Origin of the sequence: Streptomyces sp. CB02414, from assembly GCF_001905385.1 — a bacterium.
Classification (GTDB): domain Bacteria; phylum Actinomycetota; class Actinomycetes; order Streptomycetales; family Streptomycetaceae; genus Streptomyces.
Genome location: NZ_LIPF01000006.1, coordinates 1 through 57,671, shown reverse-complemented (window position 1 = coordinate 57,671; position 57,671 = coordinate 1). Strand labels below are relative to the sequence as shown.

Below are 57,671 nucleotides of genomic sequence, written 5' to 3'. Positions count from 1 at the left end.
TCGGATCCGGGGGTGCCCGGGGTGACCGAGTCCTTCGTCAGGCTGGACGCCATGGTCGATCCTTGCTGGTCGGGACGCGCTCATGAGGCGATGCGCGCCCGGTGGGGGGCGGCCGGCACCGGCGGCCTTCCCCGCCCGTCCCACGCCTGAGGGAATCCGCTCCGGATTGCGAAGCGGTGGGCGGCGGCCACCGGGATCCACGCCTCGCGTACGTCACTGCACGCGGTGAGGCCCGGCCACAGGTCATTCCTTTCAAGGCCGACCGTGGGGGCCGGCCCGCACACAAAAGAGACCTTCAGCGTCGAACAGTCGCCAAAGGTCCTCTGGGTGCTACAGGCGCTGATTCACCATACGGCAGGACACCGCCCGGTATGGAAGGACTTGAGACGCGGATCACAGGTAAGACTGGAACCGCGAACGATCTTTCGAAGGTCCATCACAGGATGGCACCCCGCACCCGCAGGTCGCGGGGCGGGGTCCGCCGGGCCGCCCGCCGGGCGGGTGTCCGGCTTGTCCACAGGTGGGGCGCGGGCGCGGGAGCCTTGGGACGATCACGGCCCGGGCCCTGCTCCGGGCGGACTACCATCGGCTCATGACCCGTGTACTGCTCGCCGAGGACGACGCGTCCATCTCGGAGCCGCTGGCCCGCGCACTGCGCCGGGAAGGGTACGAGGTCGAGGTGCGTGAGGACGGACCCGCCGCACTCGACGCCGGGCTGCGGGGCGACATCGACCTGGTCGTGCTGGACCTCGGCCTGCCGGACATGGACGGGCTGGAGGTCGCCCGCCGGCTGCGGTCCGAGGGGCACGCCGTGCCGATCCTCATCCTGACCGCGCGCGCCGACGAGGTGGACACCGTCGTCGGTCTCGACGCGGGCGCCGACGACTACGTCACCAAGCCCTTCCGCCTCGCCGAGCTGCTCGCCCGGGTCCGCGCCCTGCTGCGGCGCGGCGCCGTCGAGCCCCCGCAGCCGCCCGCCACGCACGGCGTGCGCATCGACGTCGAGTCGCACCGGGCCTGGATGGGCGAGGAGGAGCTCCAGCTCACCGCCAAGGAGTTCGACCTGCTGCGGGTCCTGGTGCGCGACGCGGGCCGGGTCGTCACCCGCGACCAGCTGATGCGCGAGGTCTGGGACACCACCTGGTGGTCGTCGACCAAGACGCTCGACATGCACATCTCCTGGCTGCGCAAGAAGCTGGGGGACGACGCGGCCAACCCGCGCTACATCGCCACCGTGCGCGGCGTGGGTTTCCGTTTCGAGAAGAACTGAGCGCCCGCAGGGCCTGCCCGGGTAAGAGGACATGCGCCGTCGACTGATCCAGTCCACGCTCGCCGTGGTGCTCGTCGTGATCGCCGTCTTCGGCGTCTCGCTCGTCATCGTCGAGACCCGCACGATCAGCAGCACCGCCCAGGAGCGGGTCGACCTGGAGGCCGTGCGGCTGGCCAGCATCGTGGACAGCCGCCTGCTCGGCACCGGCTCCGTGGACGCCGCGTTCCTGCGCGAGCAGATCCGGGACGCCCGGTACGCCGAGATCCGCATCCCCGGCGAGCCGGTCATCGAGGTCGGCAGCCGGCCGACCGGCGAGGTCATCCGCGGCAAGGCCACCGGCGAGGAGGGAGAGACGGTCCTCGTCGAGGAGCCCAGCTCCTCGGTGACCCGCGAGGTCGGCCGGACCCTGCTGATCATCGGGCTGGTGGCACTGCTCGCGGTGGTCGCGGCGGTGCTGCTGGCGATCCGGCAGGCCAACCGCCTCGCCTCCCCGCTCACCGACCTCGCCGAGACCGCCGAACGCCTCGGCTCCGGCGATCCGCGCCCCCGCCACAAGCGCTACGGCGTCCCCGAGCTGGACCGGGTCGCGGACGTGCTGGACTCCTCCGCCGAGCGCATCGCCCGGATGCTCACCGCCGAACGCCGCCTGGCCGCCGACGCCTCCCACCAGCTGCGCACGCCGCTGACCGCACTGTCCATGCGGCTGGAGGAGATCACCCTCACCGACGAGCCGGAGACGGTGAAGGAGGAGGCGACGATCGCGCTGTCGCAGGTGGAGCGGTTGACGGACGTCGTGGACCGGCTGCTGACGAACAGCCGCGACCCGCGCAGCGGCTCCGCCGTCACCTTCGAGCTGGACGACGTCATCCAGCAGCAGATCGACGAGTGGCGCCCCGCCTACCGCAGCGAGGGCCGGGCGATCGTCAGCTCCGGCAAGCGGCACCTGACGGCCGTGGGCACCCCGGGCGCGGTCGCCCAGGTGCTGGCCGCGCTGATCGAGAACTCCCTCATGCACGGCGGCGGCACGGTGGCCCTGCGGACCCGGGTGACCGGCAACCAGGCGGTCGTCGAGGTCACCGACGAGGGCGCGGGCGTGCCGGGCGACCTGGGGGCACGGATCTTCGAGCGGGCGATCAGCGGGCGGAACTCGACGGGCATCGGCCTGGCCGTGGCCCGTGACCTGGCGGAGGCGGACGGCGGCCGGCTGGAGCTCCTCCAGGGCCGGCCCCCGGTCTTCGGCCTGTTCCTGTCCCGTACGCCTCCGCCGAAGAAGTCGTCCGGGGACTCGAAGGACACGGTGCGCTAGCCGCTTTCAGCGGTCACGCCGCCCTCAGCGGCCACGCAGCCTCAGCGGTGGGCCGCCGGGGAGCCGTCCGCGGCGCGCACCGCCGTCGGGTGCTCGTGCTCCAGGAAGGTCTCCGCCCGCGCCACCGGCTCCCGGGCCGGCAGCGTGCGGAAGACCCAGGTCCGGTACGACCAGAAGCGGAACAGCGTGCCGATGCCGATGCCGAGGAACTTGAAGATGTTGCTCTGCAGCGGGCTGTCCCAGCCGAAGCCGTACGTCGCCGTGTAGAGGACGCCGTTCTCGATCACCAGCCCGACCGCGCTGAACAGCAGGAACAGCGACATCTCGCGGGTACGGTGCCCCTTGTCGCGGTCCCGGTAGGTGAAGTAGCGGAAGCCCAGGTAGTTGAAGACGATCGCGACGATCGTCGCGATGATGCTGGCCCGCACCACCGCGAGGTCGGTCACGTGCCGCACCAGGTTGAAGACCAGCAGGTTGACCAGCACGCCCGCGCCGCCCACCGCGCCGAACTTCACGACCTCGCGGACCAGCCGGTCGATCCGTTCCCGCAGCGTGCCGCGGGGTCCGGGGGCAGCCGGGGGAGCCGTATGAGCACCCGAGGAACCATGTCCCATGGTCGTGCAGGCCCCCGTCCGTCGGTTAGGCGTCAATCCGTTCATGCTAACCACCCGGACGCGCGATCTTCCTGCGGACGGACCCGGGGCGAGGGCCGGGGGCCGCGGGAAGGGCCGGGAAACGGCCGGTAAACATGTGGGCCCCGGGCGGCCGATACGCTAGGGGTGTGACGTTCCCCGTAGTCGGCATGGTCGGCGGTGGCCAGCTCGCTCGTATGACACACGAGGCTGGCATCCCGCTCGGCATCAGGTTCAAGCTCCTCAGTGACACTCCCCAGGACTCCGCGGCGCAGGTCGTGAACGAAGTCGTCGTCGGCGACTATCGCGATCTGGACACGTTGCGCGAGTTCGCGCGCGGCTGTGACGTGATCACCTTCGATCACGAGCACGTGCCGACCGAGCACCTCAAGGCCCTGGAGGCGGACGGCATCCCCGTGCGCCCCGGCCCCGAGGCGCTCGTGCACGCCCAGGACAAGGGCGTGATGCGCGCGAAGCTCGTCGAGATCGGTGTGCCCTGCCCGCGGCACCGGATCGTGCGCGATCCGGCCGACGTGGCCGCCTTCGCGGCGGAAGGCGTCCCCGAGGGCGCCGTCGAGGGCGACGGATTCCCCGTCGTGCTCAAGACGGTCCGCGGCGGGTACGACGGCAAGGGCGTGTGGGTCGTGGACTCCGCGGAGGAGGCCGCCGAGCCCTTCCGCGCCGGGGTGCCCGTGCTGGCGGAGGAGAAGGTGGACTTCGTCCGCGAGCTCGCCGCCAACGTGGTCCGCTCCCCGCACGGACAGGCGGTGGCGTACCCCGTCGTCGAGTCCCAGCAGGTCAAGGGCGTCTGCGACACGGTGATCGCGCCCGCCCCCGACCTCGGCGATGACCTCGCCCTGCGGGCCGAGGAGATGGCGCTCAGCATCGCCAAGGAACTGGACGTCGTCGGTCACCTGGCCGTCGAGCTGTTCCAGACCCGCGACGGCCGCATCCTCGTCAACGAACTGGCGATGCGCCCGCACAACTCCGGCCACTGGTCGATGGACGGCGCGATCACCTCGCAGTTCGCCAACCACGTCCGCGCCGTCCTCGACCTCCCGCTCGGCGACCCGCGCCCGCGCGCCAGGTGGACGGTGATGGTCAACGTCCTCGGCGGCGACTTCCCGGACATGTACTCCGCGTACCTGCACTGCATGGCCCGCGACCCGCAGCTCAAGATCCACATGTACGGCAAGGACGTGAAGCCCGGCCGCAAGGTCGGCCACGTCAACACTTACGGCGACGACCTCGACGACGTGCTGGAGCGCGCCCGTCACGCTGCCGGCTACCTGAGAGGGACGATCACCGAATGAGCCAGGCCAGCCCGGTCAGCCCGGTCGTAGGCATCGTCATGGGGTCGGACTCCGACTGGCCCGTCATGGAGGCCGCCGCCAAGGCCCTCGACGAGTTCGAGATCCCCTACGAGGTCGACGTCGTGTCCGCGCACCGCATGCCGCACGAGATGATCGCGTACGGCGAGCAGGCGGCCGGCCGCGGACTGAAGGCGATCATCGCGGGCGCGGGCGGTGCCGCCCACCTGCCCGGCATGCTCGCCTCCGTCACCCCGCTGCCGGTCATCGGCGTGCCGGTGCCGCTGAAGTACCTGGACGGCATGGACAGCCTCCTGTCCATCGTGCAGATGCCGGCCGGCGTGCCGGTCGCGACCGTCTCGGTCGGCGGCGCCCGCAACGCCGGTCTGCTGGCCGCCCGCATCCTCGCCGCGCACGACGAGGAGCTGCTCGGCCGGATGCGCGAGTTCCAGCAGGAGCTCAACGACCAGGCCACCGAGAAGGGCAAGCGGCTGCGCAACAAGGTCGCGGGCTCGGCCGCCGGCTTCGGTTTCGGGAAGTGAACCGGATGACGTCCCTGGACCAGGCCCGGGAGCTGCTGCGCGAGTTCCCCGTCGTCGACGGCCACAACGACCTGCCCTGGGCGCTGCGCGAGCAGGTCCGCTACGACCTCGACGCCCGCGACATCGCCGCCGACCAGTCCGCCCACCTGCACACCGACCTGGCCCGGCTGCGGTCCGGCGGCGTCGGCGCGCAGTACTGGTCGGTGTACGTCCGCTCGGACCTGCCCGGCGCGGTGACGGCGACGCTGGAGCAGATCGACTGCGTACGGCGGCTCATCGACCGGCACCCGGGGGAGCTGCGGGCCGCGCTGAGCGCCGCCGACATGGAGGCGGCGCGCACCCAGGGCCGTATCGCCTCCCTCATGGGCGCCGAGGGCGGCCACTCCATCGACAACTCGCTGGCCACCCTGCGCGCCCTCTACGCGCTCGGCGTGCGCTACATGACGCTCACCCACAACGACAACGTGGCGTGGGCGGACTCGGCGACCGACGAGCCCGGCGTCGGCGGCCTGTCGGCCTTCGGCCGTGAGGTCGTGCGGGAGATGAACCGCGAGGGCATGCTCGTCGACCTCTCGCACGTGGCGGCGACGACGATGCGCGACGCGCTGGACACCTCGACCGCGCCGGTGATCTTCTCCCACTCCTCCTCCCGGGCCGTCTGCGACCACCCGCGCAACATCCCGGACGACGTGCTGGAGCGGCTGCCCGCCAACGGCGGCGTGGCGATGGTGACGTTCGTGCCGAAGTTCGTGCTCCAGGCCGCCGTCGACTGGACGGCCGAGGCCGACGACAACATGCGCGCGCACGGCTTCCACCACCTGGACAGCAGCCCCGAGGCGATGAAGGTCCACGCCGCCTTCGAGGAGCGCGTCCCGCGCCCCGTCGCCACCGTGTCCACGGTCGCCGACCACCTCGACCACATGCGGGAGGTCGCCGGCGTCGACCACCTCGGCATCGGCGGCGACTACGACGGCACGCCCTTCACCCCGGACGGCCTCGACGACGTCTCGGGCTACCCGAACCTCGTCGCCGAACTCCTCGACCGCGGCTGGTCCCGGGCCGACCTGGCCAAGCTGACCTGGAAGAACGCGGTCCGGGTGCTGGGCGACGCGGAGGACGTGGCCCGCGGGCTCCAGGCGACGCGGGGGCCGTCCAACGCCACCATCGAGCAGCTGGACGGCTGAGCCGTCGAGCAGCGGGGCGGTCCGGCCGCCCCGCTTCCCGGCCGGGTGGGGCGCCCGTACCCCCGAACGCCCCACCCACCAGGAAGCCCTTACCGCTCCGTGCGACGGTGGCCGTAACGCACGACGACCGTACGGAGCCCGCCATGGCAGACCTCCAGGACGACCTGCACACCAGCACCGAGGCCGCCGGGCTCGACGACCTGCCCGTGTCGTCCGCCGCCGAGGTCTTCCCGCCGGAGCCCTACGCGCCCGTGTCCGACCCGGGCGACGAGCCGCTGACCCGGGCCCACGCGGTGCTGGCCGCCCACCCGGTCGCCGACGGCTACAGCGGCCTGCCCTGGGCGCTCAAGCACCTGCCCTGGTACGACCTGGAACTCGGTGAGACCGCCGTCGACACCGACGTGCCGCGGCTGCGCGAGGGGCACGTAGGTGCGCTGTTCTGGTCGCTGCACCTGCCCGACGCCATCGACGGGGACCGGGCCGTCGGCGCGACCCTGGAGCAGCTGGACCTGATCAAGACGGTCGTGCGCGCCCACCCCGAGGGCCTGCGCCTCGCCCACGACGCCGGGCAGGCCATCGACGCCCGCAACTGCGGCCGGGTCGCCGTGCTGCCGGGCCCCGCGGGCGCCGCCGCCGTCGGCGACTGCCTCGGCATCCTGCGCTCCCTGCACGCCCTCGGCGTGCGCGTGCTCACCCTCACCGGCGTGAGCTGGGCGAGCGAGGCGGGGCTGACCCGGTTCGGCGAGGAGGTCGTCCGCGAGATGAACCGGCTCGGGGTGATCGCCGACCTCTCCGGCGCCTCGCCCGAGACCGTCCGCCGCACCTTCGCCGTTTCCAAGGCGCCCGCCCTGTGCACCCGCTCCGCCGCCCGTGCCCTGCGCCCCCACCCCGCCAACCTCCCCGACGACCTGCTGGTGGAGCTGGGCGCGGCAGGGGGCCTGTGCATGGTGCCGCTGACCGCCGAGCAGACCGGCCCGACCGTCCGGGACGTCGCCGACCACCTCGACCACGTCCGCTCGGTGGCCGGCCCGCAGAGCGTCGGCCTGTCCGGCACCTACGACGCCGGAACCGCGCACCCGCTGGAGCTGGGCGACGCCTCCTGCTACCCGAGGCTCATCGCCGAGCTGCTGCGCCGCGGCTGGGACGAGGCGGACGTGGCCATGCTGACCTGGGGCAACGTCCAGCGGGTGCTGCGCGGTGCGGCCTTCACCGCCCGCGCGGCCCAGCTGCGCCGGGAGCCGTCGACGGCGACGATCGCCGACCTCGACGGCTGAGTCGCCCGCGGGCTCAGGTGTGCTCGATCCGGCACAGGCAGAACGGATGCCCCGCCGGATCGGCGTACACCATGAAGCCCTTCTTCTCCCGGTCCTCCAGGTCGAGGGGCCGGGCGCCGAGCGCGAGCACCTTCTCGTGCGCCGCGTCCATCTCCTCCCAGGTCGCCCCGCCGTCGAAGTCCAGGTGGAGCTGCTGGGCGTTGCGGTCGGAACGCGGCCACTCCGGAGGGGTGAGCTCCGCCACCCGCTGGAACGACAGCCGCGGCCCGCCCGGCATCTGGAGCACCACCCAGTCGGGGTCCCGCTCGTCGGGTGTGCCGCCGCCGACCTGCGCGTAGAAACGGGCCAGCTCGGCCGGCTCGGTGCAGTCGACGACGACGGAACGGAAATGTGCCGCGGGTGCCATGGGGGCCCTCCCGAAGTGGACGACAGGGGTGTGTTCAGCAGGCGCAGAGGCAGAACGGGTGCCCGGCCGGGTCCGCGTAAACCCGGAAGGAGCGGGAGCGGTCCTCCGCGTCCAACGGCCTCGCGCCCAGCCCCAGCACGGCCTTCTCCGCCGCGTCCAGGTCCTTCACGTCGAGGTCGAGGTGGAACTGCTGCGCCCCGTCGGGGCCGGGCCACTTCGGCGGTACGTACTCGGGGGCGCCCTGGAAGGCCAGCGTCCGCCCGCCGGGCAGGTTCAGGTCGACCCACGCGTCCTGGCCGTCGCTCTTGTCCTCGACGGTGCCGCCGAGGACGTCGGCGTAGAAGCGGGCCAGGGCGTGGGGGTCGGGACAGTCCAGGACGACGACGCCCAGTTCGGCGACAGCCATGACTTCCTCCTTGAAGTCCGCGATGCGGTTACCAGCACTCTGCGGGTAACCGGTAACGGTTACTGCATGCTGCCGTATTGAAGGTAACGTCGCAAGCATGAGTGACAGATCGCCCGCACCAGGGGGCTTGGATCTGGTCGAGAAGCTGGTGAACACGATCGACCTCGAGACCGGCGCCGACTCGCTGGACACACCGGAGGGCCGGGCGCGTCTCGGTCTCACCGAGGACGACGTGCCCGGGGCACGGGAGCTGCGCGAGTCCCTGCGCGCGGCCCTGCTCGCCCACGCCGGCCACCCGCCGCACCGCGCGGTGACCCCGCTCGGCGAGCTGCTGGCCGCCGCCCCGCTGGTGGTGACCGTCGACCCGGCCGACGGTACCGCCGCCCTCGCCGCGGCCCGGGACGGCTCCCTGACCGCCCGCGTCGCCGCCGCCGTCGCCGAGGCGCTGGTCGCGGGCACGTGGACCCGGCTCAAGGCGTGCGAGGCCGTCGACTGCCACTGGGCGTACTACGACCGCAGCCCGGCCGGCCGTGGCCGCTGGTGCTCGATGCAGGTGTGCGGGGCCCGCGCCAAGATGCGCCGGTACCGGGCCAGGGGGACGTGAGCAACGAGGCGGTTCACCGGCCGCGGGGCCGCCCCCTGGGGCAGAATGCGGACGACGCCGGTTCGGCCGACTGAGCCTCGGCCGAACCGGCGTCGTCCTTCAGGCGTCTAGGCCGTCGGACGGCCCATCGCCCGGAACGTCCACCCGGCCTTGCGCCAGGCCACCGGGTCCAGGGCGTTGCGCCCGTCCAGGAGCACCCGGGCCGCCACGGCCTCGCCCAGCGCCTCCGGGTCCAGCTCGCGGAACTCCCGCCACTCGGTGAGGTGCAGGACGACATCGGCGCCCCGCACCGCCTCCAGCGCGGAGTCGGCGTAGCCGAGCGTCGGGAACAGCCGCCGGGCGTTGTCCATGCCCTTCGGGTCGTACACCGTGACCTGGGCGCCCTGGAGATGTACCTGCCCGGCGACGTTCAGCGCGGGGGAGTCCCGGACGTCGTCCGAGTCGGGCTTGAAGGTGGCGCCGAGCACCGCGACCCGCTTGCCCAGGAACGGGCCGCCGCCCAGCGCCTGCCGGGTCAGCTCCACCATCTGGCCGCGCTGGCGCATGTTGATCGAGTCGATCTCGCGCAGGAAGGTCAGCGCCTGGTCGGCGCCCAGCTCACCGGCGCGCGCCATGAACGCCCGGATGTCCTTGGGCAGACAGCCGCCGCCGAAGCCGATCCCGGCCCGCAGGAACTTCTTCCCGATCCGGTCGTCGTACCCGATGGCCTCCGCCAGCTTCGCGACGTCGCCGTCGGCGGCCTCGCACACCTCCGCCATCGCGTTGATGAAGGAGATCTTGGTGGCGAGGAAGGAGTTCGCGGAGGTCTTCACCAGCTCGGCCGTCGGGAAGTCGGTGACGACGAAGGGCGAGCCCTCCGACACCGGCGTCGCGTACACCTCGCGCAGCAGCTTCTCCGCCCGCTCGCTGCGCACGCCGACCACGATCCGGTCCGGGTGCAGCGTGTCCTTCACGGCGAAGCCCTCGCGCAGGAACTCCGGGTTCCAGGCCAGCTCGGCCTCGTCACCGGCCGGGGCGTGCGCGGCGAGGTAGGCGGCCAGCCGGTCGGCGGAGCCCACGGGCACGGTCGACTTGCCGACGACGAGCGCGGGGCCGGTCAGGTGCGGGGCCAGCGAGGCCAGCGCGGATTCGACGTACGACATGTCACAGGCGTACTCGCCGTGCTTCTGCGGCGTGTTCACACACAGGAAGTGCACGTCGCCGAAGGCCGCGACCTCGGCGAAGTCGGTGGTGAAGCGCAGCCGCCCGCTGGACCCCTCGATCCCGGCGACGTGCTTGCCCAGCAGCTCCTCCAGCCCCGGTTCGTACATCGGGACCGCGCCCCGCTGGAGCATCTCGATCTTCTCCGGCACCACGTCCAGCCCCAGCACCTCGAAACCGAGCTCGGCCATGGCCGCCGCATGGGTGGCGCCGAGATAACCGGTGCCGATCACGGTGATCTTGAGGGCCATGAGTGCTCCAGACGTACGGCGTGGGGTGCGCGCCCGAGCATATCCGGGGCGCGGAGCAAGCCTCGCGCCCCGGCTGTCGTCAAGCTCACCTATCCACGAACCGGGGCAGGGCTCTAAAATTTGGGTTACTTAACGGTAGTTAGCGTGCCCAGCATCACAGCGTTTTGGAGCGTGAGAGACCTTGGCCGGATCGGCTGACTTCGACCTGTACCGCCCGTCCGAGGAGCACGACATGCTCCGCGACGCCGTCCGCTCCCTGGCCGAGGCGAAGATCGCGCCGTACGCCGCCGCGGTGGACGAGGAGGCCCGCTTCCCGCAGGAGGCGCTGGACGCGCTGACCGCGAACGACCTCCACGCGGTCCACGTCCCCGAGGAGTACGGCGGCGCGGGCGCCGACGCGCTCGCCACGGTGATCGTGATCGAGGAGGTCGCCCGCGTCTGCGCGTCGTCCTCCCTCATTCCGGCCGTGAACAAGCTCGGCTCCCTCCCGGTGATCCTCTCCGGCTCCGAGGAGCTGAAGAAGAAGTACATGACCCCGCTCGCCAAGGGTGACGGCATGTTCTCCTACTGCCTCTCCGAGCCCGATGCCGGCTCCGACGCGGCCGGCATGAAGACCAAGGCCGTCCGCGACGGCGACTTCTGGGTCCTCAACGGCGTCAAGCGCTGGATCACCAACGCGGGCGAGTCCGAGTACTACACGGTGATGGCCGTCACCGACCCCACCAAGCGCTCCAAGGGCATCTCCGCCTTCGTCGTCGAGAAGTCCGACGAGGGCGTCTCCTTCGGCGCCCCGGAGAAGAAGCTCGGCATCAAGGGCTCCCCGACCCGCGAGGTCTACCTCGACAACGTCCGCATCCCCGCCGACCGCATGATCGGCGCGGAGGGCACCGGCTTCGCGACGGCCATGAAGACCCTGGACCACACCCGCATCACCATCGCCGCCCAGGCCCTCGGCATCGCCCAGGGCGCCCTCGACTACGCCAAGGGCTACGTCCAGGAGCGCAAGCAGTTCGGCAAGCCGATCGCCGACTTCCAGGGCATCCAGTTCATGCTCGCCGACATGGCCATGAAGATCGAGGCCGCCCGCCAGCTGACGTACGCCGCCGCCGCCAAGTCGCAGCGCGGCGACAGCGACCTCACCTTCCAGGGCGCCGCCGCCAAGTGCTTCGCCTCCGACGTGGCCATGGAGGTCACCACGGACGCCGTCCAGCTCCTCGGCGGCTACGGCTACACCCGTGACTACCCGGTGGAGCGCATGATGCGCGACGCGAAGATCACGCAGATCTACGAGGGCACCAACCAGGTCCAGCGGATCGTGATGGCGCGCAACCTGCCGTAATCGGCACCGCGCGCCGGCACGTCCGGGGGCTCAGTCCTCGTACCCCTCCGCCACCCGCCGCTCCCGCAGTTCCATGATCGCGCGGCGGCGGGCCAGGCGGTGGGTGCGGCGGATCTGGGCCTCCTGGTAGCGGCGCTTGTCCTTCTCGGTCTCGGGGTGGACCGGCGGGACCGTGCGGGGCTTGCCGTCGGCGTCCACGGCGGCGAAGACCAGGTAGGCCGAGCCGACCTGGGTGGCGGGCGTGGACTCGTTCCAGCGTTCGGCCATGACCCGCACACCGACCTCCATGGAGGAGCGGCCGGTCCAGTTGACCTGGGCCTTCACATGGACGAGGTCGCCGACGCGGACCGGTTCGAGGAACGCCATCTCGTCCATGGACGCGGTGACGGCGGGTCCGCCGGAGTGCCGTCCGGCCACGGCGCCCGCCGCGTCGTCCACCAGCTTCATGATCACCCCGCCGTGCACGGTGCCCAGGAGGTTGGTGTCGCTGTGGGTCATGATGTGGCTCAGGGTGGTGCGGGATGCCGAGGTCGGCTTGCCCGGGATCTCCGGAGTCGCCGACTGCGCGGCCGAGGCCTGTTCTGCCTGGTCTGTCATGGCCTCCACCTTATGCCGGGACGACAGGCGCGTAATTTGTGTCAGCTTCGCAACAGCGCCGCCCCTATTTTCCGACGACCCTTGTATGGCGCTCAGGGCGGACCTGCACACTGGTGCGCATGAATGATTGGCCCGAGGGATGGTCCGGTGACAACCGCGGCGGCGGGTACGGACGCGGCAGCGCGAGCGCGCGGCCCGAGAGCGCCCGTGTGATGCGTCAGGTCCGTCGCGGCGCGCCGCCGCCGTCCGGCCCGGGCCCGTCGGCCCCGCCGTACGGCGCCGGGGTGCCGCAGCAGCCGTCGTACGTCGACGGACAGGGCCACGGGGGCTACGACAGCGGCTACAACACGGGTCAGGTCTACGGCAGCCCCGGCGGCCGGGGTCCCGCGGGCCCGGGCCCGCGCCAGGGCCAGGGGCGGCCCGCGCCGGACTGGCGGCGGCGGATCAAGTGGACGGCGATCACCGTGGTGACCGCGCTGGTCGTGACCACCGTAGGCACCTACTTCTGGGCCGACTCCAAGCTCAACCGCGAGGTCGACCTCTCCAAGGTCATCGAGCGGCCCGAGGCCGGCGAGGGCACCAACTACCTGATCGTCGGCTCCGACAGCCGCGAGGGCATGACCGACGAGCAGAAGAAGGACCTGCACACCGGTTCCGCCGAGGGCAAGCGCACCGACTCGATGATGATCCTGCACACCGGGGACAACGGGTCGACGCTGATCTCCCTGCCCCGTGACTCGGACGTCGAGATCCCGAGCTTCGTCGGCTCCGAGTCCGGCAAGAAGTACGAGGGCACCGGCCGGCACGTGAAGCTGAACGCCGCGTACGCGGAGGACGGCCCCGAGCTGCTGGTGCGCACCATCGAGCACAACACCGGGCTGCGCCTGGACCACTACGTCGAGATCGGCTTCGCCGGCTTCGCGAACATCGTGGACTCGGTCGGCGGCGTCGAGATGGACATCCCGCAGGACATCAAGGACCCGAAGTCCGGCGCCGACTTCCAGAAGGGCAAGCAGACCCTGAACGGCGAGGAGGCCCTGGCCTTCGTCCGCACCCGGTACGCGCTGGCCGGTTCCGACCTGGACCGCACCAAGAACCAGCAGAAGTTCCTGTCGGCGCTGGCCAACCAGGTGGCCACCCCGTCGACCGTGCTGAACCCCTTCAAGCTGTACCCGACGATGGGCGCCGGCCTGGACTCCCTGATCGTCGACAAGGAGATGGGCCTGTTCGACCTGGCGAGCATGTTCTGGGCGATGAAGAGCGTCAGCGGCGGCGACGGCACGTCGATGAACATGCCCGTCTCGGGCAGCGTCGGCGGAAACCTGAAGTGGGACGACGCCAAGGTGAAGAAGCTGGTCGAGCAGCTGAAGAACGACGAGAAGGTCACCGTGACGGGCAACTGAGCCCGCCACCGGTCACTGCTTCCCGCAGACCACCTCGTCGCCCCGCACCACCGTGCCCGGCTCCCGCGGCGGGTCCGCCGGCTTCACCTTCACGACCTCCTCGAAGCCGGCGCCCGCGATCACCTTCAGCGTCGGGCCCTGGCCCTTGACCGGCCGCAGCTCGCTGCCGGGCAGCGCGGCGGCCAGTGACTTCGCCGAGCGGTCCCAGCGGGGGTCGAAGGCGACGACGGTCCGCTCGACCGCGCGGTCGGTGGCGTTCCGGGGCGCCTTGGTGGTGCGGAAGCCGGTCGCGGCCAGCGCGTCGTCCACCCGCCTGCCGAGCCCCGGGGTGCGGGTGCCGTTCTCCACCTGGACCCGGATCTGCTTCGGGTCCACCGGGACCCGGACCGGCGCCGGGCCCTTCGGCTTCGGCTTGGGCGCGGCCAGCGGCTCGTCCTCGCGCAGGGCGTCGAAGATCCGCTCGGACTCGGCGGGGTCCCACTTCAGGGTCGAGCCGACGCCCTTGACGGCGTAGCCCATCTGCCCGATCGGCACGGTGGTGAACTCGGAGGAGGAGGGCGAGAAGTTCCGCATCGCCCGCCCCAGTGCCAGCATCTCGTCGGTGCCGAAGCCCTTGTCGGCCCGCACCGAGCCCAGCACCGCCTGGGTGACGTCCCGGAACTTCAGCGGGTTCAGCAGCAGCCCCGAGGACGTCGCCCGGTCGATCAGGGCGGCCAGGAAACGCTGCTGGCGCTTCATGCGGCTCAGGTCGGAGGCACCGTCGAGGTGCCGGGCGCGGACGTACTGCAGTGCCTGCCCGCCCATCAGCGTGTGCGTGCCGGCCGGCAGATCGAGTCCGGTGTGGCTGTCCTTGAGCGGCTCGGCGGTGCAGATTCGCACGCCGCCGAGTACGTCCACGGTCTTCATGAAGCTGGTGAAGTCGACCTCCAGGTAGTGATCGATCTTCACCCGGGTCATCTTCTCGACCGTGCGGATGGTCAGCTGCGGGCCGCCCTCGGCGTAGGCGGCGTTCAGCTTCACCGGGTGCCCCTTGTGCTGCTCGCCGGTGGTGCGGTCGGTGTGGTCGGGTGTCTCGGCGTAGGAGTCGCGCGGCAGGCTGACCACGCTGGCGCGCTCCCGGTCCTCCGAGATGTGCACGATCATGATCGTGTCGGTGCAGTGGCAGGGGGCGCCGCCCAGCCGGTACTTCTGGCGCTGCTCCTCGCTGATCCGGTCGCGGCCGTCGGTGCCGACCAGCAGGACGTTCATGCCGTCGCCGGCCCGGGGCCGGTTCTTCATGTCCTTGAAGGCGTCGACCCGCGTGATGTCCGAGTCCAGGCCGGAGAGCACCGCGTGCCCGATCCCGGCCGAGGCGAGCACCACCACCGACAGCGCGGTCACCGCCCGCATGGCCCAGCGCGGCCGCTTCCGCCGTACGGGGGGCCGGGGCGGGCGCCCGGAGGCTCCGCGCTGCGGCGGCGGGACGCCCCGGGACGTGGCGGCCGGGACCCGGGGGGAGCGGGGCGGCGTGGGCAAGGTGACACCTCCGCGGGGACGGGCCGTGCGGCCGGGCTTGCGATCCGTGAGCACCGTAGGCCCATACGATCTGCGGCCCGGGGCTGCGGCCCCCGCGGCGCGCACCCGTGTCCCCCGTTCGCGGTAACGTGAGCACCGATGAACGCCAAGTCCGACGTGCGGCTGCCCGCCGTTTCCGTGATCATGCCGGTTCTCAACGAGGAGCGGCACCTGCGCGGTTCCGTTCGCGCCATCCTCGCCCAGGAGTACGCCGGCGAGATGGAGGTCGTGATCGCCCTCGGTCCCTCGACGGACCGCACGGACGAGATCGCCGCCGAACTCGTCGCCGAGGACCCCCGCGTCCACACCGTGCCCAACCCCACCGGCCGCACCCCCGCCGCGCTGAACGCCGCGATCAAGGCGTCCCGGCACCCGGTCGTCGTGCGCGTCGACGGCCACGGCATGCTGTCGCCGAACTACATCGCCACGGCCGTACGGCTCCTGGAGGAGACCGGCGCGCAGAACGTGGGCGGCATCATGCACGCCGAGGGTGAGAACGCCTGGGAGGACGCCGTCGCCGCCGCGATGACGTCGAAGATCGGCGTGGGCAACGCCGCCTTCCACACGGGCGGCGAGGCCGCCCCGGCCGAGACGGTGTACCTGGGTGTGTTCCGCCGCGAGGCGCTGGAGCAGCAGGGCGGGTACAACGAGGAGTTCATCCGCGCCCAGGACTGGGAGCTGAACTTCCGCATCCGCGAGGCCGGCGGTCTGATCTGGTTCTCGCCCGAGCTGCGGGTCTCCTACCGGCCCCGCCCGACCGTGCGGGCACTGGCCAAGCAGTACAAGGACTACGGCCGCTGGCGGCACGTCGTCGCCCGCTACCACGCCGGTTCCATCAACCTGCGCTACCTCGCCCCGCCGGCCGCCGTGTGCGCGATCGCCGCCGGTGCCGTGGTGGGCGCGGCGCTGACGCCGTGGGGCTTCGTCGTCCCCGGCGGCTACCTGGCCGCGATCGTCGCCGGGTCGCTCCCGGCCGGCAAGGGGCTCGGGGTGAAGGCGCGGGCGCAGATCCCGGTGGCGCTGGCGACCATGCACATGTCCTGGGGCTGGGGCTTCCTGACCAGCCCCAAGTCGCTGGCCAGGAAGGTCATCGCCTCGCGGCGCCCGGCGGTCCAGCCGGACGCGGACACCGCCGGGACGCGGTGACGTCCGTCAGGACCAGGTGAACGCCGGGTTCACGTGCATGCAGGCGCTGTCGTCCGCGCCGTTGAGCGCCTCGGCCGACTCCGGGGTCGTGTTGTCGGCCTCGGGCGCCTCGTACGCCGTGCCCTCGCGCCAGTCGGCGCCGACGACGAGGGTGACGCCCGAGACGTCGGTCGACCGCTGCACCGAACTCGCTGGGATGCCCAGGGACTTGGCGACCCGCCGCGCGTCGCCCTCCAGGTCGGCACTCGGGTAGCGGACGATGGTGCGGTCCTCGCTGGGCAGCACCGAAGGGTCGGCGACGGCCTGGTCGAAGCCCTGCTCCACCAGCAGCCCGGCGATCGTGTTCGCGCGTCCGCGGGCCGCCGCGAGGGTGTCGGTGCGGGTGCCGTTGCGGACCTGGACCGCGATCTCGTCGTCGGGTGCGGCGGGGTCGGCCGGTTCCTTCGGCGCCTGTGAGGGCTCCTTCTTCTTCGTGTCCTTGCCGTCCAGGGCGATGTCCTCACGCACCAGCCGGAACAGCTTCTCGGCGTCCTCGGTGGGCTCCACGCGGGCGCCCACGTAGCGGTTGGGCATCGTGGTCATGGTGATGCGCTCCGGCTCCACCCCGCGCAGTTCGTTGCTGAGGTCGTACAGCTTCTTGACGGTGTCCAGGCCCGGGTCGACGGTCAGTGCCCGGGTGGCCTCCTCGGCGAGCCTGCGCAGCTTGTTCGGGCTGCTCAGGGTGGCGTTCTCGCGCAGCGTGCGGACCAGCGAGTTCAGGTACATGTGCTGGGCCTTGGCCCGGGCGAGGTCGCTGCCGTCCTCGAAGCCGTAGCGGGTGCGCAGCCACTGCAGGGCCTGCTCGCCCTTGACCGGGTGGGTGCCCTTCTCCAGCTTCAGTCCGGAGCCGTGGCCCTTGCTGTCGCGCGAGTGGATGTTGGCGTCCACGCAGACCGGGACGCCGCCGACGGCGTCCGCCATCGACACCACGCCCGCGAAGTCGACCATGATGAAGTGGTCGATGTGGATGCCGGTGAGCTCCTGCCAGGTGGCGACCGTGCAGCCGGGGCCGCCGTGGCCGAGGCTCCGGTTAGTCATCGTCCGGCCCTCGCTCGCCGGGTAGACCTTCCCGTCGTCCGGGTCGGTGCACTTGGGAATCTGTACGAGGGTGTCGCGGGGCATGCTGACGACCGACATGTTGCTGCGGTCGGCGGACAGGTGCACCAGCATCTGCACGTCCGCCAGCGGCGTCGAGCCGAACGTCTCCCGGGCGCCGCCCAGTTGCTGGTTCTCCTCGCTGTCCCGGGCGTCGGAGCCGATCACGAGGATGTTCAGCGGGGTCTGCCCGGCCGCGTTCGGCGTCGGCGCGGCGACCTTGTTGTCGCCCAGGTTCAGCGGGTCCTTCTTGATGTTGCTGTTGAGGTGCTCGTAATAGAGGTAACCGGCGCCCGCCGTGCCCACTATGAGCACGGCGAGTGTCAGCGCCGTCCAGCGCAGCACCCGTCGGCCCCGGCCCCCGCGGCGTCTGCCGGCCGCGTCGCCGCCCCCGTCACCGGCCTCGTCGACGGCTGCCCCGGACCGCTCGGCGGCGTCCGGCGCACCCTGCCGCGTTTCCTCCCCCTGCACACTGCTTCGCGTCACTTCCGCGTCCCCTCCCACCCCCGCGCCGTCGCGCGGGCCCGTCGCCGCCCTGTGAGACGAACGGCGGGCCCGTCAGGTCAACTGGCGCACAGCTTCTGGTCGGCCGTGGTCTTGTCCACGTCCGGCGTCTCGACGGACGTGGCGTCGAGCTTCACCCCGGCGCCCTTGAAGTCCTTGCCGAGGGTGAGGGTCATGGTGGGCAGGCCCTGGGCGTTGGTGACGCTCTCGCCGGGCTTCATGGCGGCGCCGGACAGGCCGAGGATCTCGGCGAGGGCGCGGGCCTGGTCGGCCTGGTCGGGGGCGTACTCGAGGGTGGTCTTGGCGATCTCGGCGTCGGCGTTGCCCGCGTTCTCGGACTTGGTGACGCCGGCCTCGTTCTGGAGGTAGCGCAGTTCCTGCGAGGCGCTGCCGCCGGGGGCGCCGCCGTTGAGGATGCGGACGCGGATCTCGGAGGGGTCGGACTTCGCGCCCTCCAGCCGGGCGGCGACGGCGGCGGCCTCCTTCTTCTTCTCCGCCTTCTCCTTCTTCTCGACCTCGGTGAAGGAGATGTCGTTGCGGATCGTGTTGAAGACCTGTTCGGCGGTGCCCGGCTTGAGGACGACCGTCACCGGCTTCGGCTCGTCCGGGTTGTCGATCACCGGCACCGTCATGAAGGTGATGTTCTTCGTCGGCACCTTCTTCAGCTCCAGGGCGATGTCCTTGAGCGTGCCCACGTTGCCGATGGGCTTGTCCACCGTCAGCGCCTTGGTGGCGGCCTCGGCGAGCTTCACCAGCTTGGTGGGGCTGGTGAGGGTGTCGCTGGAGGACATTTTCCGCATCAGCGAGCCCAGGAACTGCTGCTGCACCTTGATGCGGTCCAGGTCGCCCTCGTTGCCGAAGGCGTGCCGGGTGCGGACGAAGGCGAGCGCGTCCTCGCCCTCCACCTTGGACTCGCCTGCGGGCAGCTGGAGGTGGGACTTCGGGTCGTCGACGGCGTGCTCCACGCAGACCTCGACGCCGTCCACTGCGGTGGTGAGCGTCTTGACCGCGTTGAAGTCGGCCATCATGAAGTGGTCGGGCTTGATGCCCGTCGCTTCCTTCACCGTGCGCATGGTGCAGCCCGCGTTCCGGCCGCCCTCGCCCAGGCTCCGGTTGAAGCGGACGTTCTGCTGCCCGGGAACGATCTCCGTCGAGCCGTCCTCCTGCGTGGTCTCGCAGTCGGGGATGTCGACGATCAGGTCGCGCGGGATGCTGAGCGCGGTGGCGTTGGAGCGGTCCTCGGCGACGTGCAGCAGGATCGTGGTGTCGGCGTGGCCGACGCTGCCCGCGTCGCCGTAGCCCTCGTTGCCCGCGCCGGTGCGCTTGTCGGTGCCGATGATGAGGATGTTGAAGGCTTCGTCCTTCTTGAAGCTGCTGCTTCCGGCGCTGCCCACGTCCGTCGTCGTGACGTTGCCCTCTAGGTGCTTGAGGTAGAGGTAGCCGCCGACGCCGGCCGCGAGGACGACGAACGCGGTGCCGCCGCCGCCCCACAGCAGAGCCTTCCTGCCCTTCGACTTCTTCTTCGCCGGGCGGCGTCCGCGCCGCCCGGGGGCGGGCTCCTCGGGGGCCGAACGGCGTCGCCGCTGGGGCGGGACCTCCCGGCCGGGCGTGGCCGTACGGCTCGCCGTGCCGGTGGTTCCGCCGTCGTCGGGGGAGGGGGTGCCGCTGTCGCGGGGGGCAGGCCTGCGAGGTCCCGGCACGGGTGACTGCGGTGCGGAAGGGGGCAGTCGCAGTTCGTATTCACCGGTGCGCGGATTCAGTACCCACTGGTCTGCGGGGTCGACGTCGTCTGCCCGCCCACGTCCTTGCGCGTCCACGGTCTCCCAATCCTCCGTAGGGGCCACGCGGCACCTTCTGCCGGAAGGCGCACGATAAAGGGTCAACATGTGCACGACGCCAGGGCGGACCTCGCGGCGGGGGCACTGGAGCGCTCACACTATCCGCCCAGTTCGGCGTGGAACTACTCCGGTGGCGCGCCCGCCGTCCCTACAAGCGGGCAAATCCCTCCTATTTTCCTGAGTTCCTACCATCGGTAGGGCGCGTACACGTCCATGCACTTACCGGTGTCCGAGCCGTTGAGGGCGTCGCTGTTGTCCGGCAGGTCTCCGGCCTCGGGCTTCTCCTGTCGCGGGTACGAGGTGCCGGAGCGCCAGTCGGCCCCCACCACGAGCGTGATCCCCGACACGTCCGCGGAGGTGCGCACGGAACTCGCCGGGATGCCCAGTGCCTCGGCCACGCGCCGCGCGTCCCCCGCCGTCTCCGGGCCCGGGTGGCGGACCACGGTCTTCTCCTCGGCGAGGGCGGCCGACGTGTCCGTGGCGGCCTTGGCGAACCCCTTGCGCGCCAGCACCTCGGCGACCGCACTCGCCCGGCCGCCGACCGGGCCGAGGGTGGCGGAGCGGGTGGCGTTCTGTACGAGGACGCCGATCTCGGCATCGGGCGCGGCCGGGTCCTTCTCGGCGACGGAGTCCGTGTCCTTGTCTCCTGAGTCCTTGCCGCCCTCGCCGCCCTTGTCGTCGAAGGACACGTCCTCGCGGAGCATCGTCCACATCTTCTCGGCGTCACCGGCCGGGAGCAGGTGGTTCTTGTCCTGAGGGTCCTCGACGGTGGGCATCGTGGTCATGGTGATGCGGTCCGTGGGGACGGTCTTGAGCTGCATGCCCAGGTCGTAGAGCTCCTTGACCGTGCCGATCTCCTGGGACACCGTCAGGGACTTCGTGGCGGCCTCGGCCAGGTCCATCAGCCGGCCGGTGTCGGTGAAGATGTTCTGCCCCTTCAGGGTGCGGATCATCGAGTTCATGTACATGTGCTGCGCACGGGCACGCAGCAGGTCGCTGCCCCAGGCGTGCCGGGTGCGCAGCCACTGGAGCGCTTCCTCGCCCTTGACCTTGTGCGAGCCCTTCGTCATCTTCAGCCCGGAACCCCCGGGCACGGCGGGCAGCGGGCGGTCCCACACGTTCTGGTTGACGCAGACCTCGACGCCGCCGACGGCGTCCGCCATCGCCACCACGCCCGCGAAGTCGATCGTCATCCAGTGGTCGATGTAGACGCCGGTGAGGTTCTCCCAGGTGGCCAGGGTGCAGCCGGCGCCGCCGCGGCCCAGGGACTCGTTGATGATGGCGTTGGTCGCCGGGTACTTCTCGCCGGTCTTCGGGTCCGTGCACGCGGGGATGTCGACCCTGGTGTCCCGGGGGATGCTCACCACGGCGGCGCTCTTGCGGTCCGCGGACAGGTGGATGAGCATCTGCACGTCGCCCAGGGGCGGGTTGTCGCGGTGGTTCCTGCCGCCCCCCAGGGCCACGTTGGCGTCGGAGGCGCGGCTGTCGGAGCCGATCAGCAGGATGTTCAGGGGCGTCTGCCCGGCCGCGTTCGGCTCGGGCTTGTCCGCCTTGGAGTCGCCGCTGCTGCGCTCGCCCTTCTGGATGTTTCCGTTCAGGTGCTCGTAGTAGAGGTATCCGGCGCCGGCCGTGCCGAGTATCAGCACCGAGAGGACTGTCGCGGACCATCGCAGCGCGCGGTGCCGGCGCCCGGAACGACGCCTCCCGGCCCGCCTGCCCGGGCCGGGGCCGTCTCCGGAGTCCCCGTCGCCGCCCGGGGCGGCACCCGGTCGTGTCCGCTCCCCGTGCACACTGCTCTGCGTCATGTCCCTCTTCCCACCCTCGTCCCCGCGAACGTGCCTCGTGCCCGCTCCGTTCGCACAGTTGGACGTACGAGGTGCCCCGTTGGCTGTACGGCGGCGCCGACGGACTGTCGTACTGTCAGACGCGCGCGGGGCCCGTCAGGTCACTTCGCGCACTCGACCTTGTCCGCCGTGGACTTCTTGGCGCCCTCGGGGACCTCGGCCGGCGCGTTGAGCTTCGCTCCGGCTTCCTTGAAGTCCTTGCCGAGGGTGAGGGTCATGGTGGGCAGGCCCTGGGCGTTGGTGACGCTCTCGCCGGGCTTCATGGCGGCGCCGGACAGGCCGAGGATCTCGGCGAGGGCGCGGGCCTGGTCGGCCTGGTCGGGGGCGTACTCGAGGGTGGTCTTGGCGATCTCGGTGTCGGCGTTGCCCGCGTTCTCGGACTTGGTGACGCCGGCCTCGTTCTGGAGGTAGCGCAGTTCCTGCGAGGCGCTGCCGCCGGGGGCGCCGCCGTTGAGGATGCGGACGCGGATCTCGGAGGGGTCGGACTTCGCGCCCTCCAGGCGGGCCGCGGCGGCGGCCTTCTCCTTCTTCTCCTTCTCGGACTCCTTCTTCTTGACCTCGGTGAAGGAGACGTCGTTCTTGATCATGTCGAAGACCTGCTGGGCGGGCCCCTCCTGGAGGACGACCGTCGCCTTGACCGTCTCGGCGGGGTTGTCGCGCACCGGCACCGTGGCGAAGGTCAGGTTCTTGGTGTTGAGCTTGCCCAGCTCCAGCCCGAGGTCCTTCAGCTTGCCGATGCTGTCCAGCTTGGAGTCGACGGTCAGTGCCTCGGTCGCGGCCTCGGCCAGTTTCACCATCTTCGTGGGGCTGGTGAGGGTGTCGTTGGACTTGAGCTTGCGCATCAGCGAGCTGAGGAACTGCTGCTGGATCTCGATGCGGCTCAGGTCGCCGCCGAAGCCGACGGAGTGCCGGGTGCGGACGAAGGCCAGGGCGTCCTCGCCCTTGATGGTGTGCTTGCCCTTCGGCAGGTTCAGGTGCGAGTCGGGGTCGTTGATGTCCTTCGCCAGGCACACTTCGACCCCGCCGACCGCCGAGGTCAGCGTCTTGACCGCGTTGAAGTCGGCCACCATGAAGTTGTCGGGCGTGACGCCCGTCAGTTCGGTGACGGTGCGCATGGTGCAGCTGGGCGTACGGCCGTTCTGGCCGAGGCTGTTGTTGAAGCGGACGCCGGTGGAGCCGGGGATGACCTCCATCGTCCCGTCCTCCTGCGTGGTGGGGCAGTCGGGGATGTCGACGATCAGGTCGCGGGGGATGCTGAGCGCGGTGGCGTTGGAGCGGTCCTCGGCGACGTGCAGCAGGATCGTGGTGTCGGCGTGCCCGGCGCTGCCCGCGTCGCCGTAGCCCTTGTTGCCCGCGCCGGTGCGCTTGTCGGTGCCGATCAGCAGGATGTTGATCGCCTCGTCCTTGCGGAAGCCTCCGGTGCCGGCGCCGTCGTCGGGGAGCGACTGGATGTTGTCGTTGAGGTGTTGCAGGTAGAGGTACCCGGCCGTGCCCGCGGCGAGGACCACGAACGCCATGGTGCCGACGGTCCACAAGAGGATTTTCTTGCCCTTGGACTTCTTCTTCGCCGGGCGCCGCCGTCCCCGCCGCCCGGGCGGCGGCTCCTCGGGCGCCGAGCGGCGCCGGCGGGGAGGGGGGACCTCGCGGTCCGGGGCGGACGGGGGAGCGGGGGCGGCGGTGCGGGGGCCCGGGATTCTCGACTGCGGTGCGGAAGGGGGTGGTCGCAGTTCGTATTCACCGGTGTGCGGGTTGAGTACCCACTGGTCTGCGGGGTCTATGTCTTCCGCCCGCCCACGGCCTTGCGCGTCCACGGTTGTCCGAATCCTCCGTCGGGGCCACGCGGCGCCCTCCCCTCAAGGCGCCCGGACTGGCTCACTGAGTGCGCGGCCCCGGGCATCACCTCGTGGCCGGGCACACCGGCCCGATCACATTAGCCTCACGGTTCCTCACCGGGCGACGCCCGTGACACATTCCACGGCCCTTACAACTGGGCATTCCGGCGCATTTATTGGACAACTGTCCGCACTTCCGTGCCACTTTTACTCGCAGACGTCTTCGGCGGCGGTGTTGCCGCTGAACGTCGGCGCCGGGGAATTGCCGGTTCCGGATTCTCCGGATTCTTCTGGCTCCCGGGGGCCGGGCGATGCCTCCCCGTCGGTCCCCGCCGCGACCGCCACGGGCTGGTCGGTCCGAAGGCGGGTGAACAGCTCCTCCGCGTCCGGCTCCACGAGTTGGTCGCGATTGGCGTCACCCGCGTACGACTCCCGCGGCACGGTCAGGAATTGCACGCGTCCGGTGGGAATGTCGCGGAGCCCTCGTACGAGGTCGTACAGGCCACGCAGACTCGCCAGATCCGGATCCGTCGTGAGTGAGGAAGTGGCCGCGTCCAGAACGGGATACAGCTTCACGGGATTCAGCAGTACGCCATTGCTCTGCACCTTGTTGACGAGGGCGCCCAGAAAACGCTGCTGCCGGTCCATCCGGTCGGTGTCGCTGCCGTCACCGAGCGACTTGCGGGCCCGGACGTAGCCGAGGGCCTGCTCCCCGTCGAGCGTCACCCGGCCCGCCGGCAGCCGCAGTTCGGCGGCCTCGTCGTTCACCGGCTCGCGCAGGCACACCTCGACGCCGTCGAGCGCGTCGACCATCTCCTTGAAGCCATGGAAGTCGACGACCACGTGGTGGTCGATCCGGATGCCGGTCAGCTTCTCGACCGTCCGGATCGTGCACGCCGAACCGCCCACCTCGTAGGCGTAGTTGAACTGGGCGAACACGGGTTCCGAACGCTTCCCGTCCGAGCGGCGGCAGCCGGGCACGTCCACCATCAGGTCGCGGGGGAGGGAGACGGCGGTGGCGCTGTCCCGGCCCGCGGCCAGGTGCAGCAGGATCGTGGTGTCCGACCGCTCGGTCCCGTCGTTGCGCCCGTAACGGGCGTTGCCCTCGCCTGAGCGGGTGTCCGACCCGATCACCAGGACGTTCTGCGCGCCGCGGACCAGCGCGGTGGGCCGCTCCTTCTCGTACCGGGCGAGCTCGGCCGCCGCCGCCTCGTCGGCGGTGATGTTGCCGCTCAGCTTGGCGTAGACGGCCCATCCGGCCCCCACGGCGCCGACGGTCAGCACGGCGACCCCGGCCCCGGCCCACCCCAGCCGCCGCCTCCGACGCCGCCGCCGCAGCCCGTCCCCGGTCGCGGACGCCCCCGCACCGGCCCCGGGACCACCGTCGTCGTCGCTCACGTCTCCCTCCGTCCCGCACACGTGCGCTCCTACGACCATGACCCGAGCGGACGCGAGAGACGGAACGGGGCTACGCCGAACGGGGCACGGGCCATGTCCCTTTACCCACCCACCCAGCCTGCGGGCATTCGTGCCGCCTGGGGCGGCACGGGTGGGCGCAGGCGGCACCCCGTTAGCGCCGGGCCACGCGACCCATCCCGCGTCCACACCCACGCCGGTGCCCGCTCAACGCCGGACACGCACCCACCTCACCTCGGCGCCAACCCCCGGCGGGCACCTCACCGAGCCGTGGCCGAAACCCGCTCCGCCTCGATCCGCTGATCCAGCACCCCGTCCCCCGCCCGCTCCAGATGCCGGCACAACACCACCGACCCCCCACTCGCCAACGGCCCGTACAACCCCGCGCTCAACCCCTCCCACGTGTCGTACGGCAACCCCGACAGAATCCGCGCCCCCGGCCCCGTGAGCCCCAGCCCCGACGCCTCAGCCCGAGCCCGCTCCACGACCTCCGCCCCGCTGAACTCCCGCCCGGCCACGATCAGCGCGGGCGCCTCCGGATCCACCGGCACGTACGGCACGAACCGGTCCCCCTGCCCCGGCACCTCCACCGCGTAATCGGCGAAGCCCTCCGGCGCGGCCGGCGCGAACCGCCCGCCGAGCGGCCGCAGCGCCAGCGCGATCCGCGGACCGGAGCACGCCCGCGCCGCCTCCAGCGACTGAGGGTCGGGCCCGCTCACCACGACATCCGCCGCCGCGGCGTCGCCCGCCACGTCGGCGACCACACCCACCGACGCGCACGCCAGCAGCCACACCGCCGTCTGCCAGTGCGCGGGCAGCAGCAACGCGACCCGGTCGCCGGGTTCGACGGACAGTTCGTCCTGGAGCAGGTTCGCGGTCTTGGCCACCCAATTGGCGAAGGTGGCCACGGACAGTTCGACGCGTTCGCCGGTGGCGTCGTCGTAGAAGGTCACGAGCGGGCGTCCCGGGTCCGCGGCGAGCGCGGAACTCAGCAGGTCGGCAGGGGTGCGATCGGTCGCGTTCATCCGCGCAAGGGTACGCGGGCCCGCCCCCGCGCACCGAGCGTACGGCGTACCGCACCGCCACCGGATCGGGCGAAAACGCCCTACGGCCCGTCAGTTCACCATTGGACAGATTTGTACATGAATGACCACGATCGCTTGCATGCGTGGATTCCTTGCTTCCTCGATCGGTGTCACGTGCGCGGCGGCCCTGGCCCTCCCGCTCACCCCGCCCGCGTCGGCGGCAACCACCCCCGCGAACCGAGGAGCGGCGCCGGCCGGGGCGTACGTCCCCGGCAGCACCCAGTCGCTGCCCCTGGCCCCCCTCGGCGGGGACCGCGCCCCCGGCGCGGCCGAACAGGGCGTCCCCCGCCGGGACGTACCGCACTTCTCACTGGTCGGCATCGTCTGGGACGACCCGGCCACCGAACTGCACGGCCAGGTCCAGGTCCGCACCCGCGCAGCGGCCACCGGCGTCTGGTCCGCCTGGCAGGAGCTGGAGACCCACAACGCCGACCACGCCGCCGACCCCGGCACCCCCGAGAGCACCTCGGGCCGCGTCCGCGGCGCCACCGCACCGCTGTGGGTGGGCGAGTCCGACGGCGTGGAGGTCCGGGTGCGGGCCGACAGCGCGCCGGGGGCCGCCCGAACCGCCTCGCACACCACCGGACCCGCCCGGCCCACGGCCTTCGCGCTGCCCACCGGCATGCGCCTCGAACTCGTCGACCCCGGCGAGGGCGCCCCGCCCGCCCCGGAGGACGGCCCTCGGACCACCGCCGTCGCCGGCCTCGCCCCGCTCGGGGCCCACGAGATCCCGGCGGAGCGGCAGCGGGCCAAGCCGTACACCGGCCCCCGCCCCAGCATCACCACCCGCCGCGGCTGGGGCGCCGACGAGAAGCTGCGCGAGAAGAAGTACGTGTACACGAAGAAGGTGAAGGCGGCCTTCGTGCACCACTCGGCCACCGGCAACAACTACCGCTGCTCGCAGGCCCCGTCAGTCATTCGCAGTATCTACCGCTACCACGTCAACAGCATGGGCTGGCGCGACCTCGGCTACAACTTCCTCATCGACAAGTGCGGAAAGATCTACGAGGGACGGGCCGGGGGAGTGAGCAAGGCCGTCCTCGGAGCGCACACCTACGGCTTCAACTCCAACAGCATGGGCATCGCCGTACTCGGCACCTACAGCTCCAAGAAGCCGTCATCGGCCGCCGTGAAGGCGGTCGCCCGGCTCACCGCGTGGAAGCTCGGGCTCTCCGGCATGAATCCGCGCGGAAAGACATACCTGAAGTCCGGTGGTGGCAATCTCTACCGAAAAGGCAAGAACGTACGACTCAACGTCATCTCCGGGCACCGTGACGGCTTCGCCACGAGCTGCCCCGGCAAAAAGCTCTACGGCAAGCTCGGCACGGCCCGCTCGACGGCGGCGAAGTACCAGGGCCGCTGAGGGCGGCACACCGCACGACCACCGACGGCGCCGAGGAACGGTCTGCATACACTGGCCGGCCGAAAGACAGTTCGGCCGGTCCCGGCAGGAAGCAGAGACGACGGTGACAGAAGCGATCCTCCTGGTCGGCGGCAAGGGCACGCGGCTGCGGCCGCTGACGGTGCACACGCCCAAGCCCATGGTCCGGGCGGCGGGGGTGCCGTTCCTCACGCACCAGCTGGCGCGGGCCAAGGCCGCGGGCGTCGAGCACATCGTCCTCGCGACGAGCTATCTGGCCGAGGTCTTCGAGCCGTACTTCGGCGACGGCTCGGCCCTGGGACTCCACCTCGAGTACGTCACCGAGGAGGAGCCGCTCGGCACCGGCGGCGCGATCCGCAACGTGGCGTCCCGGCTGCACTCCGGCCCCGAGGAGCCGGTGCTGATCTTCAACGGCGACATCCTGACGGGCCTGGACATCGGGGCGCTGGTGCGCACGCACGAGACGACGGGGGCTGACGTCTCCCTGCACCTGACGAAGGTGACCGACCCGAGGGCGTACGGGCTGGTCCCGACGGACGACACGGGCCGGGTGCTGGCCTTCCTGGAGAAGCCCCAGACCCCCGAGGAGATCGTCACCGACCAGATCAACGCGGGCGCGTACGTCTTCCGGCGCTCGGTCATCGACACGATCCCGGCGGGCCGCCCCGTCTCTGTCGAGCGCGAGACCTTCCCGGAACTCCTCGCCACCGGAGCGCACCTCCAGGGCATGGTCGACTCCACGTACTGGCTGGACCTCGGCACGCCGGCGGCCTTCGTACGCGGCTCGGCGGACCTGGTACTGGGCCGCGCCCCGTCCCCGGCGATACCGGGCCGCTGCGGGGACCGCCTGGTCCTGCCCACGGCACGCGTCGCACCCGACGCCAAGCTGGCCGGCGGGACGGTGGTCGGTGAGGGTGCCTTCGTGGCCGAGGGGGCGCGCGTCTTCGGCAGCACGATCCTTCCGGGCGCGGTCATCGAACCCGGCGCGGTCATCACCGACTCGCTCATCGGCACCCGCGCCCGCGTCGGCACGCGTTCGGTCCTCACGGACACGGTCATCGGCGACGGCGCGGTCATCGGCGCCGACAACGAACTCCGCTCCGGCGCCCGCATCTGGTGCGACGCCCACATCCCGCCGGCGGCTCTGCGCTTCTCGTCCGACACGTAGGCCTCCGGCGGTGGTGCGGGTAGCGCGTTCGGTTGTCTGTGGGTCGGGGCCGCGCCGGGGAGTGTCCGTCCTCGGAACGGTGCGGAATCGGTCGGCTACGGGGCTGAACGGCGCGGACGCGCCATCCCGCCCAGCTGCGGGCAGTCGTGCCGCTGGGGCGGCACGGGTGGGCGCAGCGGCACCCCGCTACGCCGGGCCGCGCACCCACCCCCGACGCCCACACCCACGCGGGCGTGCAGGAAACGCCGGCCCACGCGTCCCACCTGACACGCCGACCCCCACCGTCACAACCGCTCAATCCCCCGCGGAGCCATCCGCGGCGCCCGCCGCCCCGGCACCCGCCCGCTCAGCAGCACCAGCCGAGCCGCCCGATGCCGCTGCCCGGCATACGGCTCCAGCAGCCGCAGCATGACGGAGTCGTCCGCGTACCGGTCCCCGCCCAGCGCGAACCCCACGATCCCCGGCAGGTGCAGGTCCCCCACCGTCACCGCGTCCGGCGCGCCGTGACTGCGCTGCACGGTCTCCGCGGACGTCCACGGACCGATCCCGGACACGATCTCCAGCCGCTCCTGCGCGTCCGCCGGCTCCATCCCGGCCGCCTCCTCGAGCCGCGCGGCGACCCGCACCGCCCGCAGGATCGTCGACGCCCGCTTGTTGTCGACGCCGGCCAGATGCCACTCCCAGGACGGGATCAGCGCCCACGTCCGCGCCGCCGGCATGACGTACATCCGCCCGGGCGCGGGCCCCGGTGCCGGCTCACCGTACTTCCGTACGAGCAGCCGCCACGCCTGGTACGCCTCCAGCGTCGTGACCTTCTGCTCCAGGATCGAGGGGATCAGCGATTCCAGGACCAGCCCGGTCCGCGTCAGCCGCAGCCCCGGACGCCGGTGCGCGGTGTGCGCCAGCAGTCTGTGCCGCGGCACGAACGAGGACGGGTCGTCATCGGCGCCCAGGAGCCGCGGCAGCCGGTCCAGCAGCCATTCCGCTCCCGGTCCCCAGGCCTCGCCCCGCACCTCGCCGCCGCGCGCGGTGATCCGCAGGGTGCCCGGACCGGCGGGTGTCCGGCTGGCGCGCCACACCGACCCGTCCGGCATCGTGTGGAACGTCGGGTCGCCCGGCCCGCGCCGCAGCGGTCCGAGGACCAGCCCCAGCTCCAGCGGCCCGTCCGGCACCCACACCCGTACCTTGCCCGGTGCGGCGGCCTGCCGGGGCACGGCGGCCGGGGGTACGACGGTCTCCCCGCCGCGCACCGTGGTGCGCGTGGGGCGGGGAGCGAAACGTCCTGCCACTGGTGAGGTCCTTGGGAGGGAGAGGGAGTCTCTACGAGGGTAGAGGCTCGGCCGGCCGGCTCACCGCACCTCGATGAACGACCCCGCGTCCCGCTCGGGCCGCGCCTTCGGCTCCCCGGCGGGGTGACCGACGGCGACCGCGCCCATCGGGTCCCAGTCGTCCGGCAGTCCCAGCACCTCCCGTACGACGCTTCTGCAGAACATCGTCGAGGACACCCAGGCCGAGCCCAGCCGCTCCCCGGCGAGCGCGACCAGCAGGTTCTGCACGCCCGCGCCGGTGGCGACCACGAACATCTCCCGCTCGGCCCCGTCGCGCCGCTCGTCCCCGTAGGTGTGCGAGCCGTCCATGACCAGGCAGGGGACGACGAGGTAGGGGGCGTCGCGCAGGACGTCGCCGCGGCGGATCCGCTTGGCGATGGATTCCTCGGTCTTGCCGTCCCGGCGCAGGTCCGCGATCCAGGCGTCGCGCATCGCGTCCAGCAGGCGGGTGCGGGAGTCCGGGGACTCCAGGAGTACGAAACGCCACGGCGTCGTGTGGTGCGGGGCCGGTGCCGTCACCGCCGCCGCCACCGCGCGGCGCACGGCGCCGGGGTCGACGGGCTCGTCGGTGAAGGCCCGTACGGTGCGGCGCTGGGTGACCGCCTGCCGGACCGCCTCGGAGGTGCCCAGCCGGAACATGTCGTCGCGTGCGCCGCGGACCAGCGCGCGGGCGCCCTCGCCGTCGTCCTCGGAGGTCGTGTGGGGAAGGCCGCGTACGACGGCGACCGGCAGGCCCGAGGCCTTGCCCTTGGCCAGGTCGCCCGCGGCGGCGAGCTCGTCGGCGGTGGCGACGATCGTGGCGCTGAGCGGATTGCCGTGCGTGTCGGTGCCGCCGCGCAGGTCGTCCAGGACGCGGACGCCGGCGGCGCCGATCGCCACGTCCGTGAGGCCGGACCGCCAGGGGCGGCCGACGGTGTCCGTGACGATCACGCCGACATCGACGCCGAGCACGTCGCGCAGGCCCTCGCGGACGGTGCGGGCGGAGGCGTCCGGGTCCTCGGGGAGCAGCAGGACCGTGCCGGAGGGGGTGTTGGAGGCGTCCACCCCGGCCGCGGCCATGACCAGACCCTGGCGGTTCTCCACGATGCGCAGGGTGCCGCGCCGGGCCACCACCCGTACCGTCTCCGCGTCGATCGCGGCCTCCCGGTCGGCGGCCTGGACGATCCGGCCCTCGGCCTTGGAGACGATCTTGGAGGTGACGAGCAGCACGTCCCCGTCGGCGAGGGCGGGCTCGGCCGCCGCGATCAGCTTGGCCAGGTCGTCGCCGGGTGCCACCTCGGGCAGGCCGGGGACGGCCCACACCCGGTAGCCGGAAGCGCCGTCGCTCATGCCTCGCGCACCTCCTCCGCCAGCGTCAGCGCCTCCCGGGCCATCCGCGCGGTCGCGTCGAGGTCGGTCATCATCAGCGGGACGGCGCGGCACAGGATGCCGGCCGCCTTCACGCGCGTGACGGACTCCGCGTCGACCGTGTCGACGAGCCAGCCGTCGAGCAGCCCCGAGCCGTAGTGCTCGGCGACCGCGGCGGCGGTGGACTCCACGCCGACCGCCGCGAGGACCTTGTCGGCCATCCCGCGCACGGGCGCGTCCCCGACGATCGGGGAGAGGCCCACCACCGGCACCCCGGCGTCGGCGATCGCCTCCCGGATGCCGGGCACGGCGAGGATCGTGCCGACCGAGACGACCGGGTTGGAGGGCGGGAAGAGGATGACGTCCGCCTCCGCGATGGCCTCCAGCACGCCGGGGGCCGGCTTCGACTGCTCGGCGCCGACGGGGACGACCGCCTCGGCGGGGACGGAGGCCCGCAGCCGTACCCAGTACTCCTGGAAGTGGACCGCCTTGCGTTCGCCGTCCAGCTCGACCGCGACGTGGGTCTCCACGCGGTCGTCGGTCATCGGGATCAGGCGTACGCCGGGCTTCCAGCGGTCGCACAGGGCCTCGGTCACCGCGCTCAGCGGGAACCCGGCGGTGATCATCTGTGTCCGCACGATGTGCGTGGCGAAGTCGCGGTCGCCCAGGCCGAACCACTCGGGCCCGGCACCGTACGCCGCGAGCTCCTCCTTCAGGTGGAAGGTCTCGTCGGTCCGTCCCCAGCCCTGCTCCTCGTTGATGCCGCCGCCGAGCGTGTACATCACCGTGTCGAGGTCCGGGCAGACCTTCAGCCCGAAGAGGTGGATGTCGTCCCCGGTGTTGCCGATGACCGTGATGTCCGCGTCCGGCGCGGCCTGCTTCAGACCACGCAGGAACCGGGCACCGCCGATGCCGCCTGCCAGAACCACAATGCGCATGGCCCCAGTCTTGCAGGCGGGTACGACAGTGCGTCAGGCAGTCGTCACGGCGCCCGTGTCCGTGTTCCGCGCGGTGGCCGAGCACTGAGGGGAGTGCATGGGCATCTCGGTCAGCCCCGGGAAGTAGACGTGCAGGCTGACCGCCGGCTCCAGCGCGTCGTTGACCACCTCGTGCACGTGTCCCGGGGCGAAGACCTTCTGCGTCCCCGGTCGCAACGCGCGCGTGCCGCGTTCCGTGCGCTCGGTGAGGGCTCCCTCCAGAACGGTCCACACACCTGAGGAGGGGCCGTGGTCGTGGCGTCCGCTGCCCTGGCCGGGCAGCCAGGACAGGAGCCAGACCTCGTAGCCGGGGCCGGTGCGCAGCCGGTGGTACCAGCGCGTCGTCGCGTCGTACCGGACCAGGTCCCGCCACGCGGACCGGTCGGCGGCCAGGGAGCGGACCAGGCCGGCGAACTCGGCGACGGTGGCCGGGTGCTCGCGCGGTGTCTGGAGGAGGTGGGGGACTTCGAGGATGTCGCCGGCGATCTGGAGGTCGCTGTCGCTGTTCATGGGTGGGGTGGGTCCTCGGCGGGAGAGTCAGGAGGAGAACAGGAGAAAGGGGAGTCGCGGGGTGGCTCGGTGCGCCCTGGTGGGGCGGGGAGAGACGGGCACGGGTCGCGTGGACCCGGGCGACGGCCGGAGCGCGGTGGGGCTCAACAGCCGGAACAGCAACAACAGCTGCGGCGAGCGTGGGCAGCACCGTGGGACCCGGCGGTGCGGGTCGAGGTGAGCGCCAAGTTCGCGAGCATGCCCACAAGGACAGCGGTTCACACCGGCACTGTCAACTCGATGCCCGTTATGTGGGACATGTTTCACCTCATCCGGTTCATCTGGCAGGTGAAAGGTTTGCTCAGGCGGCTTCCAGGACACATGGCGCACAAGCCGGGCGCACAACCCCCGTTGCGATCCCGTGATCCGAATGTGATCAGCTTCGCTTCGGCGTGTGTATCGGAACGGGATCGAACGCCCGGGCGTCCTCCCTGGTGCGGACTCCGCTCGGGGCGGGTGCCCCGGTGGGCCTCGTTGGTATGTCGAGGTTTATGCCGATTTGAACACTTTCCGCATGGCCTTGGTTCCGCAGAGTGAATAAGGGGCCCAATAGCAGATCCCGGCTTGACTCGCCCGGAGCAGCACACTTGTAATTTCACTCGTGTCGTTCAGCCGGAATCGATAACGGCTGGATCACGGGGACGCGAAAGACAGACGAGGGGCGCACATGACCGAGCTGGTGCAGCAACTGCTGGTCGACGACGCGGACGAGGAGCTCGGCTGGCAGGAGCGCGCACTGTGCGCCCAGACCGACCCCGAGTCCTTCTTCCCCGAGAAGGGCGGCTCCACCAGAGAGGCCAAGAAGGTCTGCCTCGCCTGTGAGGTCCGCTCCGAGTGCCTCGAGTACGCCCTCGCCAACGACGAGCGTTTCGGCATCTGGGGCGGTCTCAGCGAGCGGGAGCGCCGCCGGCTGAAGAAGGCCGCCGTCTGACGCGACGGCGGGAAGCTGCGGCAACGGCCCCTCGCAGGTGGGTTGTCCACAGGCGGCGGGCCGTCCTTCTGCCCAGCCGATAGTGTGGGCGCTCGTCCGAGACGCCCCGCCGCCCCCAACAGGCACGGGCGTCCACCGCAGTCCACCGAACCGGGGCCCGTACCTCGATGTCCGTGCACAGCCACACGGCAGCCCAGCAAGACCTCGCTGCCACACCTGAGTTCCCGCGTCACGTCGTGACCGCGGTCCTCGTCGCCCACGACGGAGCCCGCTGGCTGCCCGACGCGCTCGCCGGGCTGCTCGGCCAGGAGCGCCCCGTCCAGTACGCCGTCGCCGCCGACACCGGCAGCGCCGACGACTCCGCCCGGCTGGTCACCGAAGCCCTCGGCGACGACCGCGTGCTCCACCTCGCCCGGCGCACCGGCTTCGGCCAGGCCGTCGAGGAGGCCGTCCGCGTCGCGCCCGCCCTCACCCCGGAGGACCTGCCGTACCTGAGGCGGCCGAGCGGCTGGGACCCCGTCACCCGCACGTGGCGCGACGACGCCTACGACCTGCCGGAGCTTCCCCACGGAGAACCGGTCCAGTGGCTGTGGCTGCTGCACGACGACTGCGCTCCCGAACCCGACGCCCTGGCCCAGCTGCTGCGCGTCGTGGACAACGAGTACGAACTCGGCCGCGACGACGTGGCAGTCGTCGGCCCCAAGCTCCGCGGCTGGTACGACCGCAGGCAGCTGCTGGAGGTCGGCGTCTCCATCGCCAACTCCGGCCGCCGCTGGACCGGCCTGGACCGCCGTGAACAGGACCAGGGCCAGCACGACCACGTACGGCCCGTCCTGTCGGTGTCCTCCGCGGGCATGCTGATCCGGCGTGACGTCTTCGAACGGCTGGGCGGGTTCGACCGCCGGCTGCCCCTGATGCGCGACGACGTCGACCTGTGCTGGCGCGCCACCGCGGCCGGGCTCCGCGTCCTCGTCGCCCCCGAGGCGGTCGTACGCCACGCCGAGGCGGCCTCCCGCGAGCGCCGCACCGTCGACTGCGCGGGCCGCACCACCGCCTCCCCGCACAAGGTGGACAAGGCGGGCGCCGTCCACACCCTCCTCGTCAACGCCCGCACCGCCGCCCTGCCCTGGGTGCTGCTCCGTATCGTCCTCGGCACCTTGCTGCGCACCCTCGCCTACCTCGTCGGCAAGGTCCCCGGCCAGGCCCTCGACGAGATCCGCGGCCTGCTCGGCGTCCTGCTGCGCCCCGAGCGCATCCTCGCCGGACGGCGCGAACGCGGCCGCCCGCAGGTCGAGAAGGACGAACTGCGCCCCCTCTTCCCGCCGCCCGGCGCGACCATCCGCGTCACCGTCGAGCAGGTCGCCGGCAACCTCGTCGGCGCCTCCGACGCCGAGGCGGCCGCGGGCGCCGGACGGCACGGCGGCGCCATCGAGTCCGGACCCGGCGGCGACGACGCGGACTTCCTCGAGGTCGAGCAGTTCTCCCGGCTCAAGCGCGTCGCCCGCAAGCCCGGTCCGGTGCTCTTCCTGATCCTGCTGCTCGTCTCCCTGGCCGCCTGCCGCGCCCTGCTCGGCGGCGGCGCACTGGCGGGCGGCGCCCTGCTGCCCGCCCCGGCCGGCGCCGGCGAGCTGTGGTCGCGGTACACGGACGCCTGGCACACCGTGGGCACCGGCGGCACCGCCTCCGCGCCGCCCTACCTCGCGATCGTCGCCACGCTCGCCTCCCTGCTGCTCGGCTCGACCGGCCTCGCGGTCACCCTGCTGCTGGTCTGTTCCGTGCCCCTGGCCGGCGCCACCGCGTACTTCGCCTCCCGCCCGCTGGTTCCCTCCCGGCTGCTGCGCGCGTGGGCGGCCGTCGCCTACGCCTTCCTGCCCGCCGCCACCGGCGCCCTGGCCGGCGGCCGCATCGGCACCGCCGTCCTCGCCGTGCTCCTCCCGCTCATCGCCCGCGCGGGCGTCGCCGCGGCCGGCCTGACGGGCTCCTCGGGCACCCGCGGCAGCTGGCGCGCCACCTGGGCGTACGCCCTGCTGCTGACGATCACCACCGCCTTCACGCCCGTCGTGTGGCCCATCGCGCTGCTCCTCGGAGCCGGCGTCCTGGTGCTGCGCCGCGGCGACATCACGGCGTACGGCCTGCGCTTCCTCGCCCAGCTCGGCACCCCTCTGCTGCTCGCCCCCTGGTCCCTGTCGCTGCTGCCGTTCGGCTTCTTCGACGAGGCGGGGCTCGATTACGGCGCCTCGGCCGCCTCCGCCCTCGACCTGCTCGGCGCCAGCCCCGGCGGCCCCGGCACGGTCGGCGGCCTGGTCCTCATCGGCATCGTGCTGGCCGCGCTCGCCGCCCTGCTGCGCTCGGAGCGGCAGCCGGCCATCCGCACGGCCTGGGCCGTCGCCCTGGTCGCCCTGGTCTTCGCGGTCCTGTCCAACCGCTCCGTCTGGGCCGGCCCCGCCACCCTCGTCTACGGCATCGCCCTCCTGGCCGCCGCGACTCTCGGCGCCGACGGAGCCCGCTTCCGCGTGGCCGAGCAGAGCTTCGGCTGGCGCCAGCCGGTCGCCGCCCTGATCGCCCTCGCCTCGGCCGTCGGCCCGCTGATCGCCGCCGCCGGCTGGATGGTCGGTGGTGCCGACGGACCCCTGGAGCGACGCGACCCCACCCAGGTGCCGGCGTTCGTCGCCGAGGAGAGCCGCACCCGCGACCAGGCCCGCACCCTCGTCCTCGACAGCGACTCCGCGGCCCACGTGAGCTACATGCTGGTCCGCGGCTCCGGTGCCCGCCTCGGCGACGGCGAGCTGGCCGCCGGCGACGGCGGGAACAGCCGGCTCGACAAGATCGTCGCCAACCTGGTGGCCGGTTCCGGCGCCGACCAGGCCGACCAGCTCGGCGGCTTCGCCGTGCGCTACGTACTCGTCCACAAGGGCGCGCCCCGCGAGGTCACCCGAGTCCTGGACGCCACGCCCGGCCTGAGCCGGCTCAGCCAGCAGGACGGCAGCGGGCTGTGGCGGGTGGACAAGGAGGTGGCGCGCGCGACCATCGTCTCCGGCGCGGGCGCCGAGGACGGCTCGGGCGACGGTGACCGTGCCGGTGCCGGTGAGCCGCAGCCCGTCGCGGCCGGTCCGGTCGAGATCCACACCGAGGTCCCGTCCGGCCCCGAGGGCCGCGTGCTGCGCCTCGCCGACACCGCCGCCGACGGCTGGACGGCCACCCTGGACGGCAAGCCGCTCACCCGCACCACGGTCGACGGCTGGGCGCAGGGCTTCGAACTCCCCGCCTCCGGCGGAAAGCTGGACGTCACCTACGACGGTCCCCTCACCCACACCCTCTGGTTGTGGGCCCAGGGTCTCCTCGCCGTCGTCCTGGTCGTCCTCGCCCTTCCCGGCAGGCGCCGCGACGTCGACGACGACCTGCCCGACGAGCCGCTCGTCCCGGCCCAGGCCGTCGAGGGCGAAGGGCGCCGGGCCCGGCGCCTGCGGGCCCAGGCCGAGGCGGAGGCGGCGGCCGAGCCGGCGGGCGGTGACGGAGCCGTGCCGCCCGTCGAGGCCCCCGTGCCCGTCCCGCAGCAGCAGAACCACGGCGACTGGGACCAGCCGGCGTACGCCCCCGCCGAGTACGGCTCCTACGGTGCGTACGGCGCCGAGCAGCACCCGGGCGCCCAGGAGCAGTACGACGCGGGCGTCTACGGACAGCAGCCGTACCAAGGGGACCCCTACCAGGCGGACGCCTACCAGAGCGGTCAGGGCGGCGGGTTCGAGGCGGGGCAGTACGCCCCCTACGCCTACGGCGATCCCTCCGACCCGTCGCAGGCCGGCGCGTACGGCCCCGCCTACGGTCAGGCGTACGGCCAGGGCGGCTACGACACGCCGTACGACCCCTCCCAGCCCCACGGCACCGGCAATGAGCGTCCCGACGGGAGCCAGCAGTGAAGCGCACCACCCTGTCCCTGTTCGCGGGCGCCGCGGCGCTCGCCGCCGTCACCGGGTTCGCGGCCGTCTCCGCCCCGGGCGACACGGGCGCGGACACCGCCGAGCCGGCCGCCGTACTGCCCGTGGAGCGCACCAGCCTGCTGTGCCCGGCGCCCAGCAACTCCGACCTCGCCGAGACGTCGTACACCTCCTTCACACCCGTCACCAAGGGCGCCGACGAGAAGGGCACGGCCGCGCTCAAGGCGGCGACGGCCGAGTCGGAGGACGAGCAGGGCGACGACAAGGGGGAGGAGAAGGAGGGCAAGGGCGAGAAGTCCGGGGACAAGGCCGACAAGCCCGTCGTACAGCCCAAGGAGCCCGGCACGCCCGCCACCGGCAAGGCCTCCGGCGCCGACACGCCCGCGCTGATCGGCACCGCCGAGGGAAGTCACGCCCCCGGCTGGACCGTTCAGCAGACCACCGAGGTCGCCGCCGGGACGGGCCGCGGACTGCTCGGCCTCAACTGCACGGCGCCGGACACGGAGTTCTGGTTCCCGGGCGCCAGCACGGCGAGCGGCCGTACCGACTACGTGCACCTCACGAACCCCGACGACTCCGCGGCCGTCGTCGACATCGAGCTCTACGGCAAGGACGGCGCCCTGAAGTCCACGGTGGGGGAGGGCATCACCGTCCCGCCGAACTCCAGCGAGTCCCTCCTGCTGTCCACGCTCAGCGACGAGGAGCAGACCGACGTGACCGTGCACGTCGGCGTGCGCAGCGGCCGGCTCGGCGCCGCGGTGCAGGCCCTGGACGACAAGACCGGCGGCGACTGGCTGACCGCCGCCGCGGACCCGGCGGGCGAGCTGGTGCTGCCGGGCATCCCCAAGGACGCCACGGCCGTCCGCCTGGTGCTGTTCACGCCCGGTGGCAGCGACGCCGACCTGAAGGTACGGCTCGCCTCGCCGTCCGGGACGATCACGCCCGCCGGGCACGAGACCGTGCACGTCAAGGCGGGCATGACGACCGGCGTCGACCTCGGCGAGGTCACGCGCGGCGAGGCCGGTTCGCTGGTGCTGACGCCGACGAGCGGGTCCGTGCCGGTCGTGGCCGCGGTCCGGGTCGTGCGGGGCGAGGGCGGTGAACAGGAGTCGGCGTTCATCCCGGCCGCCGACCCGGTCGGCGCGCGCGCGACGGCCGCGGACAACCGGGCCAAGAGCACGACCCTGTCCATCACCGCGCCGGAACAGGCCGCGAAGGTCAAGGTCACGGCGTCGGCGGGCACCGAGGGCGGCACGACGGCGAGCAAGACGTTCACGATCAAGGGCGGCACGACCCAGAACGTCGAGGCGCCGGTCCCGGCCGGACTCGAGGGCGCCTACGCCCTGACGGTCGAGACGGTCTCGGGCGGCCCGGCGTACGCCTCACGCACCCTGACCGGCGAGGACGACGACGTGGCGGCCTTCACGGTGCAGACCCTCCCGGACGACCGGGGCATGGTCTCGGTACCGAAGGCGGAGGAGGACTTGAGCGTCCTGCAGCAGTGACGCGCCCCGCCCCGCTCAGTCCTCTCCGTACCGGGGGTCCACCGTCTCCGGCGTCAGCCCCAGCAGCTCCGCCACCTGCTCCACGACTACCTCGTGCACCAGCGCCGCCCGCTCGTCCCGCCCCTTGGTGCGGATCTCGACCGGCCGCCGGTACACGACCACCCGCCCCCGCCGTCCGTCCCGCGAGGGCACCGTCCCGCCGAGCGGCACAGCCTCGTCGCTCCACGCCTCCCCGGCCCCGCCGCCGTCCAGCCGTGGCACGTCGAGGACGAGGAAATCGATGTCGGCGAGCTGCGGCCACCGCCGTTCCAGGCGTTCCACGGAGTCCTGCACGAGGTCCGCGAACACCTCGCCGCGGCTCGCGGCGAGCGGTACCTGAGGGGGCGCGATCGGGCCGCGCATGCCCCGGCCGTGGCGATCACGGCTGCGGGGCCCTGGCCGGCCGGCGTCACGGGGCGTCACGGGGTTGTCCATCACTGGTGAAGGGTAGTCCTCGCCGGTTCCGCGCGCCGGACCGCACACGCGGACCGGGGGAGCGCCCACACATGTCGCCGAATGACCATTCCAGCCAAGCTTGGGCTCGATTCCGTACCTCTCCGCGACCGCCGATCTCAAGGCAAATGTCAGTGTTCGCATCGTTTCGCGACCGCTCACCGACCCGTCCGGCATCCCGGACCAGGTCGTCCGCGCAGGTCAATGAGGGGTGTCCGGAGGGTGGTGTGTCCCGTTTCACACCGCGACACGGTGGTGTGACCTGGTGGGGAGTCGTCGCGGCCCGCTCAAGAGTGCGGTACCGTCCAACATCGTGAGCCCTGTACGTCGCTGTTCGCGCACCGCCTGCGGCCGTCCCGCCGTCGCGACGCTGACGTACGTCTACGCTGACTCGACCGCGGTCCTCGGCCCGCTCGCCACCTACGCCGAACCCCACTGCTACGACCTGTGCGCCGAGCACTCCGAGCGCCTCACCGCCCCGCGCGGCTGGGAGGTCGTCCGCCTCCTCGACGGCTCGGCCCCGGCCCGCCCCAGCGGTGACGACCTGGAAGCGCTCGCCAACGCGGTCCGCGAGGCGGCCCGCCCCCAGGAGCGGGCGGCGGAGGCCGGTGGTGGTCCCCGCACGGCCGACCCGATGGAGGTCGCGCGCCGCGGCCACCTGCGCGTTCTGCGCTCGCCGGACAACTGACGCCACTTCAGTCCCTCCCGGCGCCGAACCGTTGCTGCAGATCCGTTTACCGCACACCCATTGACGCCACCTTGTCGCGGACACGACCATTCCGGGAGTCGCGAGAAACCGCTTTCGCATGGCGGAATCCGGGGAGGCGCCCGTGTACGTCCAGGAACTGGAACCCGTCGCCGGTTCACTCGGCCTGTCCGCGCTGGTGGCGGCCCTGCCCCTGGTGATCGTCCTCGTCCTGCTGGGCGGCGTCCGCATGAAGGCACACCTGGCGGGCCTCACCGGCCTCCTGGCGGCCGTACTCGTCGCCTGGCTCGCCTACGGCATGCCACTGGACCAGACGGCCTCCAGCGCCGTACAGGGCGCCGTGTTCGGGATCTTCCCCATCCTGTGGATCGTCGTGAACGCCCTGTGGGTGTACCGCATGACCGTCCAGACCCGGCACTTCGACATCCTCCGCCGCTCCTTCGGGCGGCTGTCCGACGACCCGCGCATCCAGGCCCTGGTCGTCGCCTTCTGCTTCGGCGCGCTGCTGGAGGCCCTCGCCGGGTTCGGGGCGCCCGTCGCGATCTGCTCGGTCATGCTCGTCGCGCTCGGCTTCGACCCGGTGCGCGCCGCCGTCGTCTCGCTCGTCGCCAACACCGCCCCGGTCGCCTTCGGCGCGATGGGCACCCCCGTGGTGACGCTGGCCCAGGTCACCGGGCTGCCGCTGGACGACGTCGCCTCCGTGGTGGGCCGCCAGACGCCCCTGCTGGCCCTCGTCGTGCCGCTGCTGCTGGTCGCCCTGGTGGACGGGCGGCGCGGGCTGCGCGAAACCTGGGCGCCCGCGCTGGCCTGCGGCGTCGCCTTCGCCGTCGCCCAGTTCGTCGCCTCCAACTACGTCTCCGCCCAGCTCGCCGACATCGGCGCCGCCCTCCTCGGCGCCGGCGCCCTGGTCGCCGTACCCCAGGCCCGCAGCCCGCCGCCGAGCCCGTACGCACCGCCGTCCTCACCGGCGTACGCAGCGAGGAACTGGACGAGCGGGACCCGCGCCGGGAGGTCGTACGGGCCTACGCGCCCTACGCGCTGATCGTCGCCGTCTTCTCCGTCGCGCAGATCCCGGCGGTCAAGGACTGGCTGGCGCGGGCGACCCAGACGTACGACTGGCCGTTCCTGGACGTCGCCGACCCGGAGGGCAACCCCGTCGGCGGCAACGTCTTCTCCCTGCCGGTCGTGTCCACCGGCGGCACGCTCGTGCTGTTCGCCGGTCTCGCGACGGCCGCCGTCCTCGGCGTGCACGCGCGCGTGGCGGTCAGGGAGTGGCTCGCGACCGTGCACGAGCTGCGGTTCGCCATCCTCACCGTGACCTCCGTCCTCGCCCTCGCCTATGTCATGAACCTCTCCGGGCAGGCCGCCACCATCGGCCACTTCGTCGCGGCGGCCGGGGCCGGCCTCGCCTTCCTGTCGCCCGTGCTGGGCTGGTTCGGCGTCGCCGTCTCCGGCTCCGACACCTCCGCCAACGCGCTCTTCGGTGCCCTGCAGGTGACCGCCGCGCGGGAGTCGGGTCTGTCGCCGGAGCTGCTCGCCGCCGCGAACAGTTCGGGCGGCGTGCTCGGCAAGATGATCTCCCCGCAGAACCTCACCATCGCCTGCGCGGCCGTCGGCCTCGCGGGCCGCGAGGGCGACCTGCTGCGCAAGGTGCTGCCCTGGAGCCTGGGCCTGCTGCTGGTGATGTGCCTGATCGTGGTCGGCCAGTCGACGCCGGTCCTGGGCTGGATGCTGCCCTGACCTTCGGGAACCCCACGGCGCCCGGTCGGCGGTTACGGGTAGTTTGTGGGCTCCGACAGGACTTTCAGGAAGGTTGGCCGTGGCTGCTGATCTGTCGCAGATCGTGAAGGCGTACGACGTACGCGGGGTGGTCCCGGACCAGTGGGACGAGTCACTGGCCGAGCTGTTCGGCGCGGCCTTCGTCGAGCTGACCGGCGCGAGCGCCATCGTGGTCGGCCACGACATGCGGCCCTCCTCGCCCGGCCTGTCCGGCGCCTTCGCGCGCGGGGCGGCGGCCCGCGGCGCCGACGTCACCGAGATCGGCCTGTGCTCCACCGACCAGCTGTACTACGCCTCCGGCGCGCTGAACCTGCCGGGCGCCATGTTCACGGCCTCGCACAACCCGGCCCAGTACAACGGCATCAAGCTGTGCCGCGCGGGCGCGGCCCCCGTCGGCCAGGACACGGGCCTCGCCGAGATCCGCGCGCTCGTGGAGCGGTGGAGCGAGACCGGCGCACCCGAGCCGGCCGCGCGCCCCGGCACGGTCACCCGCCGCGACACCCTCGCCGACTACGCGGCCCACCTGCGCTCCCTCGTCGACCTCACCACCATCCGCCCCCTGAAGGTGGTCGTCGACGCGGGCAACGGCATGGGCGGCCACACCGTCCCCTCGGTCTTCACCGGCCTCCCCCTCGACCTGGTGCCGATGTACTTCGAACTCGACGGCACCTTCCCCAACCACGAGGCCAACCCGCTCGACCCGGCCAACCTCGTCGACCTCCAGCAGCGCGTCCGCGAGGAGGGTGCCGACCTCGGCCTCGCCTTCGACGGCGACGCCGACCGCTGCTTCGTCGTCGACCAGAACGGCGACCCGGTCTCCCCGTCCGCCGTGACCGCCCTCGTGGCCGCCCGCGAGCTCGCCCGCAACGGCGGCCAGGGCACCGTCATCCACAACCTGATCACCTCCTGGTCCGTCCCGGAGGTGGTGCGGGAGAACGGCGGCACGCCCGAACGCACCCGCGTGGGCCACTCCTTCATCAAGGCCGAGATGGCCAGGACCGGCGCCATCTTCGGCGGCGAGCACTCCGCGCACTACTACTTCCGCGACTTCTGGAACGCCGACACGGGCATGCTGGCCGCCCTCCACGTCCTCGCCGCCCTCGGCGGCCAGCCGGGCACCCTGTCCGCCCTGGTCGCCCAGTACGACCGCTACGCGGGCTCGGGCGAGATCAACTCCACCGTCGCCGACCAGGCCGACCGCCTCGCCGCGATCAGGGCCGCCTACGAGGGCCGCGACGACGTCACCCTGGACGACCTCGACGGCCTCACCGTGTCGTCGGCCGACTGGTGGTTCAACGTCCGCCCCTCCAACACCGAGCCCCTGCTCCGCCTGAACGCGGAGGCCCGCGACGAGGCGACGATGACAAAGATCCGCGACGAGGCCCTGACCATCATCCGCGCCTGACTGCCCGCCGTCCCGCCCAGCTGCGGGCAGTCGTGCCGCTGGGGCGGCACGGGTGGGCGCAGCGGCACCCCGCAGCGCCGGGCTGCGCACCCACCCCCGACGCCCGCACCGACGCCGGGCATCCGGCCTGCGCCGGGCCGCGCACCCACCCCCGACGCCCACACCCACGCCGGGCCCCCACCCCGCCCCATACCCACGCACCCGCCCCCACACCGGCGGTACCCTGACCAGCACATCCACACAAACCCAACCGCCCCCGAAGGGAACCCCCATGCCGCTCGAAGCCGGCCTCCTGGAGATCCTCGCCTGCCCGGCCTGCCACGCCCCCCTCAAGGAGCAGGACGCCGAGCTGATCTGCACCGGCCAGGACTGCGGACTGGCGTACCCGGTGCGCGACGGCATCCCCGTCCTCCTCGTCGACGAGGCCCGCCGCCCCGAGTAACCGACGGCCCGCCGCCACCCCGCCGCGCACCCCGACGAACGCTCCCGGCGATCGGAGACAGCCGCCATGCTCGACGAAACGCTCCTCGACTCCCCGGAGCGCCTCACGGACGCCGACCGCCGCGGCCTCCTGCGCGGCGCCGCCGAGGCCGGTGCCCGCGTACGCACCGCCGCCCGGCACGCCGCCGAGGCCGGCGTCGGCAACCTCAAGCCCGACGGCCGCCCCCGCGCCGTCCTCATCGCCGGCCCCGGCGCCGCCGCCACCCACGCCGCCGACCTCCTCGGCACCCTGGCAGGCGCCGGAAGCCCCGTCACCCGCCTCGCCCCCACCGGCGTGGCCCCCGCCGCCGGCGCCCTGCGCTGGGAACTGCCCGGCTGGACCGGCTCCGTCGACCTCCTGCTGATCACCACCCCCGACGGCACCGAGCCGGGCCTCGCCCTGCTCTCCGAACAGGCCTACCGCCGGGGCTGCACGGTCGTCGCCGTCGCTCCCGCCCGCTCTCCGCTCAGCGAGTCGGTGAACGCCTCGCACGGCCTGTTCATCCCCATGGCGACCGCGCCCTACGACCACGACGAACCCCTCGCCGGCGCCGCCCCCGGCGTGCTGTGGGCGCTGCTCACCCCGCTCCTCGCGCTCCTCGACCGCACCGGCCTGCTCGAAGCGCCCCCCGAGGCCGTCGAGAAGGTCGCCGACCGCCTCGACCGCATCGCCGAACGCTGCGGGCCCGCCATCGCGACGTACAGCAACCCCGCCAAGACCCTGGCGGCCGAGCTCGCCGACTCCCTCCCCGTCATCTGGACCGAGGGCACCTCCGCCGGACCGGCAGGCCGCCGCTTCGCCGCCGCCCTCGCCGAACTGTCCGGCACCCCGGCCGCCGTCGCCGAACTCCCCGAGGCCCTGGACGCGCACAACGCCCTGCTCGCCGGCCGGCTCGCCGCCGCAGCCGACCCCGACGACTTCTTCCGCGACCGCGTCGAGGACACACCTGCCCTGCACGCCCGCGTGGTGCTCCTGCGCGACCGCCCCATCGGCGGCCTCACCGCCGCCCCCGGCGCCCGCGACCTGGCCCTCGGCCACGACACGCCGATCAGCGAACTGGAACCCGAAGCGGGCGGCGAGCTGGAGACCCTCGCCGAACTGATCGCCATCACGGATTTCGCCGCCGTTTACCTGGCGCTCGCCTCGGGCGCCTGATCTCGTACGCACCACCGCGTACACCTCAGTACGCCAAGGACACGCACCGGCAGAGAGAGCCCATGGACCGCCTCGACAACACCGTCCGCCCCTACGCCTGGGGTTCCACCACCGCGATCCCGGCCCTGCTGGGCACCGAGCCGACCGGCGAACCGCAGGCGGAGATGTGGATGGGCGCCCACCCCGGCGCCCCCTCCCGCACCGGCCGGGGCACCCTCGCCGACGTCGTCGACGCAGCCCCCGAGCAGGAACTGGGCGCCGCCTCCGTGGCCAAGTTCGGCCCCCGGCTGCCCTTCCTCCTCAAGCTCCTCGCCGCCGGTGCCCCGCTCTCCCTCCAGGTCCACCCCGACCTCGCACAGGCCAGGGCCGGCTACGAGGACGAAGAGGGCCGCGGCGTCCCCCTCGACGCCCCGCACCGCAACTACAAGGACGCCAACCACAAGCCCGAACTGATCTGCGCTCTCACCGAGTTCGACGGCCTGTGCGGCTTCCGCCCGCCCGCCGAGACCGCCGACCTCCTCGACGGGCTCGGCATCGACTCCCTCAAGCCCTACGTCGACCTGCTGCGCGCCCGTCCCGAGGACGCCGCCCTGCGCGAGGTCCTCACCGCGATCCTCACCGCCGACCCCGAGGACATGTCCCGCACGGTCACCGAGACCGCGGCCGCCTGTGACCGCCTCGGCGGCCCCTACGCGCCCTACGCCGACATCGCCCACCACTACCCGGGCGACCCCGGCGTGCTCGCCGCCCTGCTCCTCAACCACGTCCGGCTCCAGCCCGGCGAGGCCCTGTACCTCGGCGCCGGCATCCCGCACGCCTATCTCGACGGCCTCGGCGTCGAGATCATGGCCAACTCCGACAACGTCCTGCGCTGCGGCCTCACCCCCAAGCACGTCGACGTCCCCGAACTCCTGCGCATCGTCCGCTTCGAGGCCGGCGACCCCGGCGTCCTGCGCCCGGAGGCGTCCCCCGACGGCGAAGAGGTCTACGACACCCCGACCGACGAGTTCCGCCTGTCCCGGTACGTCCTCCCCGAGGGCGCCGCCGCCCACGACCTCACCCTGCCCACCCCGCAGATCCTGCTCTGCACGGCCGGCACCGTACGGACGGGCGAACACGAACTGACCCCCGGCCGCTCCGTCTTCGTCCCGGCCGGCGAGCAGGCCGAAGTGTCCGGAAGCGGCACGCTCTTCCGGGCCACCGTGCGCCTCTGACGGCGACCGACACCGGACCGAGAGGCACCCGACACCGGACTGAGAGGCACCCGACGGGGCATCCGGCACGTCGGGGCCCGCGCGGGCTGCAACAATGGCGCACCGCTAGCAGACCAGGCATATGAAGGCGAAGGGACAACGCGACACATGAGCGCGTCAGGCGGAACCAAGGCGATCGTGGCGGCACTGCTCGCCAACCTCTCGATCGCGGTAGCGAAATTCGTGGCGTTCCTCTTCAGTGGATCGTCGTCGATGCTCGCCGAGTCCGTGCACTCCCTCGCCGACTCCGGCAACCAGGGACTCCTGCTTCTCGGCGGCAAGCGCGCCCAGCGCGCCGCCACCCCGCAACACCCCTTCGGCTACGGCCGGGAACGCTACATCTACGCCTTCCTCGTCTCCATCGTCCTCTTCTCGGTCGGCGGCATGTTCGCCCTCTACGAGGGCTACGAGAAGATCAAGCACCCGCACGAGATCGAGCACTGGTACTGGCCGGTCGGCGTCCTGGTCTTCGCGATCATCGCCGAGGCCTTCTCCTTCCGGACCGCCATCAAGGAGTCCAACGTCCTGCGCGGGCAGAAGTCCTGGAAGGAATTCGTCCGCCACGCCAAGGCCCCCGAGCTGCCGGTTGTCCTCCTGGAGGACCTCGGCGCCCTCGTCGGCCTGATCCTGGCCCTCGGCGGCGTCGGAATGGCCCTGCTCACCGGTGACGGCGTCTGGGACGGCATCGGCACCCTGTGCATCGGCGTGCTGCTCATCCTCATCGCGCTCGTCCTGGCCGTCGAGACCAAGTCCCTGCTCCTCGGCGAGGCCGCGGGCACCGAGGCCGTCCAGCAGATCGAGGCCGCGATCGTCGCGGGCGACACCGTCACCGGCGTCATCCACATGCGCACGCTCCACCTCGGCCCCGAGGAACTGCTCGTCGCCGCCAAGATCGCCGTCCGCCACGACGGCACGGCCACCGAGATCGCCTCCGCCATCGACGCCGCGGAGACCCGTATCCGCGAGGCCGTCCCGATCGCCCGCGTCATTTACCTGGAACCGGACATCTACAGCGAGGCCGAGGCCGCCAAGGGCCCGGACCGCGAGGCCACCCCCGGCGGCCCCAGCACGCCCCCCGCCGCCCACTGACCTCGTTCTTCCCGCACCACCGGGCCCGTCGATCCACTCGGCGGGCCCGTCGGCCTTCCTCCCGGGGCCGCCCGTCACGCTTCGTGAACGTCCGGAAGTCTTCGGAGGCGGACTGGGGACGGCGGGCACCACCGGTGTAGCTTGGGACGGAGCCAGACGTCGCTGCTGATGGCGGTCGGGCGGTCCAGGCACGGACCGACCGAGGGAGAGAGGGCCTCCGACGGACTGCGCTGCGCGTACGCGGGCATGCCTGTGTCCTCTTCTGGGCACCCCTGTGTCCGCCGCCGCGCAGGTCAGCCGTACCCACCTCGACCCAACCCCGAGGAGCAGCTCGCAATGACGACTGTCGACAACCGACAGGATTTCAAGGTCGCCGACCTCTCCCTGGCCGCCTTCGGCCGCAAGGAGATCACCCTCGCCGAGCACGAGATGCCCGGCCTGATGGCGATCCGCAAGGAATACGCCGAGGCGCAGCCCCTCGCCGGCGCCCGCGTCACCGGCTCCCTGCACATGACCGTGCAGACCGCCGTCCTCATCGAGACCCTGGTCGCCCTCGGCGCCGAGGTCCGCTGGGCGTCCTGCAACATCTTCTCCACCCAGGACCACGCCGCGGCCGCCATCGCCGTCGGTCCGAACGGCACGCCCGACAACCCGCAGGGCGTCCCGGTCTTCGCCTGGAAGGGCGAGACGCTCGAGGAGTACTGGTGGTGCACGGAGCAGGCCCTGACCTGGCCGAACACCCCCACCGGCGGCCCGAACATGATCCTGGACGACGGTGGTGACGCCACCCTCCTCGTCCACAAGGGCGTCGAGTACGAGAAGGACGGCAAGGTCCCCTCGGTCGACACCGCCGAGTCCGACGAGCACCGCGTCATCCTCGAACTCCTCACCCGCACGGTGAGCGAGAGCCCGCAGAAGTGGACCCAGCTGGCGTCCGAGATCCGCGGCGTGACCGAGGAGACCACGACCGGCGTCCACCGCCTGTACGAGATGCACCGCGACGGCACCCTCCTGTTCCCGGCGATCAACGTCAACGACGCCGTCACCAAGTCGAAGTTCGACAACAAGTACGGCTGCCGCCACTCCCTGATCGACGGCATCAACCGCGCCACGGACGTCCTGATCGGCGGCAAGACCGCAGTCGTGTGCGGCTACGGCGACGTCGGCAAGGGCTGCGCGGAGTCCCTGCGCGGCCAGGGCGCCCGAGTGATCATCACGGAGATCGACCCGATCTGCGCGCTGCAGGCGGCGATGGACGGCTACCAGGTCACGACGCTCGACGAGGTCGTCGACAAGGCCGACATCTTCGTCACCACGACCGGCAACAAGGACATCATCATGGCCTCGGACATGGCCAAGATGAAGCACCAGGCGATCATCGGCAACATCGGTCACTTCGACAACGAGATCGACATGGCCGGCCTGGCGAAGACCCCCGGCATCGTCAAGGACGAGGTCAAGCCGCAGGTCCACACCTGGACCTACCCCGACGGCAAGGTCCTGATCGTGCTGTCCGAGGGCCGCCTGCTGAACCTGGGCAACGCCACCGGTCACCCGTCGTTCGTGATGTCCAACTCGTTCGCGGACCAGACGCTGGCCCAGATCGAGCTGTTCACCAAGCCCGACGAGTACCCGACCGACGTGTACGTGCTGCCCAAGCACCTGGACGAGAAGGTCGCCCGGCTCCACCTCGACTCTCTCGGCGTCAAGCTGACCACGCTCCGTCCGGAGCAGGCCGACTACATCGGCGTCAAGGTCGAGGGCCCGTACAAGGCGGACCACTACCGCTACTGAGCCACACCGAGCCCCGTCGGCTCCTTCGAGACAGGCCCCCGCACCCCCGTGTCGGGGGCCTGCCCCGTTGAAGCCTCAGCGGCCGGACCAGCAGCCCGTCACCACCCAGGACCCCCCATGCCCCGCGGCCGGTATTCGCTCCATGATCCGCACGACCACACCCCCCTGGCGGAAGAACACTTCCAGTGCGCCCCCGGCCCCTCCGGCTGGCGCTACGTCTCCCGGCTGACCACACCCGCCGGCGACCACCACGGCTCCGTCGACCTCGCCCTCGACGAACTCGGCCGTCCCATCCGCCTCGAACTCCACCTTGCGAGCTGGCAGGTCCGCGGCGCGGCCATCGACGGTGTCACCTGGGTCCGTACCGATCCCACCGGAGTCCACGCCACCGAAGGCAATGCGCGCGCCCACGCCTTCACCGGCACCTCCCCGGCCTTCCTCGTCGCCCTCACCCGTCTCCTGCGCCTCACCCCTTCCACCGCGGCCACCCGCGTACGCCTCGTCGCCCTCACGGATCCCGTCCTCGCCCCCCGTACCCTGGACCAGTCCTGGGCCTTGGTGAACAGCGAAGCACACGCCACTGACAACGGCCCCCTGACCGTGGACGAATACCAGGTCACAGCCCTGGACACAGGCGAGCAGCACCGCGTGCACATCGCTGGGGACGTCGTACTCGCGGCCCCCGGAATCGAGTTGGAGGACCTCGCGTCGCCGCCGTCCGTGTTCGCGTGAGGACCCGGCCGGAACGACCTACGCCGGCGGCACGAATCCGGTACCGGGCCGACCGTCCGAAGACGAGGCCGGCGGCACCGCGGGAGGCGCTGCCGACGGTGGGACCGGCGGCGTCGCCGGATGGACCGGCGGGGGAGGAGCCACGGCCTCCGTCACCGACGGCATCCCGGCCGCGGGCGCACCCCCGAATGCCCGCCGGGCCTCCCGGGCCTGCCGCTCGTGCATCATCGCCGCCAGGTACGCGGCGGGCGGTACCTCCCGGGGCGCCGGAGCCCCCGTCCGGGCCGCCACGTCCGCGGCGAGCCGCTCCGCCATCGCCCAGCCGACCCGGGGGTCCAGTTGCCCCATGCGCGTGAGGTACTGGCGTACGGCAAGCCACAGGTCGTCGGGCACCGCGGACAGGTCCAGCTCGGAGAACCGCCCGGCCAGCCAGGGCGGAGGGGGCGGCATGAAGCCCGTCGCCGGAACCGGCACCCGCTCCCGCACGACCAGGGTCCCCGCGAACACGTCACCGAGCCGCCGACCCCGCGCCGACACCAGCGAGGCGATACAGGCGACCACCCCGAACGTCATCAGGATTTCGATCACCCCGATCAGGCCCCGCACCAGCGAGTGCCGGAACCGGATCGGCCCGCCGTCGTCCCGCACCACCCGCAGCCCGCAGGCCATCTTGCCGAGCGACCGCCCGTGGCTGAGCGTCTCCACCGCGATCGGCCCGCCCACCAGGACGAGGACGAAGGCCGCGATCGACAGCGCGGTCTGCGCCGCCATGTCCAGGGAGGCTGTGGAGGCCACCAGCACGATGGTCACCGCCACATAGACGGCCACCGCCACCGCCAGATCGAGCAGGACGGCCAGCGCCCTGCTGGGCAGCCTCGCGGGGCGCAGCTCCAGCGCCACCGCCTCGCCCGTCACCAGCTCGCTCACGCCTGCCGCCCTTCCCCTCACTGCCCCCGTCCCCGCCAGTCTGCCAAGCTGAGGACGCACCGCGCCGCAGTACGACAAGCTGATCCACGACGAGCCGCCGACGATAGCCGAGGAGCAGGCACACCGATGGACCTCGACGTCTTCGTCTCCGCCCACCGCGCGGAGTGGGACCGCCTCGACGCCCTGCTCCGGCGCCGGCGCCGACTGACCGGCGCCGAGACCGACGAACTCGTCACCCTCTACCAGCGCACGGCCACCCACCTCTCCCTGATCCAGTCGAGCGCCCCCGACCCGCAGCTGACCGGGCGGCTCAGCCAGCTGGTGGCCCGCGCGCGCAGCGCCGTGACCGGCACCCGTCGGGCCTCCTGGCGCGACGTCACCCGCTTCCTGACCCAGCAGTTCCCCGCCGCCGTCTACCGGGCCCGTCACTGGTGGGTCCCCACCGCTCTCCTGTCGACCGCCGTCGCGGCACTCCTGGGCTGGTGGATCGGCACCCACCCGGAAGTCCAGGCCACCATCGCGGCCCCCAGCGAACTGCGCGAGCTCACCCGCCCCGGCGGCCAGTACGAGACGTACTACTCGAGCCACCCCGCAGCGTCCTTCGCCGCGCAGGTCTGGACGAACAACGCCTGGGCCGCCGCGCTCTGCCTGATCCTGGGCGTCTTCCTGGGCCTTCCGGTCATCTGGATCCTGTTCCAGAACATGCTCAACCTCGGCGTCGGCTTCGGCCTGATGTCGTCGGCCGGCCGCCTCGACACCTTCCTGGGTCTCGTACTGCCACACGGTCTGCTCGAACTGACCGCGGTCTTCGTGGCCGCCGGCACCGGCCTCCGCCTCGGCTGGACAGTCATCGACCCCGGCCCGCGCACCCGACGCGCAGCCCTCGCGGAAGAAGGCCGGGCCGCCATCGGCATGGCGATCGGTCTCGCCCTGGTCCTGTTCGTCTCCGGAGCGATCGAAGGCTTCGTCACCCCCTCCGGCCTGCCCACCTGGGCCCGCATCACCATCGGAGTCGTCGCCGAGCTGGCCTTCCTCGCCTACGTCTACGTCGTGGGCGGGCGCGCCGCGCGGGCCGGCGACACGGGCGACGTCGAGGCGTCCGAACGCAGCGCCACCGTGCCCACGGCCGCCTGATGTGCGTCAGCCCCCGGGGAGCTGCTAGTGTCCTCTTCGTTCCCGCAAGAGCCGTTGACACGGAGCGAGCGGGGAGGTAGATTCGAACAGTTGCCTGGAGACGGGTTCATCCCCGGAGGGCGACGGTGAGAAACTATCGGCTTCCCCCGGATCGCAGAATCCGGCGAAGCACTCTCCCGATGAATCGGAAATGAACGGCCGGTCAAACCGGCTCAGAACTTCTGATAAAGTCGGAACCGCCGGAAAGGGAAACGCGAAAGCGGGAACCTGGAAAGCACCGAGGAAATCGGATCGGAAAGATCTGATAGAGTCGGAAACGCAAGACCGAAGGGAAGCGCCCGGAGGAAAGCCCGAGAGGGTGAGTACAAAGGAAGCGACCGTTCCTTGAGAACTCAACAGCGTGCCAAAAGTCAACGCCAGATATGTTGATACCCCGTTACCAGCCATCAGGCTGGGACGAGGTTCCTTTGAAAAAACACAGCGAGGACGCTGTGAACGGTCGGACTATTCCTCCGACTGTTCCGCTCTCGTGGTGTACACCGGATTACCGGTAAACATTCACGGAGAGTTTGATCCTGGCTCAGGACGAACGCTGGCGGCGTGCTTAACACATGCAAGTCGAACGATGAACCACCTTCGGGTGGGGATTAGTGGCGAACGGGTGAGTAACACGTGGGCAATCTGCCCTGCACTCTGGGACAAGCCCTGGAAACGGGGTCTAATACCGGATACTGATCCTCGCGGGCATCTGCGAGGTTCGAAAGCTCCGGCGGTGCAGGATGAGCCCGCGGCCTATCAGCTTGTTGGTGAGGTAATGGCTCACCAAGGCGACGACGGGTAGCCGGCCTGAGAGGGCGACCGGCCACACTGGGACTGAGACACGGCCCAGACTCCTACGGGAGGCAGCAGTGGGGAATATTGCACAATGGGCGAAAGCCTGATGCAGCGACGCCGCGTGAGGGATGACGGCCTTCGGGTTGTAAACCTCTTTCAGCAGGGAAGAAGCGAAAGTGACGGTACCTGCAGAAGAAGCGCCGGCTAACTACGTGCCAGCAGCCGCGGTAATACGTAGGGCGCAAGCGTTGTCCGGAATTATTGGGCGTAAAGAGCTCGTAGGCGGCTTGTCACGTCGGTTGTGAAAGCCCGGGGCTTAACCCCGGGTCTGCAGTCGATACGGGCAGGCTAGAGTTCGGTAGGGGAGATCGGAATTCCTGGTGTAGCGGTGAAATGCGCAGATATCAGGAGGAACACCGGTGGCGAAGGCGGATCTCTGGGCCGATACTGACGCTGAGGAGCGAAAGCGTGGGGAGCGAACAGGATTAGATACCCTGGTAGTCCACGCCGTAAACGGTGGGCACTAGGTGTGGGCAACATTCCACGTTGTCCGTGCCGCAGCTAACGCATTAAGTGCCCCGCCTGGGGAGTACGGCCGCAAGGCTAAAACTCAAAGGAATTGACGGGGGCCCGCACAAGCGGCGGAGCATGTGGCTTAATTCGACGCAACGCGAAGAACCTTACCAAGGCTTGACATACACCGGAAAACCCTGGAGACAGGGTCCCCCTTGTGGTCGGTGTACAGGTGGTGCATGGCTGTCGTCAGCTCGTGTCGTGAGATGTTGGGTTAAGTCCCGCAACGAGCGCAACCCTTGTCCCGTGTTGCCAGCAGGCCCTTGTGGTGCTGGGGACTCACGGGAGACCGCCGGGGTCAACTCGGAGGAAGGTGGGGACGACGTCAAGTCATCATGCCCCTTATGTCTTGGGCTGCACACGTGCTACAATGGCCGGTACAATGAGCTGCGATACCGCGAGGTGGAGCGAATCTCAAAAAGCCGGTCTCAGTTCGGATTGGGGTCTGCAACTCGACCCCATGAAGTCGGAGTCGCTAGTAATCGCAGATCAGCATTGCTGCGGTGAATACGTTCCCGGGCCTTGTACACACCGCCCGTCACGTCACGAAAGTCGGTAACACCCGAAGCCGGTGGCCCAACCCCTTGTGGGAGGGAGCTGTCGAAGGTGGGACTGGCGATTGGGACGAAGTCGTAACAAGGTAGCCGTACCGGAAGGTGCGGCTGGATCACCTCCTTTCTAAGGAGCACTTCTCAGCCAAGCTTGCTTGGTTCAGAGGCCAGCATGCGAGCGAACGTCTCGCACTGGTTGCTCATGGGTGGAACGTTGACTACTCGGCACGGTTCGACTTGAAAGGTCGCTAGTACTGCTTCGGCGTGGAACGTGAGTCTGGAGAGCGGTCGTGTCGGGCACGCTGTTGGGTGTCTGAGGGAATGAACTTCCTTCAGTGCCGGCCCCAGTGCACTCGGGATGTTGTCCCGGGGTGATGGGTGGTTGGTCGTTGTTTGAGAACTGCACAGTGGACGCGAGCATCTGTGGCCAAGTTTTTAAGGGCGCACGGTGGATGCCTTGGCACCAGGAACCGATGAAGGACGTGGGAGGCCACGATAGTCCCCGGGGAGTCGTCAACCAGGCTTTGATCCGGGGGTTTCCGAATGGGGAAACCCGGCAGTCGTCATGGGCTGTCACCCGCTGCTGAACACATAGGCAGTGTGGAGGGAACGCGGGGAAGTGAAACATCTCAGTACCCGCAGGAAGAGAAAACAACCGTGATTCCGGGAGTAGTGGCGAGCGAAACTGGATGAGGCCAAACCGTATACGTGTGAGACCCGGCAGGGGTTGCGTGTGCGGGGTTGTGGGATCTCTCTTCTACGGTCTGCCGGCCGTAGGGCGAGTCAGAAACCGTTGATGTAGGCGAAGGACATGCGAAAGGTCCGGCGTAGAGGGTAAGACCCCCGTAGTCGAAACGTCAGCGGCTTGCTTGAGAGACACCCAAGTAGCACGGGGCCCGAGAAATCCCGTGTGAATCTGGCGGGACCACCCGCTAAGCCTAAATATTCCCTGGTGACCGATAGCGGATAGTACCGTGAGGGAATGGTGAAAAGTACCGCGGGAGCGGAGTGAAATAGTACCTGAAACCGTGTGCCTACAAGCCGTGGGAGCGTCGGGATGGAGCTTGCTTCATCCTCGTGACTGCGTGCCTTTTGAAGAATGAGCCTGCGAGTTTGCGGTGTGTTGCGAGGTTAACCCGGGTGGGGTAGCCGTAGCGAAAGCGAGTCCGAACAGGGCGGTTTTAGTAGCACGCTCAAGACCCGAAGCGGAGTGATCTAGCCATGGGCAGGTTGAAGCGGAGGTAAGACTTCGTGGAGGACCGAACCCACCAGGGTTGAAAACCTGGGGGATGACCTGTGGTTAGGGGTGAAAGGCCAATCAAACTCCGTGATAGCTGGTTCTCCCCGAAATGCATTTAGGTGCAGCGTCGTGTGTTTCTTGCCGGAGGTAGAGCACTGGATAGGCGATGGGCCCTACCGGGTTACTGACCTTAGCCAAACTCCGAATGCCGGTAAGTGAGAGCGCGGCAGTGAGACTGTGGGGGATAAGCTCCATGGTCGAGAGGGAAACAGCCCAGAGCATCGACTAAGGCCCCTAAGCGTACGCTAAGTGGGAAAGGATGTGGAGTCGCACAGACAACCAGGAGGTTGGCTTAGAAGCAGCCACCCTTGAAAGAGTGCGTAATAGCTCACTGGTCTAGTGATTCCGCGCCGACAATGTAGCGGGGCTCAAGCGTACCGCCGAAGTCGTGTCATTGCAGCAATACGGCCAACGCCGGCTGTGATGGGTAGGGGAGCGTCGTGTGCCGGGTGAAGCAGCCGCGTAAGCGAGTTGTGGACGGTTCACGAGTGAGAATGCAGGCATGAGTAGCGATACAAACGTGAGAAACGTTTGCGCCGATTGACTAAGGGTTCCTGGGTCAAGCTGATCTGCCCAGGGTAAGTCGGGACCTAAGGCGAGGCCGACAGGCGTAGTCGATGGATAACCGGTTGATATTCCGGTACCCGCTGTGAAGCGTCAAACATCGAGCATCGTGATGCTAAGGCCGTGAAGCCGTTCCGGACCCTTCGGGGAAAGGAAAGTGGTGGAGCCGCTGAACCAAGCGGTTAGTAGGTGAGTGATGGGGTGACGCAGGAAGGTAGTCCATCCCGGGCGGTGGTTGTCCCGGGGTAAGGGTGTAGGCCGTGCGGTAGGTAAATCCGTCGCACACAAGGCTGAGACCTGATGCCGAGCCGATTGTGGTGAAGTGGATGATCCTATGCTGTCGAGAAAAGCCTCTAGCGAGTTTCATGGCGGCCCGTACCCTAAACCGACTCAGGTGGTCAGGTAGAGAATACCGAGGCGTTCGGGTGAACTATGGTTAAGGAACTCGGCAAAATGCCCCCGTAACTTCGGGAGAAGGGGGGCCACACCTGGTGATGATCTTTACGGTCTGAGCTGGGGGTGGCCGCAGAGACCAGCGAGAAGCGACTGTTTACTAAAAACACAGGTCCGTGCGAAGCCGTAAGGCGATGTATACGGACTGACGCCTGCCCGGTGCTGGAACGTTAAGGGGACCGGTTAGCTTGGATTCGTCCAGGCGAAGCTGAGAACTTAAGCGCCAGTAAACGGCGGTGGTAACTATAACCATCCTAAGGTAGCGAAATTCCTTGTCGGGTAAGTTCCGACCTGCACGAATGGCGTAACGACTTCTCGACTGTCTCAACCATAGGCCCGGTGAAATTGCACTACGAGTAAAGATGCTCGTTTCGCGCAGCAGGACGGAAAGACCCCGGGACCTTTACTACAGTTTGATATTGGTGTTCGGTTCGGCTTGTGTAGGATAGCTGGGAGACTTTGAAGCTCGCACGCCAGTGTGGGTGGAGTCGTCGTTGAAATACCAGTCTGGTCGTGCTGGATGTCTAACCTGGGTCCGTGATCCGGATCAGGGACAGTGTCTGATGGGTAGTTTAACTGGGGCGGTTGCCTCCTAAAGAGTAACGGAGGCGCCCAAAGGTTCCCTCAGCCTGGTTGGCAATCAGGTGTTGAGTGTAAGTGCACAAGGGAGCTTGACTGTGAGACCGACGGGTCGAGCAGGGACGAAAGTCGGGACTAGTGATCCGGCGGTGGCTTGTGGAAGCGCCGTCGCTCAACGGATAAAAGGTACCCCGGGGATAACAGGCTGATCTTCCCCAAGAGTCCATATCGACGGGATGGTTTGGCACCTCGATGTCGGCTCGTCGCATCCTGGGGCTGGAGTCGGTCCCAAGGGTTGGGCTGTTCGCCCATTAAAGCGGTACGCGAGCTGGGTTTAGAACGTCGTGAGACAGTTCGGTCCCTATCCGCTGTGCGCGTAGGAGTCTTGAGAAGGGCTGTCCCTAGTACGAGAGGACCGGGACGGACGAACCTCTGGTGTGCCAGTTGTTCTGCCAAGGGCATGGCTGGTTGGCTACGTTCGGGAGGGATAACCGCTGAAAGCATCTAAGCGGGAAGCCTGCTTCGAGATGAGGACTCCCACCCACTTGATGGGGTAAGGCTCCCAGTAGACGACTGGGTTGATAGGCCAGATATGGAAGCGCCGTAAGGTGTGGAGTTGACTGGTACTAATAGGCCGAGGGCTTGTCCTCAGTTGCTCGCGTCCACTGTGTT

At 70.9% G+C, this 57,671-nt stretch carries 43 protein-coding genes, 2 rRNA genes and 1 pseudogene (1 of these 46 running past the window's edge); 27 read left to right on the top strand and 19 right to left on the bottom strand.

Features of this window, described 5'->3' with window-relative positions; translation table 11 throughout:
• Positions 1–53, bottom strand: the 5' portion of a protein-coding gene (locus AMK11_RS20110) for an oligopeptide:H+ symporter (protein WP_073729176.1). The gene continues 1,444 nt to the left of window position 1, outside the view; 53 of the gene's 1,497 nt are visible here — the first part of the coding sequence; it begins with the start codon at positions 51–53; its stop codon lies beyond the left edge, outside the window.
• A gap of 539 nt (positions 54–592) precedes the next feature.
• Here AMK11_RS20110 and AMK11_RS20105 point away from each other — a divergent pair.
• Both AMK11_RS20105 and draK read left to right on the top strand, forming a co-directional pair.
• Positions 593–1,270 (top strand): response regulator transcription factor, encoded by a 678-nt coding sequence (locus AMK11_RS20105; RefSeq protein ID WP_073729174.1) that lies wholly within the window; start codon positions 593–595, stop codon positions 1,268–1,270.
• A 31-nt stretch (positions 1,271–1,301) separates the two neighbouring features.
• Positions 1,302–2,576, top strand: a complete 1,275-nt coding sequence (draK, locus tag AMK11_RS20100; RefSeq protein WP_073729172.1) for a two-component system sensor histidine kinase DraK — start codon at positions 1,302–1,304, stop codon at positions 2,574–2,576.
• A 41-nt stretch (positions 2,577–2,617) separates the two neighbouring features.
• Here draK and AMK11_RS20095 read toward each other — a convergent pair whose 3' ends face one another.
• A complete protein-coding gene (locus tag AMK11_RS20095; protein ID WP_073729170.1) occupies positions 2,618–3,190 on the bottom strand; it encodes a GtrA family protein in 573 nt (190 codons plus the stop codon).
• 134 nt (positions 3,191–3,324) lie between these two features.
• Here AMK11_RS20095 and AMK11_RS20090 point away from each other — a divergent pair, with 134 nt between their 5' ends.
• From AMK11_RS20090 to AMK11_RS20075, 4 genes are all read left to right on the top strand, one after another.
• Positions 3,325–4,521 carry a 5-(carboxyamino)imidazole ribonucleotide synthase gene (locus tag AMK11_RS20090; RefSeq protein ID WP_073729168.1) on the top strand — a complete coding sequence of 399 codons (1,197 nt, stop codon included), beginning with the start codon at positions 3,325–3,327 and terminating at the stop codon, positions 4,519–4,521.
• On the top strand, positions 4,518–5,060 hold the full coding sequence (purE, locus tag AMK11_RS20085) for a 5-(carboxyamino)imidazole ribonucleotide mutase (protein WP_073729166.1): 543 nt from the start codon (positions 4,518–4,520) through the stop codon (positions 5,058–5,060). Before AMK11_RS20090 ends, purE begins: the two co-directional genes overlap by 4 nt.
• A 5-nt stretch (positions 5,061–5,065) precedes the next feature.
• Complete coding sequence (locus tag AMK11_RS20080) at positions 5,066–6,244, top strand: dipeptidase (RefSeq protein WP_073729164.1); 1,179 nt, start codon at positions 5,066–5,068, stop codon at positions 6,242–6,244.
• Positions 6,245–6,387: 143 nt separating this feature from the next.
• Positions 6,388–7,518 carry a dipeptidase gene (locus tag AMK11_RS20075; protein WP_073729162.1) on the top strand — a complete coding sequence of 377 codons (1,131 nt, stop codon included), beginning with the start codon at positions 6,388–6,390 and terminating at the stop codon, positions 7,516–7,518.
• A gap of 13 nt (positions 7,519–7,531) precedes the next feature.
• Here the strand turns inward: AMK11_RS20075 and AMK11_RS20070 are convergent, their stop codons facing one another.
• Complete coding sequence (locus AMK11_RS20070; RefSeq protein WP_073729160.1) at positions 7,532–7,924, bottom strand: VOC family protein; 393 nt, start codon at positions 7,922–7,924, stop codon at positions 7,532–7,534.
• A gap of 34 nt (positions 7,925–7,958) precedes the next feature.
• Complete coding sequence (locus AMK11_RS20065; protein WP_073729158.1) at positions 7,959–8,330, bottom strand: VOC family protein; 372 nt, start codon at positions 8,328–8,330, stop codon at positions 7,959–7,961.
• A gap of 97 nt (positions 8,331–8,427) precedes the next feature.
• Between AMK11_RS20065 and AMK11_RS20060 the strand changes: the two genes are divergently transcribed.
• A complete protein-coding gene (locus tag AMK11_RS20060) occupies positions 8,428–8,934 on the top strand; it encodes a CGNR zinc finger domain-containing protein (RefSeq protein ID WP_073729156.1) in 507 nt (168 codons plus the stop codon).
• A 107-nt stretch (positions 8,935–9,041) separates the two neighbouring features.
• On the opposite strand, the gene AMK11_RS20055 is transcribed toward AMK11_RS20060, so the two are convergent.
• Positions 9,042–10,385 (bottom strand): UDP-glucose dehydrogenase family protein, encoded by a 1,344-nt coding sequence (locus AMK11_RS20055; protein WP_073729154.1) that lies wholly within the window; start codon positions 10,383–10,385, stop codon positions 9,042–9,044.
• 181 nt (positions 10,386–10,566) lie between these two features.
• Between AMK11_RS20055 and AMK11_RS20050 the strand changes: the two genes are divergently transcribed.
• On the top strand, positions 10,567–11,724 hold the full coding sequence (locus AMK11_RS20050; protein ID WP_073729152.1) for an acyl-CoA dehydrogenase: 1,158 nt from the start codon (positions 10,567–10,569) through the stop codon (positions 11,722–11,724).
• Between the two features lie 30 nt (positions 11,725–11,754).
• Here the strand turns inward: AMK11_RS20050 and AMK11_RS20045 are convergent, their stop codons facing one another.
• The gene (locus AMK11_RS20045; RefSeq protein ID WP_073729150.1) at positions 11,755–12,321 is read right to left on the bottom strand and encodes an acyl-CoA thioesterase; all 567 of its coding nucleotides are present in this window, start codon (positions 12,319–12,321) and stop codon (positions 11,755–11,757) included.
• Positions 12,322–12,440: 119 nt separating this feature from the next.
• Here AMK11_RS20045 and AMK11_RS20040 point away from each other — a divergent pair, with 119 nt between their 5' ends.
• The gene (locus tag AMK11_RS20040; protein ID WP_198941417.1) at positions 12,441–13,724 is read left to right on the top strand and encodes an LCP family protein; all 1,284 of its coding nucleotides are present in this window, start codon (positions 12,441–12,443) and stop codon (positions 13,722–13,724) included.
• Positions 13,725–13,736: 12 nt separating this feature from the next.
• On the opposite strand, the gene AMK11_RS20035 is transcribed toward AMK11_RS20040, so the two are convergent.
• A complete protein-coding gene (locus AMK11_RS20035; protein WP_241847020.1) occupies positions 13,737–15,239 on the bottom strand; it encodes an LCP family protein in 1,503 nt (500 codons plus the stop codon).
• Between the two features lie 138 nt (positions 15,240–15,377).
• Here AMK11_RS20035 and AMK11_RS20030 point away from each other — a divergent pair, with 138 nt between their 5' ends.
• Positions 15,378–16,424, top strand: coding sequence for a glycosyltransferase family 2 protein (locus tag AMK11_RS20030; protein WP_073729144.1), 1,047 nt, complete (start codon positions 15,378–15,380; stop codon positions 16,422–16,424).
• Positions 16,425–16,430: 6 nt separating this feature from the next.
• Here the strand turns inward: AMK11_RS20030 and AMK11_RS20025 are convergent, their stop codons facing one another.
• The 6 genes from AMK11_RS20025 to AMK11_RS20000 form a co-directional block, all read right to left on the bottom strand.
• Entirely contained in the window at positions 16,431–18,044 is a 1,614-nt protein-coding gene (locus AMK11_RS20025) for an LCP family protein (protein ID WP_073729142.1), read from the bottom strand.
• A 77-nt stretch (positions 18,045–18,121) separates the two neighbouring features.
• The gene (locus tag AMK11_RS20020) at positions 18,122–19,879 is read right to left on the bottom strand and encodes an LCP family protein (RefSeq protein ID WP_073729140.1); all 1,758 of its coding nucleotides are present in this window, start codon (positions 19,877–19,879) and stop codon (positions 18,122–18,124) included.
• A gap of 206 nt (positions 19,880–20,085) precedes the next feature.
• Positions 20,086–21,705, bottom strand: coding sequence for an LCP family protein (locus AMK11_RS20015; RefSeq protein ID WP_198941416.1), 1,620 nt, complete (start codon positions 21,703–21,705; stop codon positions 20,086–20,088).
• A 140-nt stretch (positions 21,706–21,845) separates the two neighbouring features.
• The gene (locus AMK11_RS20010; protein ID WP_073729138.1) at positions 21,846–23,555 is read right to left on the bottom strand and encodes an LCP family protein; all 1,710 of its coding nucleotides are present in this window, start codon (positions 23,553–23,555) and stop codon (positions 21,846–21,848) included.
• A gap of 228 nt (positions 23,556–23,783) precedes the next feature.
• A complete protein-coding gene (locus tag AMK11_RS20005; protein ID WP_107429712.1) occupies positions 23,784–25,013 on the bottom strand; it encodes an LCP family protein in 1,230 nt (409 codons plus the stop codon).
• Between the two features lie 239 nt (positions 25,014–25,252).
• Positions 25,253–26,017, bottom strand: a complete 765-nt coding sequence (locus tag AMK11_RS20000; protein ID WP_073729134.1) for a TIGR03089 family protein — start codon at positions 26,015–26,017, stop codon at positions 25,253–25,255.
• A gap of 139 nt (positions 26,018–26,156) precedes the next feature.
• Between AMK11_RS20000 and AMK11_RS19995 the strand changes: the two genes are divergently transcribed.
• Both AMK11_RS19995 and AMK11_RS19990 read left to right on the top strand, forming a co-directional pair.
• Entirely contained in the window at positions 26,157–27,440 is a 1,284-nt protein-coding gene (locus AMK11_RS19995) for an N-acetylmuramoyl-L-alanine amidase (RefSeq protein ID WP_073729132.1), read from the top strand.
• A gap of 103 nt (positions 27,441–27,543) precedes the next feature.
• Entirely contained in the window at positions 27,544–28,626 is a 1,083-nt protein-coding gene (locus tag AMK11_RS19990) for a nucleotidyltransferase family protein (protein WP_073729130.1), read from the top strand.
• 284 nt (positions 28,627–28,910) lie between these two features.
• Here the strand turns inward: AMK11_RS19990 and AMK11_RS19985 are convergent, their stop codons facing one another.
• The 4 genes from AMK11_RS19985 to AMK11_RS19970 are packed head-to-tail and all read right to left on the bottom strand — an operon-like array spanning position 28,911 to position 32,788.
• Positions 28,911–29,915 (bottom strand): DNA-3-methyladenine glycosylase family protein, encoded by a 1,005-nt coding sequence (locus tag AMK11_RS19985; protein WP_073729128.1) that lies wholly within the window; start codon positions 29,913–29,915, stop codon positions 28,911–28,913.
• 60 nt (positions 29,916–29,975) lie between these two features.
• Positions 29,976–31,283, bottom strand: coding sequence for a coenzyme F420-0:L-glutamate ligase (locus AMK11_RS19980; protein WP_073729126.1), 1,308 nt, complete (start codon positions 31,281–31,283; stop codon positions 29,976–29,978).
• Positions 31,280–32,239 (bottom strand): 2-phospho-L-lactate transferase, encoded by a 960-nt coding sequence (gene cofD / locus AMK11_RS19975; protein ID WP_073729124.1) that lies wholly within the window; start codon positions 32,237–32,239, stop codon positions 31,280–31,282. The genes AMK11_RS19980 and cofD overlap by 4 nt, the downstream gene beginning before the upstream one ends.
• Positions 32,240–32,272: 33 nt before the next feature.
• Positions 32,273–32,788, bottom strand: coding sequence for a cysteine dioxygenase (locus AMK11_RS19970; protein WP_073729122.1), 516 nt, complete (start codon positions 32,786–32,788; stop codon positions 32,273–32,275).
• 706 nt (positions 32,789–33,494) lie between these two features.
• On the opposite strand from AMK11_RS19970, the gene AMK11_RS19960 reads away from it, so the two are divergent.
• From AMK11_RS19960 to AMK11_RS19950, 3 genes are all read left to right on the top strand, one after another.
• Positions 33,495–33,758 (top strand): WhiB family transcriptional regulator, encoded by a 264-nt coding sequence (locus AMK11_RS19960; RefSeq protein ID WP_003975777.1) that lies wholly within the window; start codon positions 33,495–33,497, stop codon positions 33,756–33,758.
• A 167-nt stretch (positions 33,759–33,925) separates the two neighbouring features.
• Complete coding sequence (locus AMK11_RS19955; protein ID WP_073729120.1) at positions 33,926–37,675, top strand: glycosyltransferase family 2 protein; 3,750 nt, start codon at positions 33,926–33,928, stop codon at positions 37,673–37,675.
• The gene (locus tag AMK11_RS19950; protein WP_073729118.1) at positions 37,672–39,198 is read left to right on the top strand and encodes a DUF5719 family protein; all 1,527 of its coding nucleotides are present in this window, start codon (positions 37,672–37,674) and stop codon (positions 39,196–39,198) included. Before AMK11_RS19955 ends, AMK11_RS19950 begins: the two co-directional genes overlap by 4 nt.
• A 15-nt stretch (positions 39,199–39,213) precedes the next feature.
• Here the strand turns inward: AMK11_RS19950 and AMK11_RS19945 are convergent, their stop codons facing one another.
• Positions 39,214–39,672 (bottom strand): metallopeptidase family protein, encoded by a 459-nt coding sequence (locus tag AMK11_RS19945; RefSeq protein WP_073729116.1) that lies wholly within the window; start codon positions 39,670–39,672, stop codon positions 39,214–39,216.
• A gap of 283 nt (positions 39,673–39,955) precedes the next feature.
• On the opposite strand from AMK11_RS19945, the gene AMK11_RS19940 reads away from it, so the two are divergent.
• The 9 genes and pseudogenes from AMK11_RS19940 to AMK11_RS19900 all read left to right on the top strand — a co-directional run bounded on the left by AMK11_RS19940 (position 39,956) and on the right by AMK11_RS19900 (position 50,084).
• Complete coding sequence (locus AMK11_RS19940; protein ID WP_073729114.1) at positions 39,956–40,378, top strand: DUF3499 domain-containing protein; 423 nt, start codon at positions 39,956–39,958, stop codon at positions 40,376–40,378.
• 142 nt (positions 40,379–40,520) lie between these two features.
• Positions 40,521–42,136: pseudogene (locus AMK11_RS19935) on the top strand (L-lactate permease).
• Between the two features lie 79 nt (positions 42,137–42,215).
• Positions 42,216–43,580: a phosphomannomutase/phosphoglucomutase gene (locus AMK11_RS19930; RefSeq protein WP_073729112.1), complete on the top strand. Its 1,365-nt coding sequence runs from the start codon at positions 42,216–42,218 to the stop codon at positions 43,578–43,580.
• A 271-nt stretch (positions 43,581–43,851) separates the two neighbouring features.
• Positions 43,852–44,022 carry a Trm112 family protein gene (locus tag AMK11_RS19925; RefSeq protein WP_007450268.1) on the top strand — a complete coding sequence of 57 codons (171 nt, stop codon included), beginning with the start codon at positions 43,852–43,854 and terminating at the stop codon, positions 44,020–44,022.
• Between the two features lie 66 nt (positions 44,023–44,088).
• The gene (locus AMK11_RS19920; protein ID WP_073729110.1) at positions 44,089–45,216 is read left to right on the top strand and encodes an SIS domain-containing protein; all 1,128 of its coding nucleotides are present in this window, start codon (positions 44,089–44,091) and stop codon (positions 45,214–45,216) included.
• 62 nt (positions 45,217–45,278) lie between these two features.
• The gene (manA, locus tag AMK11_RS19915; protein ID WP_073729109.1) at positions 45,279–46,430 is read left to right on the top strand and encodes a mannose-6-phosphate isomerase, class I; all 1,152 of its coding nucleotides are present in this window, start codon (positions 45,279–45,281) and stop codon (positions 46,428–46,430) included.
• Positions 46,431–46,577: 147 nt separating this feature from the next.
• On the top strand, positions 46,578–47,558 hold the full coding sequence (locus tag AMK11_RS19910) for a cation diffusion facilitator family transporter (protein WP_073729107.1): 981 nt from the start codon (positions 46,578–46,580) through the stop codon (positions 47,556–47,558).
• A gap of 336 nt (positions 47,559–47,894) precedes the next feature.
• A complete protein-coding gene (gene ahcY, locus AMK11_RS19905) occupies positions 47,895–49,352 on the top strand; it encodes an adenosylhomocysteinase (RefSeq protein WP_073729105.1) in 1,458 nt (485 codons plus the stop codon).
• 117 nt (positions 49,353–49,469) lie between these two features.
• Positions 49,470–50,084 carry a hypothetical protein gene (locus AMK11_RS19900; protein ID WP_073729103.1) on the top strand — a complete coding sequence of 205 codons (615 nt, stop codon included), beginning with the start codon at positions 49,470–49,472 and terminating at the stop codon, positions 50,082–50,084.
• A gap of 18 nt (positions 50,085–50,102) precedes the next feature.
• Here the strand turns inward: AMK11_RS19900 and AMK11_RS19895 are convergent, their stop codons facing one another.
• On the bottom strand, positions 50,103–51,011 hold the full coding sequence (locus AMK11_RS19895; protein WP_073729101.1) for an RDD family protein: 909 nt from the start codon (positions 51,009–51,011) through the stop codon (positions 50,103–50,105).
• Positions 51,012–51,137: 126 nt separating this feature from the next.
• Between AMK11_RS19895 and AMK11_RS19890 the strand changes: the two genes are divergently transcribed.
• From AMK11_RS19890 to AMK11_RS19875, 3 genes are all read left to right on the top strand, one after another.
• Entirely contained in the window at positions 51,138–52,145 is a 1,008-nt protein-coding gene (locus tag AMK11_RS19890; protein WP_073729099.1) for a stage II sporulation protein M, read from the top strand.
• A gap of 557 nt (positions 52,146–52,702) precedes the next feature.
• A 16S ribosomal RNA gene (locus AMK11_RS19880) occupies positions 52,703–54,230 on the top strand.
• Positions 54,231–54,528: 298 nt separating this feature from the next.
• Positions 54,529–57,649: ribosomal RNA gene (locus AMK11_RS19875) — 23S ribosomal RNA — on the top strand.
• The 16S and 23S rRNA genes sit together here, the layout of an rRNA operon.
• Positions 57,650–57,671: the final 22 nt, after the last annotated feature.

What these genes read in the sequence shown, in the direction of transcription:
- cofD (WP_073729124.1), bottom strand. Translation starts at nt 32,239, where the DNA reads ATGCGCATTGTGGTTCTGGCAGGCGGCATCGGCGGTGCCCGGTTCCTG.
- AMK11_RS19910 (WP_073729107.1), top strand. Translation starts at nt 46,578, where the DNA reads ATGAGCGCGTCAGGCGGAACCAAGGCGATCGTGGCGGCACTGCTCGCC.
- AMK11_RS20030 (WP_073729144.1), top strand. Translation starts at nt 15,378, where the DNA reads ATGAACGCCAAGTCCGACGTGCGGCTGCCCGCCGTTTCCGTGATCATG.
- AMK11_RS20055 (WP_073729154.1), bottom strand. Translation starts at nt 10,385, where the DNA reads ATGGCCCTCAAGATCACCGTGATCGGCACCGGTTATCTCGGCGCCACC.
- AMK11_RS20040 (WP_198941417.1), top strand. Translation starts at nt 12,441, where the DNA reads ATGAATGATTGGCCCGAGGGATGGTCCGGTGACAACCGCGGCGGCGGG.
- purE (WP_073729166.1), top strand. Translation starts at nt 4,518, where the DNA reads ATGAGCCAGGCCAGCCCGGTCAGCCCGGTCGTAGGCATCGTCATGGGG.
- AMK11_RS20015 (WP_198941416.1), bottom strand. Translation starts at nt 21,705, where the DNA reads ATGACGCAGAGCAGTGTGCACGGGGAGCGGACACGACCGGGTGCCGCC.
- AMK11_RS19945 (WP_073729116.1), bottom strand. Translation starts at nt 39,672, where the DNA reads ATGGACAACCCCGTGACGCCCCGTGACGCCGGCCGGCCAGGGCCCCGC.
- AMK11_RS20065 (WP_073729158.1), bottom strand. Translation starts at nt 8,330, where the DNA reads ATGGCTGTCGCCGAACTGGGCGTCGTCGTCCTGGACTGTCCCGACCCC.
- AMK11_RS19890 (WP_073729099.1), top strand. Translation starts at nt 51,138, where the DNA reads ATGGACCTCGACGTCTTCGTCTCCGCCCACCGCGCGGAGTGGGACCGC.
- AMK11_RS19980 (WP_073729126.1), bottom strand. Translation starts at nt 31,283, where the DNA reads ATGAGCGACGGCGCTTCCGGCTACCGGGTGTGGGCCGTCCCCGGCCTG.
- AMK11_RS20005 (WP_107429712.1), bottom strand. Translation starts at nt 25,013, where the DNA reads ATGGTCGTAGGAGCGCACGTGTGCGGGACGGAGGGAGACGTGAGCGAC.
- AMK11_RS20000 (WP_073729134.1), bottom strand. Translation starts at nt 26,017, where the DNA reads ATGAACGCGACCGATCGCACCCCTGCCGACCTGCTGAGTTCCGCGCTC.
- AMK11_RS19960 (WP_003975777.1), top strand. Translation starts at nt 33,495, where the DNA reads ATGACCGAGCTGGTGCAGCAACTGCTGGTCGACGACGCGGACGAGGAG.
- AMK11_RS19925 (WP_007450268.1), top strand. Translation starts at nt 43,852, where the DNA reads ATGCCGCTCGAAGCCGGCCTCCTGGAGATCCTCGCCTGCCCGGCCTGC.
- AMK11_RS19970 (WP_073729122.1), bottom strand. Translation starts at nt 32,788, where the DNA reads ATGAACAGCGACAGCGACCTCCAGATCGCCGGCGACATCCTCGAAGTC.
- AMK11_RS19900 (WP_073729103.1), top strand. Translation starts at nt 49,470, where the DNA reads ATGCCCCGCGGCCGGTATTCGCTCCATGATCCGCACGACCACACCCCC.
- AMK11_RS20080 (WP_073729164.1), top strand. Translation starts at nt 5,066, where the DNA reads ATGACGTCCCTGGACCAGGCCCGGGAGCTGCTGCGCGAGTTCCCCGTC.
- AMK11_RS20070 (WP_073729160.1), bottom strand. Translation starts at nt 7,924, where the DNA reads ATGGCACCCGCGGCACATTTCCGTTCCGTCGTCGTCGACTGCACCGAG.
- AMK11_RS20045 (WP_073729150.1), bottom strand. Translation starts at nt 12,321, where the DNA reads ATGACAGACCAGGCAGAACAGGCCTCGGCCGCGCAGTCGGCGACTCCG.
- AMK11_RS19920 (WP_073729110.1), top strand. Translation starts at nt 44,089, where the DNA reads ATGCTCGACGAAACGCTCCTCGACTCCCCGGAGCGCCTCACGGACGCC.
- ahcY (WP_073729105.1), top strand. Translation starts at nt 47,895, where the DNA reads ATGACGACTGTCGACAACCGACAGGATTTCAAGGTCGCCGACCTCTCC.
- AMK11_RS20105 (WP_073729174.1), top strand. Translation starts at nt 593, where the DNA reads ATGACCCGTGTACTGCTCGCCGAGGACGACGCGTCCATCTCGGAGCCG.
- AMK11_RS20075 (WP_073729162.1), top strand. Translation starts at nt 6,388, where the DNA reads ATGGCAGACCTCCAGGACGACCTGCACACCAGCACCGAGGCCGCCGGG.
- AMK11_RS19955 (WP_073729120.1), top strand. Translation starts at nt 33,926, where the DNA reads ATGTCCGTGCACAGCCACACGGCAGCCCAGCAAGACCTCGCTGCCACA.
- AMK11_RS20095 (WP_073729170.1), bottom strand. Translation starts at nt 3,190, where the DNA reads ATGGGACATGGTTCCTCGGGTGCTCATACGGCTCCCCCGGCTGCCCCC.
- AMK11_RS20060 (WP_073729156.1), top strand. Translation starts at nt 8,428, where the DNA reads ATGAGTGACAGATCGCCCGCACCAGGGGGCTTGGATCTGGTCGAGAAG.
- AMK11_RS20090 (WP_073729168.1), top strand. Translation starts at nt 3,325, where the DNA reads ATGTGGGCCCCGGGCGGCCGATACGCTAGGGGTGTGACGTTCCCCGTA.
- draK (WP_073729172.1), top strand. Translation starts at nt 1,302, where the DNA reads ATGCGCCGTCGACTGATCCAGTCCACGCTCGCCGTGGTGCTCGTCGTG.
- manA (WP_073729109.1), top strand. Translation starts at nt 45,279, where the DNA reads ATGGACCGCCTCGACAACACCGTCCGCCCCTACGCCTGGGGTTCCACC.
- AMK11_RS19995 (WP_073729132.1), top strand. Translation starts at nt 26,157, where the DNA reads ATGCGTGGATTCCTTGCTTCCTCGATCGGTGTCACGTGCGCGGCGGCC.